The sequence below is a fragment of the Kocuria varians genome, assembly GCF_006539885.1.
Taxonomy (GTDB): Bacteria; Actinomycetota; Actinomycetes; order Actinomycetales; family Micrococcaceae; genus Kocuria; species Kocuria varians.
This window is the reverse complement of record NZ_BJNW01000011.1, coordinates 1-57,671: the sequence shown is the minus strand read 5'-3', so window position 1 is coordinate 57,671 and position 57,671 is coordinate 1. Positions and strand designations below refer to the sequence as shown.

Sequence of the window (57,671 nt, the reverse complement as noted above, 5' to 3'; positions counted from 1 at the left end):
GAGATCTCCACCTTGGTGTCCGCCTCGCGGTTGTCCTCCTCCGGCTTGGAGAGGACCTCCACCTGGGGCTGGGAGAGCGGGGTCAGCTCGTTCTCCGCCAGCGCCTGCTGGTAGAAGGAGTTGAGCCCCTCGTTCAGCGCGTTCTCCACCACGAAGTCGAAGCCCACGCGCTGCTCGATGAGCTTGGCGGGGATCTTGCCCTTGCGGAAACCGGGGATCTGGATCTGGTTGCCCAGCTCCTTGTAGGTCTCCTGCAGGAAGGGCTTCAGATCCGCGTAGGTGATGTCAATGGTGATCTTCGCCTCGGTGGGATTGAGTTTCTCGACGGCGCTCTTCACTTCCGCTGTACTCCTGGGGTCGTTGGGTGCTTGCTGCAACGGACCGGGGTCGGTCCGGTGGGTCCACGGGCGTCACGGCACGCGGCCGTGGCGCCCAGACGTCGGGGTGACAGGACTCGAACCTGCGATCTCCTGCTCCCAAAGCAGGCGCGCTAGCCACTGCGCTACACCCCGTGGTCACGTGCTCGGCACGTGCTCCGTGACCGCGCGCAACGCTCTGGGACGCGCACGGGACGGGTGCCGACGCGCCCGCGGGCGGGCCGACAACACGACAGTCTATCGTGTCGCGGGCTCCGGGCCGGGAAAGCACGCCATGAGCGCCCGCGGGTGGCAGCCGCCAGGGGTGCTCGTGTACTGTCGTCATCGTTCCCGGGGGCGTAGCTCAATGGTAGAGCCCCAGTCTTCCAAACTGGCTACGCGGGTTCGATTCCCGTCGCCCCCTCACAGTGGCAGATTCGCCGTTCCGATCACACCCCGCAGACCTCGCACTGCGGGGTTTTTCGTATCTTGCGCCCTCCTCGCCCGGTCCCGGTGTGCCACCCGGGAACGACGACGCCGCGCGGCCGGGTGCCGCGCGGCGTCGTCGCCCGAGCAGACCGGACGGGCCGTCAGCCGGCCGCTCAGGCCTGGCAGACGGGGCACCAGTAGAGGCCGCGCCCGTTCAGGTCCTTCTTCAGGACGGTGGCCCCGCAGCGCAGGCAGTCTTGACCGTGGCGGTGGTAGACGTAGTTCGCGTGCTCGGGCCACGCCTCCGACTCCGGGATGCCCGGCCGGTCCTCGGGGTCCGTGGTGATGATGCGTCCCACGCGCACGCCCACGTCCATGAGCGCCACGTTCTCGTCCCACAGCCCCCGCAGGTCCTCGGGCGTGAGGGACGTTCCCGGGGTCATCGGGTTCACTCCGCGCCGGAACAGCGACTCGGCGCGGAAGATGTTGCCGATCCCCGAGACCACGTCCTGCTCCATGAGCAGCACGCCGATCGCCCGCCGGCTGCGGCCCGCCTTCGCCAGGAAGGGAGCGGGGTCCGCGTCCGGGTCCAGCGGATCGGGGCCGAGCTTCGCCTCGGCGGCCCGGGCCTCCTCCGGCGTCTCCACCGCGCACAGCGCGGGGCCGCGCAGGTCCGCCCACCCGTGCTCCCCCGCGAGCCGGGCCCGCACGGCACCCACGGGCGCCTCGGGGACCACGCGCCCGGCGTCGTCGTGCGCCACGGCCGGGGCCTGCGAGGAACCGGACTCGCGCTCCCCCACCCGCCGCGGGGCGCCGATCGACGACGCCGCCGCGGACGTCTCGTCCCCCACGAAGCTCCACGCCCCGTAGATGCCCAGGTGCGAGCGCATCACGAGCACGTCCTGCGGGTCCTGCGGTGCCGCGAAGTCCAGGTACAGGTGCTTGCCGTGGGCGCGGGCACGCGTGAGCACCCGGCCGTCGAGCAGCTGCGCCCCGGCGGAGAAGCGCCCCTGGGGGCTGGACACGCTCAGCCGCTGACCCGTGAAGAGGTCACCGAGCTGGCGGGCAAGTCGGTGGATCGAGTGGCCTTCCGGCACGGGGTGCCCCGCTCAGCCGCGCGTGAAGGGGCGCGGGGTGATCGCGGAGAGCTTGCCCGCGATGTCACCCGTGCGCTCGAACTCCGCGAGCTGCTCGATCCGGCGCACGTGGCGCTCGTCGCCGGAGAACGGCTCGCGCAGGAACGTGAGCACGAGAGCGAGCGCCTCCTCCTTCTCGTGCTGGCGGCCGCCGAGGGAGACCACCTGGGCGTCGTTGTGCTCGCGGGCCAGCTTGGCGGTGTCCTGGTTCCAGGCCAGCGCGGCGCGGATGCCCTGCACCTTGTTCGCGGCCATCTGCTCGCCGTTGCCGGAGCCGCCCAGCACGATGCCCAGCGAGTCCAGGCCGTTCTCGCGGTCCTCGCGCACCCCCATGGCGGCGCTGATGCAGAACGCGGGGTAGTCGTCCACGGCGTCGTACTCCTCCGGGCCGTGGTCGATCAGCTCGAAGCCCTCCTCGGTGAGGCGCTCCATGAGGTAGTGGGACAGCTCGAGTCCCGCATGGTCGGTGGCGATGTGCACGCGCATGGTCTTCTGCAACTCCTAGGTGGGTTCCCGGGTGTCCCCCGCGCACCGGACGTGTGGCACGCCGCAAGGACAGGACGTGGTCCCCACCATATCGCCGACCGCCCCGCAGGCCCCGTGCCGGCCGGGACCACCGGGGAGTTGCCGCGACTGCCATAATGGCCAGATGCCCCGCGCGGTCATGGAAGTAGTCGTCGAGGAGAGGAACGCCGTCGTGCCCGGAACCAACCTGACCCGAGCGGAGGCCGCCCAGCGCGCGCAGACCGTGTCGGTGCAGTCCTACCGCGTGGCCCTGGATCTCACCACGGGCCCGGAGACCTTCACCGTGCGCACCACCGCGGCGTTCACCGCCGAACCCGGTTCCGAGACGTTCATCGACGCGATCACGGCGTCCGTGGAGTCCGTGACCCTCAACGGCTCCTCCCTGGACCCGGCGGAGGTCAGCGACGGCGAGCGCATCCAGCTCCCGGGCCTCGCGGCGAGCAACGAGCTCGTGGTCGAGTCCACGATGTACTACATGAACACCGGCGAGGGCCTGCACCGCTTCGTGGACCCGGCGGACGGTGAGGTGTACCTATACTCGCAGTTCGAGGTCGCGGACACCCGGCGCATGTTCCCGGTCTTCGAGCAGCCGGACCTCAAGGCCACGTTCGAGTTCTCGGTCACGGCCCCCGCCGCGTGGCAGGTGGTCTCCAACCAGCCCACCCCCGAGCCCGTGGCCGTCTCTGACGGCGTGGCCCGCTGGGACTTCTCCCCCACGCCCGTGATGTCCTGCTACGTCACCGCGCTGATCGCCGGCCCCTACCTGAAGACCACGGACAGCCTGGTCTCCGCGGACGGGCGCACGATCGACCTGGGCCTGTTCGCCCGCCGCTCCCTGTTCGACTACATGGACGCGGACGAGATGTTCGAGATCACCAAGCAGGGCTTCGAGTTCTACGAGTCGCAGTTCGGCGTCCCCTACCCGTTCGAGAAGTACGACCAGCTCTTCGTGCCGCAGTTCAACGCCGGTGCCATGGAGAACGCGGGCGCCGTGACGTTCGTGGAGTCCTACATCTTCCGCTCCAAGCCCGCGCAGGCGCGCGTGGAGCGCCGGGCCATCACCGTGCTGCACGAGCTCGCGCACATGTGGTTCGGGGACCTCGTGACCATGCGCTGGTGGAACGACCTGTGGCTCAACGAGTCCTTCGCCGAGTACATGTCCACGCTCGCGTGCGCCCAGAACACCAAGTACACCAACGCGTGGACCACGTTCGCCGCCGGCGAGAAGTCCTGGGGCTACGCGCAGGACCAGCTGCCCACCACGCACCCCATCAAGGCCGAGATCCCGGACCTCGAGGCCGTGCTCGTGAACTTCGACGGCATCACGTACGCCAAGGGCGCCTCCGTGCTCAAGCAGCTCGTGGCATGGGTTGGTCAGAAGGAGTTCATGGCCGGACTCAACCGCTACTTCGGCAAGCACGCGTGGTCCAACACCGAGCTCTCCGACCTCATGGTGGAGCTGGAGGCGGCGAGCGGACGCGACCTGAAGCAGTGGTCCGAGCGCTGGCTCGAGACCGCGGGCGTGAACACCCTGATCCCCCGCATCACCGCGGACGCGGACGGCGTGATCACCTCCTTCGCCATCGAGCAGATCGGCCAGGAGGGCCACCCCACCCTGCGCCCGCACCGCGTGGCCGTGGGCTTCTACGACCACCGTGAGGACACGGGACGCCTGACCCGCACGCTGCGCGTGGAGCTGGACGTGGACGGCGAGCTCACCCAGGTGCCCGACCTCGTGGGCCGTGAGCGCCCGGACCTGGTGCTGCTCAACGACGACGACCTCGCCTACGCCAAGATCCGCCTGGACGAGTGCTCGCTCGCGACCGCCATGAACCACCTGGGCGACTTCGACGAGTCCCTGCCGCGCTCCCTGGTGTGGGCCGCGGCGTGGGACTCGGTGCACGACGGCGTGAGCCCGGCGAGCGACTACGTGCGCCTGGCGCTCGCCAACGTGGGCCACGAGACGGACTCCACCGCCGTCCAGGTGCAGCTGCGCCAGCTCGACACCGCCCTGGACCACTACCTGGCCCCGGAGCACGCGCAGGCCGTGCGCGAGTCCGCCGCCGACGAGCTGTGGCGTCTCACCGAGGCGTCCGATGCCGGCTCCGACCACCAGTGGCAGTTCTTCCGCGCCTTCCTGCGCCGCGCGTGCACCGATGCGCAGCTCGACCGCGTGGCGGGCTTCGCCAAGGGCGAGGGCGTGCCGGAGGGCGTCGAACTGGACACCGACACACGCTGGTCCGTGCTGACCGCCCTCGTGGCCGCCGGCCGCAAGGGCGCCGAGGACATCGCCGCGGCCCTGCGCGAGGACAACACCGAGACGGGCGCGATCGCGGCGGCCACGGCGTCGGCAGCGATCCCCACGCCCGAGGCCAAGGCGGAGACGTGGCGACTCGTGGTCGAGGAGGGCGCCCTGCCCAACTCGCAGCAGCAGGCCGCGATCGCCGGGTTCTTCCGCGTGCACGACGACGCCCTGGTCACCCCGTACGCGCAGCGCTACTTCGCGGACGTCACGGGCGTGTGGAAGGACCGCACCCACGAGCTCGCGCAGCAGATCGCCGTGGGCCTGTTCCCCCGCCACACGAGCCAGGAGGTCGTGGACGAGGCGCAGCGTTTCCTCGACGCCCTGGACCCCGCGCTGAGCGGGCTGCGACGCATCGTCCTGGAACGCCAGGACGCGGTCCGCCGCGCCGTGCGCGCCCAGCAGGTCGACGCCGTCGCGCTGGGTGAGGCCGACGACGCCGGGGCCGCCCGGTGAGCGAGTCCGGCCCCACCGATCCGCAGGCCGCTCCCCCGGCAGGGCGTCGCACGTTCACGCTCGGTGCCGTGGGCTCCCGCTCCGCGGGCGGCTCCGTGACGCAGCCCCCGCAGCAGGTGGGGGACGCGCGCGAGGCGGCCGAGGCGGCGTCGTCGGACTCGTTCTACGCGCAGGTGGGCGGGCACGAGACGTTCGTGAAGCTCACCCACGAGTTCTACGCACGCGTGGCTGAGGACCCGGACTTCAAGGCGCTGTACCCCGAGGAGGACCTGGGCCCCGCCGAGGAGCGGCTGCGGATGTTCCTGGAGCAGTACTGGGGCGGGCCCACCACGTACTCCGAGCAGCGGGGCCACCCGAGGCTGCGGATGCGCCACGCTCCGTTCCCGGTGGACACGTGGGCGCGCGAGACATGGCTGGCGCACATGCGCGCAGCCATGGACGCCGTGGAGCTCTCCCCGCTGCACGACGGCATCATGTGGGACTACTTCGAGCGCGCCGCCCACGCGATGGTCAACCGGCCGGGCTGACCTCGGGGCGCTGATTTCCAGACGGCTGGTCCGGCAAGGCCTCGTGCTCTGTCGGACCGGCCCTCAGCGCGGAAGCTTCACCAGCACGTGGCCCACGCCCGTGCTCAGACGCACCCACTGGCCCGTGCGCTCGGTGGCCACGTGGACCTCCTGCGCGGAGGGCGGCACGAAACCGAGCACGTCCAGGGCGAAGGCGGCACCGTCCGGCACGGCGGGACCGTCCGCGGGACCCCATCCGGAGGCGGCACCCCACACGCGGGCCCGCACCTTCTGCACGACGGCCGCACCGGAGTCCGCGGGGACAGCGTCCGAGACGGCCTGGACGCCCATCCGGGCGACGTCGCGCACGAGCGCCGCCGGAACCGCTCCCAGGGCGCTCCACCCGCTGCGCGGCGCAAGGATTCCCGCCCAGGAGGCGAAGACCTCCTGGGGCGGGGCAGTCAACCAGACCGGGGCGGCGTCGTTGCCCCCCGAGCCCACCCGCGCCAGCCGGTCCGTGATGGCGGAGGCGGCCACGGTGGCGTCCAGGCTGGAGGGCTCCGCGAGACCGATGGTGCGCAGGCCGAGCACCACGGGCGCGGTGTCCAGCAGGCCCGCGGGGTGGATCACCGAGACCCACACCGCGAGCACCTGTCCCATGGCCTGCAGCCGGACCGCGGCCTGCGGGTCCACGGAACGGGCGCGGCTCACGTAGGTGGCCAGGTCCGCGGCGTCGCGGTGGTCGAGCAGGGAGAAGCCCGCGACAGGGTTCTCGGGAGCGGGTGTCATCGGGCGTGGTCGTACTTGACGTCGTCCTCCAGGGAGGCGAGCAGCGCCTTGTGGTCCTCGGAGAGCTTCACGCTCTTGCCGGTCTCCGGATCCATCATCACGATCACCGACTCCCCCTGCGCGTACACGTGGGAGCCGTCCTCCTCCTGGAGACTGTAGGAGATGGTGAAGGACGAGCCGCCGATCTTCGAGATCCACGTGCGCACGATCACCGGGTCCATGCGGAAGAACAGCTGCTCCTTGTAGTCCACGCTCTGGTGCGCCACCACGGAGCGCAGCTCCCCCACGGACTCGCGGAACGTGGTGTCCTCCGGGATCCCGTGGTCGGGGTCCTTCTTGATGGGTGACGCGGTGAGCCGCACGCGGGCGTCCTCGAAGTAGCGCAGCATGGTCACGTTGTTGATGTGGCCGTACTGGTCCTGGTCGAAGAAGCGCATCTGCACGGGGACGTTGAGGGAAGTCATGCTCCCATCACACCACATCCACGGCGCGGATTAGAGTGGGGCCCATGACTGTCGATCCCACCCAGGAACCCGTGGCCGCGCTCATCGAGATGCTCGACCTCGCGGACGGCGGCGGGGCCCGCACCACCGAGGACATATTCGTGGGGCACACCATCACCACGCCCCGCGCCCGGGTCTACGGCGGGCAGGTGCTCGCCCAGGCCGCCATGGCCGCGATGCGCACGGTGGACCCGGAACGCGCCATCCACTCGCTGCACGCGTACTTCCTGCGCGGCGGGGACATCAACCTGCCCATCACGTTCGGCGTGGAGCGCGTGCGGGACGGCCGGTCCTTCTCCGCCCGGCGGATCCACGCCTACCAGGAGGGCAAGACGATCCTCTCGGTGATCGCCTCCTTCCAGGACGCCGCGGAGGGTCTCGAGCACCAGGACGAGATGCCCGCGGGCGTCCCCGACCCGGAGTCGCTGCCGACCCTGCGGGAAACGCTCGGGGCGCTGGACATCCCCGAGGCCCGCGCGCAGGCGTTCGAGCGGCCCTTCGACATGCGCTACATCACGCAGCCGCTGTTCCTGCCGTGGCAGGGTTCCACGGACTCCTACAACGCGGTGTGGGTCAAGGCTCTGGCGCCCCTGCCGGACGATCCCGCGATCCACCGTGCGGCGCTGGCCTACGTGTCCGACTACACGATGATGGAGCCCATCCTGCGCCGCCACGGCCGGTCCTGGGGCGAACGCGGCATGAACGTCGCCTCCCTGGACCACGCGATGTGGTGGCACCGCTTCGCCCGCGCGGACGAGTGGATCCTCTACACGCAGACCTCGCCGAGCGCGTCCTCGGCACGCGGGCTGTCCATCGGCAAGATGTTCACCCGCGACGGCGCGATGATCGCCACCACGGTGCAGGAGGGCATGATGCGCCTGCCCGAGTTCCACTGACCGGGGTCAGTGCCACGGCCGTGAGCAGCAGGCCGCCGGTCACCGTCCACCGGCCCCGCACCGTGAGCACGTCCCCGTGGGGAGCGGGGAGCGGTCGCGGCAGGGCCACGGTGAACGTCCCGTCCGTTGCGACGACGGCGTCCACCTCCTCGAAGCCCAGCCACTCGTGGCGCAGCGGGTACCAGAGTTTGTAGACGGACTCCTTGAGGCTGAACACAATCCGGCCCCACGCGACGTCCGGGCGGCTGCGGTCCAGCGCGGCCACGCGGTCCCGCTCCGCCGGTGTGAGCGTCAGGTCCAGGACGTCCTCGGGCAGGGGCAGGTGCGGCTCCGCGTCGATCCCGAGCCCCAGGACGTCTGCGCTCCTGGCGACCGCGGCGGCACGCAGCCCCTCGCAGTGCGTGATGCTTCCCACCACACCGCGGGGCCACAGTGGCTCGCCGCGCTCTCCCCGTCCGATGCCCGCGGTGGGACGGCCCAGCAGTTCGAGGGCCTCGTGGGCGCACGAGCGTCCCGTGGCGAACTCGGCGACGCGCGAAGGCACCGCCGCGGCGACGGCGGCCGCCTCCTCCGCGCGCGGCGTCGCTGTGACGTCGTGGCCGCGTGCCACGACCACCGCGCCCGGTGGCAGGAGCGCATGGAACGCCTCGCGGGCGGCGTCGGCGGCCGCGTCTCCGGCGGAGTCGTGGGTACAGGGGTGCGCGGGCGAGCCGTCGCCGGGTCCGGTCCGACCGTGAGCGGCGTCGGCATCATGGCCACCGGCGCGGGCGCCGCCGGACTCGCTCACGGTTCTTCCTCCCGCGCGTGGGACGCGTGCCACAGCATGGCGTAGCGCCCGTCCGTGGCGAGCAGCTTCTCGTGCCCGCCGTCCTCGATCACCGCGCCGTCGGACATCACGAGGATGCGCTCGCACTGCGCGGCTTGGTCCAGGTGGTGGATCACCGTGACGGAGGTGCGCCCGCGGCACACTGCGCGCACCGCCCGGGCGAGGGTCTCGGCCTCGTTGCGCGCCGCGCGGGACACGGGTTCGTCCAGGACGACGACGCTCGGCGCGAGCAGGGCCACGCGGGCCAGGGACAGCTGCTGGGAACGCATGTCCCCGAGGCCGGGGCCGCCGTCCGCGAGGGGCGTGTCCAGACCGTCGGGCAGGGAGCGGGCCCAGTCCCTCAGGCCCACGGTGTCCAGGGCGGACCACACGGCGTCGTCGTCCGCGGCGGGCAACGCCAACGTGAGGTTCTCGCGCAGGGTGCCCGCGAAGACGTGGCTCTCCTGGGAGATGAGCGCGACCAGCCGGGCCCGGTCGGCGGGCCGCAGGGCGTGCGGGTCCTCGCCGCCGATCCGCACGGTCCCGCGCGTGGGCGTGCGGACACCGGCCACGACCGCGGCCAGGGAGGACTTCCCCGCCCCCGAGGCGCCCACGAGGGCCACCGAGGATTCCGGCTCGACGTCGATGCTGACCTCGCGCACGGCGTGCCGGGCCCCGTAGTGGACGTCCAGATCGCGCACGACGACGTCCGCGTTCGGGCGCTCGCGGCCGGTACCGGGCGTCGTCGTCGCGGAGCCCGGGGCGGCGTCCGGGGGCGGGGACCCCACAGCCCCGCGTTCCGCCCACGGGCCTGCCTCCGAGCCGTCGGGAGCGAGCCGGGCGAGGCCCACGATCCGGCCGAGGGACGTGTACGCGGACTGCAGCTGGTCGAGCATCATCAGCGCGGTGCCGATGGGCCCGTAGAGCCGCAGGAAGAACAGCACGGCGGTGGTCGCGGCACCCAGGGTCACGGTCCCGCTGCCGAGCAGTGCGAACGTGGTACCGAGCAGCGCGGCCAGGCCCAAGAACTCGGCGAGGTTCACCCCGCCGAACAGGCGCGTGGTCGCGATCTGGGTGAGCACCACGAGCCGGGAGACGAGCCACGACGGCACGACGAGCCGACGCCGCATGAAGCCCTGCGCACCGAAGCCGCGCAGCACCGGGGCGCCGCGGACGGCGTCGAGCACCATGCCCGCACGGACGGCACGCTGCGCGCGCTCCGCCCGGTAGAGCGGCGGGGCCTCGCGCAGGTAGCGGCGCACCGCCACGGTGTAGACGGGCACCGTGACGACGACGAGCACCGCGGCGAACGCCCAGTGGATGCCGGCCATCCCGACCGTGGTCACCACGATGCCCGTCACCGCGGCGATCGCGGACGGCAGGGCGGTGTTGACCGCGGAGGTGACGGCGGCGACGTCGTCGCTGGAGCGGGAGACCACCTCGCCGGATCCCAGGGACTCGGCGCGCTCCTGGTCCAGGGTCAGTGCCGCGGCCACGGCCTCCTCGCGCAGGTCCGCCACCACGCGGTCCGCCGCGCCCGCGGACCAGGCGGTGCCCAGACCGTTGAGCACGGAACCCAGCACGAGGGCGCCGAGGAGCACCGCGAGCACGCGCCACGGGTCGCCGTCGCCCACCAGGGGGTGCTGGGTGTCCGTGCCGGTCACGGCGTCCACCACGCGGCCCAGCACGAGCGGCAGCACGAGGCCGCAGCCCGCCGAGGCGAGCAGCACCGCGAGGGAGCCGAGCACCCGGACGAGCTGGGGGCGCAACCGCTGTCCGACGGCTGAGAGCACCTCGCGGCTGCCGGCGGTGGGCAGGGTCTGCGGAGCGTTGTCGACCGAACCGCGCGCGGCGGCGGCGCGGGAGTTCTGGAGGGTGCTCACCGTGCGGCCTCCGAGCTGCTGGCCCCCGCGGTTGCGGGGCGGACCGGATGGGGGCCGTCCGTCCGGTGCGCTGCGTTCTCCCCCGCTGAATTTTCGTGCGCCCGGTCTTCGTGCATCCGGTTCTCGGGTGTCCGGTCCTCGTGCGCCTGGTGCTCGTGTGCACCGTTCTCATGCGTGCACTCGGTCTCCGTGGCGGGCACGGTCACCACGCGGTCCGCCAGCGCGTGCCACACCTCAGAGGCCGTGAACACCACGGTGGCGCTGCCGCTGCGGTGGGCGGCCACGGCCTGCGCCACGGTCACCTCGGTCACGGTGTCCAGGGCGGAGGTGGGCTCGTCGAGCACGAGCAGCGGGGCGTCCGCGGCGAGCGCGCGGGCCAGGACCACGCGTTGGCGCTGGCCGCCGGAGAGGTGGCGGCCGGCCTCGCCGGTGCTGGTCGAGCGGTCCTCGGGCTCCTGCGTGCGGTCGTGGTCAGCGGTGGTGGGACCGCTCGCGGGCGTCACCGGGTCGAGGAACTCGCGACACTGGGCGACGTCCAGGCACCGCTCCACGGTCTCGGCCGGGGCGTGGTCGAAGCCCACGTTGCGGTGCACGGGGGCGTCGAACACGTGGTCGTCGCCGGAGGCCGCCAGGGCGTTCTCGTGGGCGGTGATCCGCCGCGGACCGGCCAGCAGATCGAGCAGCGCGGGCTTGGCGGCCGCGGGCGCGTCCACGACGAGGAGCTCGGAGGCGCCCGGGAGGAGGGCGGCGTCGTCGTCCTCGGGGTCGTGGTGCTCGCGCGGCGGGGCCTGCAGCACCGCGAGCACACGGCGAGCGGAGGCGAGGCCCGTGGCCCACACGACCCCCACGTTGCGTCCGAGCACGGTCATGGGATCCACGAGCAGCTGGGACACGGCCACGACCACCACGAGGTCCCCGACGGACAGCCGCCCCACCATGGTCTGCTGCATGGCGACCACGGCGGTGAGCACCACGAAGACGCCGCCAGCCAGCTGCGTCACGGCGCTGAGCATCCCCCGGCTCACATTGGCGGTCAGGGCGGCACGCAGGGCGGTGTGCGACGTCGAACGGTAGCGGCGCGCCGCCTCCCGTCCGGCACCGAGGCCGGCGACGACGCGCAGCCCCGTCAGGTGGTCCACCGCGGAGTCCGCGGCGGCACCGGCCGTCTCCTGGGCGCGGTGCTGGCGCGCCGCGAGCGGGGCGGCCAGGCGGTCCGCGACGAACGCGGTCACCGCGGCACCCACCAGGACACCCACGCCGAGCGGCCACCACACCGTCACGAGCACCGCGCCGCCCACCACCACGGCGGCGAGCTCTCCCACCGGCAGGAACGCGAGCAGCTTGGTGCGGGCCACGGCGGAGGCGTCGGTGCCGGCCACGGTCATCAGGTCACCGGTGGTGCGGGCACGACCGCCCGAGCCCTCGGGCCGGGTCAGGGTGTCCGTGACGCGCATGCGCAGCTCGTGCTCCACGTAGCTCATGGCCGCGTGGCCCATCCGCCCACCGATTCGGTAGGAGAAGGAGAGCACCGCGAACACGACCGCGAGCAGCAGCACCACGAGCACGGTGCCGCGGGCGTCACCGGCGGCGATCGGCCCGTCCAGCGCACGCCCCACGACCACGGGCACGAGCACCTCGCCGAGCTGGTGCGTCACTGCGAGCATCGCCGCGCCCACGGTCAGCCCGGGCCGCGAGCGCAGCACCTGGCCCACGAGACCGGCGGGGGTGGTGTCCTGCGTAATGGAGAGGTACGTCCTGCGGTCCTCGTCCACCGGCGGTTCGAGCAGTGTCCGCACCCGCGATCACACCGTCCCGGTGAGGGGGCGCAGCTCCACGGCCCACACGCCCCAGCCCACGGCGCTGACGTCGTGGACGATGGCGCCGGCGTCCGCGGCGAGCGCGGAGAGTCGACGGCGCGTGGGGATCTCGCCGCCGCTGAGGCAGAGCCGGCGCAGGTCCTCCTCGACGTCGTACTCGTCCGGGTTCTCGTGGTCCACGAGGGCGGAGACGACGACGACGCGGCGCGCGCGTTCCACGGCCCGGCGCAGCACGTCCGCGTGCTCCGTGCCGGGCAGCGAGGCGAACGGGTCGAGCAGCAGCAGGGTGTCGGTGCCGTCCGGGACGTCGCCCGGCACGGGGGTCACCAGGGTGGCGACGTGCTCGCGGCGCACCGCGGCGACGTCGGCCAGTCCGCGGCGGACCTCGGTTTCCGAACCGGCGAGCACGGCCCGCAGCCCGGGGACGCGGCGCATGGTCTCGTCCGCGTAGACGCCGCAGCCCGGGCCGGCAAAGACCACGGTGGCGGAGCCGTCCAGGCCCACAGCGGCCGGAATGGCGGGCGCGGTGAACCAGGCCTCCTCGGCCACGTGGTCATCCGCTTCCGCGGCGAGCGCGGTGTCTTGAGCGCAGCGCTCGTCCCAGTACCGCCCGGCAGTGTCCACGGGGACCGCGCTGCCGGTGGCCAGTGCGCGGTCGAGACCCGCGAGCGCGAGTTCGCGCACGGTGGCGGCCCGGGAGATCGAGCGCACCGTGCGGGACTCGGGGTCCGCGAGCAGCACGCCCATCTCGGTGAGGCCCAGGCGGCCCTCGGCGTCCTCGCTCAGCAGGTCGTACACGCGCAGCGCCCGCACGAGGCGCTGGACGGAGTCCTCGGGCAGATCCAGGGCGCGGGCGAGCTCGGGGACGCTCGCGGCGCCGTCGTCCACGTGGGAGAAGACACCCAGGGCGATCGCCGAGCGCACGACGAGCGCGGGAGTGAGCTCCGTGAGTTCGTGCAGCCGCGCCTCGGCGGAGGGCCCGGTGGCCCCGACGTCCACGACGTCCGGGGAGTCGGCCACGCTCACGACGTCGCGGCGGCGCCAGTAGCCGGAGATGTCCGTGTGCTCGCGCGTGACGCCGCGTTCCTCGCGCAGCCAGCGGCGCAGGGGCTTGATCCCCAGCGCCTCCCCGGCCACCCAGGCGAACGCCTCGCCGGGCCACCACTCGATGCCCTGCACGGCCGAGACGAGGTCCTCCCCGTTCTCGCGCACGGCCCACGTGAGGCTCACGTCCGCGTCCGAGCGCAGCTCGATCCGGTCCGCCGCGGTGGCGACCTCGACGACGGCGTGCACGCGCGTGCCGCGGGGCAGGTCCTCCAGGGCGCGGGCGATCGCGGGCAGGGCGGTGTCGTCCCCGGCGAGCAGCATCCAGTCCACGTCCGTGGGAGCGGCGGTCGAGGCCTTGGGGCCGGCCACGTAGACGCTCTCCCCCGGGGTCACGCGCCGCGCCCAGCCCGAGGCGAGCCCGGTGCCGTGGAGCACGAAGTCCATGGCGATCTCCCCGGTCTCCGGGTCCACCGAGCGCACGGTGTAGGTGCGGGCCAGGGCCACGGACTCCTCGCTCCAGGCGACGGTGCCTCCGGGCTGCGGCTCCGGGATGGGGCACAGCCCGGTCACCGGGTCCGGGACGATGATCTTGACGTCGTCGTCGAAGCCGGTGCTGCGGAACGGTGGGATCGCCACGCCGTTGCGCTCGTGGTCGTCCAGGCCCGGCCCGCCCAGCACCACCCGGCGCATGTGCGGGCTCAGGTCCTCGACCCGCTGCACCTGCAGCTCACGGATCGCGATCGGGTAGACGGTGGTCTCACGGGTGGTGCGTTGCATGGGGTGCTCTCTCCTCCTGGTGCTACCGGGTGCTCGCGCCGAGGGCGCCGGGCACGGCGGCGGACGGGGCGCTGCGACGGGCCACGAGCGAGTCGAGGATCTCGCCGCTGCGCACCGCGAGGTTGGACAGCAGCGACGACGACAGGCCGTGCGTGTGCTCCACCCCGCCGTTGAGGTACACGGGCGGTGCGCTCTCCCGCGCCGGGGTCCACGTGTAGTCGCGCCCGACCACGGGCGCCGTTCCGTCGTGACGGTACCACCGGGCGTCCGCCCCGAAGAGGTCCACGGGATCCGCCGGGCGGTAGCCGGAGGCGAAGACCACGAGGTCCGCCTCGAGCGTAGTGGCCTCCCCCGTGGTGAGGTCCCGCACGTCCACCTCCACGGTGGTGGGGGTCTCGCGGTAGGCCACGACCTCGGAGCAGTTGTCCATAAACAGCCGACGCCGCCCGGTCACCCGCTCCTCGTACTCCACGCCGTAGAGCTCCTCCACGAGCTCGGGGTCCACCGCGGAGTAGTTGGTGCCGCGGTGGTACTCGAAGAGCCTGCGGCGCACGTCCTCCGGTGCCTCGTGCCAGCGGCCCACCATGGCGGGGTCGAAGATGCGGTTGACGAACGAGCTGACGTCCGCCGGGGTGTAGCCCACCTTGGCGAAGACCGAGTGGACGGTGGTGTTGGCGTCCCGGTCGTGGAGGTAGCGCACCACCTCCGCCGCGCTCTGGCCCGCACCCACGACCACGGCGGTGCGCACCGGGAAGGGCACGTGCTCCATCGCGTGCAGCGTCTGGGACGTGTGGATCACGCGCGGGGACAGCGTCACGCCCTCGGGCAGGCGCGGCTGCAGCCCCGGGGCGAGCACCGCGGCGCGGGCGTGCAGCTGCTCGCCGTCCGCGAGCTCGACGACCACCGAGTGGTCCTCGGGGTCCACGTGCGCGGCCCGGACCTCCGCGCCGTAGCGCACGTGCTCGGAGACGTGGTCCGCGGCCCAGCCGAGGTAGTCGGAGAACTCCGTGCGGGACGGGAAGAACGTCTGCTTGTTCACGAAGTGGTCCAGGCGCCCGTGCTGCTGCAGGTAGGACAGGAAGGACAGCGGGTGGGTCACGTCCCGGAAGGAGACGAGGTCCTTGAGGAACGAGATCTGCATGGTCGCGTGGGGCAGCAGCATGCCCGGGTGCCACGCGAAGCCCTCGGAGCGCTCCAGGAACAGCACCGAGAGCTGCTCGTCCTGCGGCACGCGCCGGTTGTGGTCGTCGATCGCGATGGCCAGGGCCAGGTTCGCCGGCCCGAAGCCGACGCCGATGAGGTTGTACATGTGTCCGTCTCGATTCGTGGGGGTCGTGGTGTGCTCAGCGGGTGGTGCGGCTCAGGGGCGGCTCGGGCCCGGCTGCGCCATCCCCCGCTGGTCCTTCTTGCTGGTCTTGCCCACACCGGTGTGCGGGAACTCGGTGACGGTCTCGAACACGTCCGGCACGGCGAACGAGGACAGTCCCCGCTCGCGCAGGAAGCCGCGCAGCTCGGTGACGGAGGGGAAGTCCTCGCGGTGGCCGTCCCGGGGGATGAGGTAGGCGCAGATCTTCTCGCCGAGAACCTCGTCCGGGATGCCCACCACGGAGACGTCGTGCACCGCGGGGTGGGCGAGCAGCTCGTTCTCCACCGCTTCCGGGGCCACCTTCTCGCCGCCGCGGTTGATCTGGTCCTTATCCCGGCCCACCACCACGATGTGCCCGCTCGGCAGCTGCCGCACGATGTCACCGGTGCAGTAGAAGCCGTCGTCGGTGAAGGAGCGGGCGTTGACCTCCGGCGCGCGGTGGTACCGGCGGATGGTGTACGGCCCGCGGGTGTAGAGCACACCGGGCTCCCCCGGGGCGACCTCCCGGCCGTCCTCGTCGAGGATCCGCAGCTCGTCGTGCTCGGATATCGGCCTGCCCTGCGTGGTGACCACGAGGTCCTCGGGGTCGTCCAGGCGGGTGTAATTCACGAGGCCCTCGGCCATCCCGAAGACCTGCTGCAGCGTGCAGCCGAGCTCGGGGCCCACGCGCCGCGCGGCGGTGTCGCTGAGCTTGGCGCCGCCCACCCACAGGGTGCGCAGCGAGGAGAGGTCGTGCTCCTGCACGGCGGGACTGTTGAGCCACGCGAGCAGCAGCGGCGGGACGAGGGCCGCCTGCGTGACCCGGTGCCGGTCGATGGCCGACAGGCACGTGGTGGGGCTCGGGTCCCCCGCGATCACGATGGTCGCGCCCACGTGCAGCGCGCCCAGGATCCCCGGGGAGCTCATCGTGAAGTTGTGCGCGCACGGCAGCGCCACGAGCATCACGTCCTCCGGGCGCACGTCGCACACCTCCACGCTGCGGCGCACCGAGTAGAGGTAGTCGTCGTGCGTGCGGGGGATCAGCTTGGGCAGCGCGGTGGTGCCGCCGGAGAGCTGCAGGAACGCGAGCGACTCCGGGGACACGCGCGTGACGGGCACCTCGGCGTCCGGGACGTCGACGACGTCGCCGGCCACCGTGGCCTCGGCCCACGGGTCCGTGACGCGCTCGTCCACCGAGACCGGGGTGACCTCCGGGTGGTCCCGGCGCACGGCGTCGGCGACGGCGAGCAGGTCCCGGGGGCCGCGGCGCGGACCCACGTAGGCCACGGCGTCGGACATCGCACAGAAGTGGCCCACCTCGCGTGAGCCGTGCGCGGGCAGCGCGAAGACCGGTACGGCGCCGAGCTTGAACAGCGCGCCCACGGTCTCCAGGAATACGGCGGAGTTCGGCAGCTGCACGACCACGGGCGAGCCCTCGCGAACCCCCGCGGCCATGAGCACGGTGGCCGCGCGGTCGATGCCCTCGCCCAGCTCGCGGTAGCTCAGTGTCCTGCGCCGGTCCACGACCGCCGTGTGCTCGGGCCGCTCGGTGATGGCCCGCTCGAACAGGTCCCAGTGCGTCTGACCCGTCCACAGGCCCAGCTCGCGGTAGCGGTCCGCGGCCTCGGCGGGCATGCCGTTGGGCAGGACGGCGGGGCGCTGCCCCGCGGTGGTCTCAGACACGGGCCGCCTCCTGGGCCGTGTTCGCCACGCCCGCCGACGACGCCGCGCTCGCGTCCCACGCGGCGAGGACGTCGCCCGTGCTCAGCACCGCACCGCAGCGCTTGGCCACGTAGTCCACGGCGTCCTGGTGCTCCTCGCGCGAGAAGTCCGCGATCGCGTCCGAGACCAGGAAGGCCTGGATGTCGTGCATGAACGCTTCCGTGGCCGTGACCTGGCAGCCCATGTGCCCGTAGACCCCCAGGATCACGAGCTGGTCCCGCTGCAGGTGGCTCAGGATCTGGCGCAGGTCCGTGCGCTGGAACGCCGAGTAGCGCCACTTGGTGAGGACCATGTCCCCCTCCCGCGGTGCCAGCTCGGGGATGATCTCCGTGTCCTCGCCCTCGGTCATGCCGGTGCCCCAGAACTCGCGGAGCAGGCCGCGCCGGTGCGGGTGCTGGTCCCCGGGCTGGGCCGAGTAGATCACCGGGACGCCGTGCGTGCGGGCGTCCTCGACGATGCGTGTCATGTTCGTCACGGCGCTCGCGGCGGGGTCCGCACTGCGGTCGTAGGCGGCGAGGAAGTATCGTTGCATGTCGTGCACGAGGACCGCGCAGCGCGCGGGATCCAGCTGCCAGTCCACCCGGTTGGCCTCTCGGGGCTCCGGGACGGCATAGCTGTCGATGGAGGGAATGGGCATGGTGATGTACTCCAGGGTGCGGGTTGTGGACTCGCCTATTAGGTTAGCCTATCCTTAGCACCGTGTTGAACCAGTCTACAACTACCTCCCACGACGCCGCCCGCCCCCGCGCATCGGACCCCACCTTCGTCCTGGCCCAGCACGGCCGCTCCGCCGTGGGCCTCGGAGTCCGCCGGCAGTGGACCTCCGCCGCCGACGCCTCGCGCGCCCTGCGCTCCGGTGAGGCCTCCGTGGTCGTCGGCTGCCTGCCCTTCGACGGCCGGCAGCCCGCCGCGCTCTTCGAGCCCGCCTCCTGGTACCCGGAGGCCGACGACGCCGCGGACCCCCTGCTCGGCGTCACGGACGCGATCTTCGACCGGCTCCCGGTGCGCACCGTGCACCAGGACCCCGCCCCCGCAGAGCACGTGGCCCGCGTGGCCCGCGCGGTGGCCATGGCTCGGGCGGGAACCCTCGACAAGGTGGTCCTCGCCCGTGCCCTGCGGCTCGAGCTCGAGGACCCCACCACCGCCGTGGAGCTGCTGCGCCGCTTCGTGGCCGACGACCGCCAGGGAAACGGCTACCTCGTGTCCCTGCCGGCGGACTCCGGCCTGCCCGGCGGACACATGGTCGGCTCCAGCCCGGAGGCACTGATCGAGCGCGCCGGGCTCGACGTCTACACCCACCCCCTGGCCGGCACGGCCGCGCGGCAACCCGAGGACCGGGACCTGGACCGCGAAGCCGCGCTCACGCTGCAGACCTCCCACAAGGACCTCGACGAGCACCGCTACGTGGTGGACGCCATCGAGTCCGTGCTGCGGCCGCTGTGCGCGGAGCTGGACGTCCCGCCCCTGCCCACGCTCACGCACACCGAGCGGATCTGGCACCTGGGCACACCCATCCGTGGGGTGCTGGCCGATCCCGCGCAGACCGCGCTGGACCTCGCCGCCGCACTGCACCCCACGCCGGCCGTGTGCGGTTCACCGCAGCGCGCCGCGTTCGAGCACATCCTGGCCACCGAGTCCCCCCGCGGCTTCTACGCCGGCGCGGTGGGCTGGTGCGACGCCTCCGGCAACGGGCACTGGCGCGTGCTGCTGCGCGGCGCGCACCTCGCGGCAGACGGCCGCACGCTCACAGCCCGCGCGGGCGGCGGCATCGTGGCGGACTCGAACCCCGAGGCCGAGCTCGCCGAGACCCGGCTGAAGTTCACCCCGGTGCTCAACGCGCTGGGCGTGCAGGAGCGTGCGGAGGCGCTGCTCGCGGCCACCGCGGGACCTGGCACGCCCGCCTGAGCCGGTCCGCGCGCCGTCGTCCTCCCGTCCGTCCGGCGAGGGGCGACGGCGCTCGGGTCGTGCCCCCGCCCGTCACCTGTCCGCAGCGTTCCCTGGCACCACGAACAACGCACCCGTTCCCATCGCCTGATCTGCAGGTCGGCGGGAACGGGTGCGTTGCGTCTGCTCCGGGTGCTCAGGCGCCGGGGGCGCCCGTCCGCAGCGAGCGCGGGCGCATGTCGGTCCACTCCCGCTCGATGTACTCGAGGCACTCCTGGCGCGAGGATCCTTCCTCTCCGCCGAAGACCACGGTCCAGCCCTCCGGGACCGGCTTGAAAACGGGCCACAGCGAGTGCTGCTCCTCGTTGTTGACCAGCACGAGGAACGTGCCGTCCTCGTCCTCGAAGGGGTTGGTGCTCATCTCGTCCTCCTGGGTGTGGGAATGGATCTGGGAATCAGTGGTGTCCGGGTTTCAGTGGTGCGCCGGCGCGGGCGGCAGCAGCGGGACGATCGCGTCCCAGCCCTCCGGGCTCGCCAGCCCCGCGTGGGTGAAGGGCAGCCGGTGGGCCGTGAGCGGTCCGTCGTGGACCTCCCGCCACGCCGCCTCCGGGTTCCAGTCGTCCTGACCCGGTCGGGCGACGTCGTGTTCCCCACCCACGTCCGCGAGCACCCGGTCCGCGACGACGAGCGTCACCGGACCGTCGTACTCGCACGGCTGCGACGTGGTGAGCAGCTCGCTGCACCGGCGCAGGTTCTCGCGCAGGGCGTCCAGGACCTCGGGCGAGCGCTGGGCGAAGTCCTCGCTCAGGCCCGCCAGCTCGAGCACGCGCTCGTCCGGCATGGCCCCGCGCTCGCGGCGCGCTCCCCCGGCACCGCGCGGTGCGGCACGACCGGCGGGGTGCGCGTCCAGCACGGTGACGGAGGAGACCCGCTCGCCCCGCCCGCCCAGGACGGCCGCGACGTGGTGCACCGTGGTTCCGCCGAACGAGTAGCCCAGCAGGTCGTAGGGACCCTCCGGCTGCTCGCGCTGGACCAGGTCCGCGTAGAACTCCGCGAGCGCCTGGATCGTGTCGATGCCGCGGGCCTGCGCGTCCGCCTCCGTGGGCAGCTGCAGCCCGTTGACCGGTCGCTGCGCCCCCAGCCGGGTGGCGAGCGGCAGGAACGGCCACGCGAAACCGCCGCCCGGGTGCACGCACCACAGGGGCACACCCGCGCCGCGCCGAAGGTGCAGCACCTCGCGGGAGGGACTCTGCCGACTCCGGGCACCCCCGTCGCCCGAGGGCTCCGGAACACGGTCTCCGGCGGTGTCCTCGACCGACGAGGTCTGCTCGGCGGCGTCGTCCTGCCCGGCGTCGTCCTGCTCGCCGTCCCGCAACGCGCCGTCGACCGCCGCGGCGATCCGGGCGAGCGACGTCCCGGCCAGCAGCTCCGCGACCGGCACGGTGAACCCACCGTGCTGCTCCGCGTGGCTCGCGACCCGCATGGCCGCGAGCGAGTCGCCGCCGTGGTCCACGAAGGACCCGGCGACGTCCACCTCCCGGGGCGAGAGCTCCAGGACCTGCGCCACGGCGTCGCACAGCGCGTGCTCAACCGGGGTCCGGGGGGCACGGGCACCCTCGCCCCGGACGGGCTCGTCCGGCAGCGCGGCGCGGTCCAGCTTGCCGTTGGGGGTCACGGGCATCTTCTCGACCACCGTGACCCGGCGCGGCACCTGGTGGGCCGGGAGGATGTCCCGCAGCTGCTCGCGCAGCGCGGCGGGGTCCAGCTCGGCGCCGTCCTGGGCAGTGACCCACGCGACCAGGTGGCGGGCGGCGTCCCCGCCGCGCACGTCCACCGCGCACGTGGGCACTCCGGGCAGTGCTTCGACCGCGGCCTCGGTCTCCCCCGGCTCCACGCGCATGCCGCGGATCTTCAGCTGGCGGTCGCTGCGGCCGCAGTAGACGAGCGAGTCGTCGGGACCGCGGCGCACGAGGTCGCCGGTGCGGTACATCCGCTGCCCGGGGCGCTGCGGGTCCGCCACGAACGTCGCGGCGGTGCGGCCCGGCATGCCCACGTAGCCGTGCGCGAGACCGTCGCCGGAGAGGTAGAGCTCGCCCACGGCGCCCTCGGGGACCTCGCGCAGGGACGAGTCGAGCACCGCAGCCCGGGCGTTGCGCACGGGGCGGCCCAGGCACGGCGAGGCGCTGGCCTCCACCGGTGAGCCGAACGCGTTGATCGTGAACTCCGTGGGCCCGTACAGGTCGTAGCCGCTCACGCCCTCCGTCTCGCGCAGCAGCGTCCACAGCTCCTGGGGCACCGCCTCGCCGCCGAGCATGACCAGCCCGGGGTGGCGCTGCCCGGCCAGGAGCCCGTGCCCGAGCAGCTCACGGGCGTAGGTGGGCGTCACGTTGACCACGTCGATCCCGGTGCGCCGGTAGTGCGCCACGAGCTCGGCGGTCTGCAGCCGCAGCCGGTCGTCGATCACGTGCACCTCGTGCCCGTGCAGCATCCAGAACAGTTCCTCCCAGGACATGTCGAACGCGAAGTTCACGGTGTGCGCCACGCGCAGCGGTGAGCCGAGCCGCGCCACGGTGGGCGCGAAGATCTCCTCCGCGTGGTTGTGGTACATCGTGGTCAGTCCGCGGTGGCCCACGAGCACGCCCTTGGGCCTGCCGGTGGAACCGGACGTGTAGATCACGTAGGCGGGTTCGTCCGGGTCGGAGGGCCCGGTGAGCCGCTCGGGTGCCACGTCCGGGGCGGGGGCGGTGCCGTCCAGCACGGCGCGCACCGCGGCGTCGTCGAGGTCGACGACGGCGAGCCCGGCGTCCGAGCCCGGCGTCAGGCCGTCCTCGGCCCCGGCGCGGATCAGACCGCTCGCACCGGCGTCCGCGAGCAGGTCCGCCGCGCGCTCCGCGGGCTGGTTGCGGTCCAGCGGCAGGTAGGCCGCACCGGTGCGCATGACCGCGAAGATCGCGACCACGTGGTCCGCGGTGCGGGGCAGGCGGATGCCCACCACGCTGCCGCGGCCCAGCCCGCGGTCGGCGAGCAGGGCCGCCAGGCGCTGCACCCGCTGGTCCACCTGCTGCGCGGTCCACCGGACGTCCCCGCACACGAGGCTCAGGGTGTCCGGCGTGCGGCGGGCGAGGTCTCGCAGCAGACGGTCCACGCTGCCGGCCGGTTCGTCCGGTCCCGGGATCGCCACGGGTTCGGGGGCGAGCACGGCGCTGTGGCGCGGGGCGGCCACGGCCACCTCTGCCATTCGCCGGCCCGCCGCAGCATCGGCGTCCTCCGCAGAGAGATCCGCCAGCGCCGCCAGGACGCGGTCGAGCGCCCACTGCGCCCGCTCGGTCCTGATCGTCTCCGGGTGGTACTCGCACGTGACCGAGCCGGAGCCGGGGTTCCCGTCCCCGGGGTCCACGTCGAGCACGAGCGCGTAGTGCGTGGCGTCCAGCGCACTGGCCTCCAGCACGCCGGCGCGGGCGAACGGACCCTCGGGGTCCGAGCGGTCCTGCGCGGTGTTGCGGTGCACCACCAGGGTGTCGAAGAGCGTTGAGTGCCCCGAGGCGCGCTGGATCTGGCCGAGCCCGGCACGGTGGTGAGCGCGCATCGCGCCCTGCTCCCGGAAGACGCCGCGCACCACGTCCGCGACCGACTGGTGCGGGCGGGTGTTCAGGCGCACCGCCACGGTGTTGAGGGCCAGTCCGACCATGCGCTCGGGACCGGGGACGGATGGGTCCCGGCCCGTGACAGCGCTGCCGAAGACGACGTCGTCGCGCCCGGTCATCTGCTGCAGGGCGATCCCCCACGCGACCTGGAAGAGCGTCGCGCGGCTGACCCCGAGCTGCTTCGAGCGGACGGTGAGCGCGGCGTCGAGGTGCTCGGGCAGCGGCAGGGTCACGGTCTCCGGCACCGGTTCGCCCAGCGGCGCTGCGCCCGCGACGACCGTCGGCTCGTCGATCCCCGCGAGGTACTCCCGCCAGGCCGCCTCGTCCGCCGCCGTGTCGCGCGAGGCCACGTACCGCAGGTGCTCGCGGAAGTCCGCGGGCTCCGGCAGAGCGGCGTCGTCCTGGCCCGGCGTGGCCGCGAGCGTGAACAGCTCGCCGTACAGGATCGAGTGCGACCACGCGTCCGCGAGCAGGTGGTGCTGCGTGACGACCAGCTCGCTCGTGCCGTCCGGCAGGCGCACGGCGAGCGCGCCGATCAGCGGCGGGCGCTGCGGGTCGATGTGGCGGTGGAACGCGGCCGACGCCGCCGCGTCCACCTCCTCGCGGGTGCTCGCTATGGTCTCGTGCCAGGGCATGGGACCCTCCGGCAGCAGGAACTGCACGGGCGTGCTGACACCGCGGTGGGTGAAGCCCGCGCGCAGCATCGCGTGGCGCCGGTAGACGGCGTCACACGCACGGCGCACGGCGTGGAGGTCCGCGCCCGCGGAGAGCGTGAAGCGGTGCTGCACCACGTAGGCGTCCGCGCCGTCCGCCCCGTCCACGATCGACTGCAGGTACATGCCCTCCTGCAGCGGCGTGAGCGGCAGCACCTCCTGCCACTGCGGGGCCAGCTCGTCGAGCACCTCGCGCAGCTGAGGGGTGACGGGCACGGCGACGTCGTGCGGCTCGGTCTCCGCGGCCGCGGTACGCCGCGCGCGCTGCGCCAGGGCGCCGAGGGCGGGGTGCGTGAACAGGTCCGTGACCGTCAGCTCCCAGCCCTTCTCGCGCAGCCCGGCCACGAGGCGCAGGGACGAGATGCTGTCACCGCCGAGCGCGAAGAAGTCATCCCGCGGACCGGAGTCGGTGAGGCCCAACAGCTCGTCCACCGCGTCGCACACCGCCCGTTCGGCGGGGGTCTCCGGCGTGCCGCCGCGACCGGTGACGCTTTCCGGCTCGGGCAGCGCCGCACGGTCCACCTTGCGGTTCGGGGTCATGGGCAGCACCGGGATGGCGGTCACCACGGACGGCACCATGTACTCCGGCAGCAGGCCGCCCAGGGCGTCCCGCGCACCGGCGGCGAGGTCGGCACCGGACCGCACGGCGTCGTCGTCCATCGTGGAACCCGCTGCGGGCGCACCCGCCACCGCGGCGTCTCCTGTCTCCTGGTCCGCGGCGGGGACAACGTAGCCGAGAAGGCGGTGCTCGCCGCGCTCGTCCGCGCGCACGCACGCCGCGGCCGCGGCCACTCCCGGCAGGGAACACAGGGCGCTCTCGACCTCGCCGAGTTCGATCCGGTGCCCGCGCACCTTGACCTGGTCGTCCACGCGGCGCAGGAAGTGCAGGCGGCCGTCACGGCGCAGCACCAGGTCACCCGTGCGGTACAGGCGCGCCCCGGGGGTCTGCGGGTCCGCGACGAAGCGCGTGGCGGTCTGGCCCGGGCGGCCCAGGTAGCCGCGGGCCACCTGCGCCCCGCCCAGGTACAGCTCCCCGGCGACGCCGTCCGGGACGGGACGCAGGGCGTCGTCGAGCACGAAGGTCTCCACACCCCGCCACGGCACGCCGATGGCGACGGCGCCGGAACCGGTGAGGTCCTCGGGGCCGACCTCCTCGTGGGTCACCCACACGGTGGCCTCGGTGGGGCCGTACACGTTGCGCACGCTCGCGCAGCGCTCGAGCATCCGGGCCGCGAGGTCGCGATCCAGCGCCTCACCGCCCACGAGCCCACGCACGCGGCCCAGGTCCACGCCGTCGTGCTCGGCGGCCGCCACGAGACCGCGCCACAGGGACGGCGTGGCCTGCAGGACGTCAGCTTCCGCGCGGGCCACCACGCGCAGCAGCGCTTCCGGGTCCCGCACGGTCTCGCGGTCCGCGAGGTGCACCGACCCGCCCACGCACAGCGGCGCGAACAGCTCCAGGCCGGAGATGTCGAACGTCACGGTGGTGACCGCGACGAGCGCGTCCCGCTCCCGCACCCAGCCGAGCTCCGCGACCGCGCGCAGAAACGCGGCGAGGTTCGCCCGCGTGACCATCACGCCCTTGGGACGCCCGGTCGAACCGGAGGTGTGCAGGACGTAGGCAAGGCCGTCGTCCGCGCCCGGGATCTCCGGGAGGGACTCGGCGGCGACACGGAGAGTCGTGCCAAGAGCCGTGAGCGGTGAGCCGTCGTCCTGCGGCTCGTTGAGCAGCAGGACCTCGGGGGCGGCATGTGTCTCCGCCACGGCAGACTCGCCCTGGGCAGACTCGCCCGGGGCGGACGCGCTCACGGTGGTTCCGCCGTCGGTGACCTCACTGTCGGCAGTCTTGCTGTCCGCGGTCACGACTCCGACGAGCTCGGACGTGGTCAGCACGAGGTCCACCGCGGCGTCCTCGAGCACCTGCCGGGTCCGCAGGCTCGGGTGGTCCGGGTCCAGCGGGACGTACACGGCACCCACGCGCTGCACGGCCAGCAGGGCGGTGAGCAGGGACCGGTCCCGCGGCAGCACCACGGCCACCGGCGACTGCTCCCCCACGCCCCGGGCCACCAGGCGCGCGGCGAGCGCGGTCACGGCGGCGTCGAGCTCCGCGTAGGAGAGGTCGCCGTGGGCGTCGTGCAGGGCCACGCGGTGCGGCGTGCGGGAGACCTGCTCCGCGAACGCGGCGGGCACGCTGCGGGCGGGGGACGCGGCGTCGGCCGCTTCACCGCCGGACGTGACGTCTGCCGTGAGGTCGACGACGCGGCGCCGCGGGTCCTCGACGACCTGCTTCAGGACGCGCAGCACGCGCCGCCCCAGGGTGGCGACCGTGGCGGCGTCGAAGAGGTCCGCCGAACCCACGAAGCGCAGCACGGCGGCGTCGTCCTCGTCCACGAGCCACACGCCCATGTCGAAGCGCGACGTCGTGGTCCGCACGGTGACCTCCGAGGTCGCGAGACCCCCGAGGGACGGCGCCGGGACCGGTGCCTCGTGGGACACGAGCGTCTGGAAGAGGGGGTGTCGGGCGCGCTGGCGCTCGGGGTCCACGAGGTCCACGACGCGCTCGAACGGCAGCCCGCTGTGCTCCAGGGCCCCGAGCGAGGCGGCCCGCACGGCGGCCAGGTTCTCCGCCACGGTGCCGCCCACGGAGACCGGGCAGCGCACGACCATCGTGTTCACGAAGTAGCCGACGGCGCGCTGCTCGTCCGAGAGGTCCTGGCGCAGGGCCACGGTGCTGCCGAGCGGAATGTCCCGACCGGCGCCGTGGAGCCACCAGGTGAGGGCCACGGCCGAGCGCAGCAGCATGAGCGGCGTGACACCGTACTCACCGCACACGGCGTCCATGCGTTCGCGCAGTGCCTCGGGGACCTCGAGCACGTCCGTGTGCCCCTCGTGACCGGGGGTGTCCGGGCGGGGCCGGTCCACCGGCAGGTCGAGCTCGGCGGGCAGACCGCGCAGGGCGTCCGCCCAGTAGGCCTCGTCCGCAGCGGTGTCCGGGCCGTCCGCCGCGACGAGTTCGGCATGGGGCGGCTCACCCCACGCGGGCTCGTGCCCGGCCGTCCGCGCCTCGAACGCGACCGAGAGGTCCGCGAGCAGCGGCGGGACGGACTCGGCGTCGATGGCCACGTGGTGCACCACGAGCAGCAGCAGGGACACTCCCGACGGAGAGGTCCACAGGTCCGCGCGGGCCGGGGCGTCGCGGGTGATGTCCACGGTGTGCGCCGGGTCTCCGAGGTGCTCCGCGACCACGCGCTCCAGCAGCTCGCGGTCAGGGGTCCCGTCGCCGTCCGCCGCGCTGTCTCCGGCCGGGAGGTCGTGCACGCGCAGCGCGGGCAGCTCGTCGGCGCCCAGCACGCGGACCCCGGCGGTTCCGTCCCGCAGGGCGGGGAACACGGTGCGCAGGGCGCGGTGGCGCCGCACGACGTCGTGCCACGCCGCGCGCAGCGCCTCGACGTCCAGGTCACCGCGCAGTTCAAGGGCGACCGGCACGTCGTACACCGTGGACGGGCCCTCGAGCTGCTGCACGAACCACAGCCGCTGCTGGGCGGGGCTCAGAGCGGGCGCGACATCTCTCGCATTCGATGCATTTGCATCAGCATCTGTGGACAGGGGCGTGTCGGGGACCGGGGACCGGTCAACCCGGTCGGTCGTGCCATCGGCCAGCAGCCGGGCGATCGCGGCCGGCGTGCGCGCATCGAGCACCTGCACGAGCGACGCCGCGAGACCGCGACGCTTCAACCGCCCGAGCAGCCGCATGGCCGTGAGCGAGTGGCCGCCGAGTGCGAAGAAGTCGTCCTCGGGAGACATCGAGTCGCGTCCCAGCAGGGCGGCCATCTCTGCCGCCACGATGCCCGCCGTACCGCTGGACGCCGGTTCGGTGCCGGACACGGATCCGCGAGTGGCACCGCCACCCGTCGGCGCGCCGTTCTCGCTGACGGCACGCCCAGCGCTCGTGGGGGCCGCTCCGGCACCGTGCGAGGGCGCGGTAGCTCCCGCGCCTGCGGACTCGGCGCACGCCCCGCGTCCCGGCGACGCGGCGTCGGCGTCGACCACGACGGGAGTCACCGCGGTGGTCACCGAACCGGTCCCGGGCGCCGCCGCGGCGTCGTCCTCCGTCCCCGCCAGACGCGCACGGGTCACGGTCGGGTCGGCGGTGAGCACCTCGAGGGTGCACGCGAGCTCGCGCCACAGCCGCTGCGCGGTGCTGTCCGCCACGCGGGCCGGGTCGTGCTCCACGACCACGCGGAACTCGTCCCCGGGCGGCACCATCACGTTGAGGGGGTAGTGCGTGCCGCCCGCGCTGCTGATGCCGGTGACGCGGGGCAGCGCCTCCTCCTCCCCGTCCGACGCGGGAGCGTTCTCGTAGACCACGAGCGAGTCGAAGAGGGTGCCGAGCCCCACGGCCCGCTCGATCTCGGCGAGCGCCGCGGACTCGTGCTCCGACATGGCCGCCTGCTCGCCCTGCAGCCGGGAGAACGTGTCCAGCAGGGGCTCGTCCGCGGAGAGGGTCACCCGCGCGGGCAGGGTGTTCGCGAACAGGCCCACGGTGTTCTCGATGCCGGGCAGGTCTGTGGGGCGCCCGGAGACGGTGACGCCGAAGACGACGTCGTCGTGCCCGCCCACCGCGGCGAGCGCCACGGCCCACGCGCCCTGCAGCACCGTGTTGGGCGTGAGCCCGTGCTCCCGGGCCAGGGCGACGACGCGGCGCGCGGTCTCCGGGGCCAGGGGCAGGTCCTGCCTGACCTGATCGGTGCGCGCGGCGGAGGGGGCGGCCTCCCGCGAGCCGAGCACCGTGGGCTGCGCCAGCCCGTCCAGGCGAGTGCGCCACGCGGCCACGGCGTCGTCCGCTCCCGCGCTGATGCGGGCGACGTGCGCCCCGAACGACTGGGCGATCGGCAGCTCGTCCCCCTCGCCGCGGTAGAAGGCCATGAGGTCGCGCACCATCACGGGCGTGGACCGGCCGTCGGTGACCAGGTGGTGGGCGCCCAGGATCAGGACGCTGCGGTCCTCCCCGAGCCGCACGAGGGTCGCGGCGACGAGCGGAGAGCGGCTCACGTCCACGGGACGGTGAGACATCTCCGCGAGCAGTCCGGCCACCGCGCGGTCCACCGCTGCGGCGGGCATGGAGGTGAGGTCCACCGTGCGCCAGGGCGCGGACACGTCACGCGGGACCACCTGCACGGGCTCCCCCACGGTGGTCGCGTCGAAGGCCGCACGCAGCACGGGGTGGCGCCGCAGCACGGCGTCGAAGGCCGCGCGCAGCCGGTCGGGCTCCACCGGACCCTCGATGTCCAGGGCAGCCGCCAGGACGTAGGCGTCCCCGTCGCCGTCCGAGAGGGCGTGGAAGAGCAGCCCCTCCTGCAGCGGGGAGAGCGGCAGCACGTCCGCGACCGGGCCGTGGACGGCCTCGAGCGCGTCCAGGTCCGCCTGTCCGAGGGCGTGGGTCAGGTCCGAGGGGCTCGCACCACCCGGATTCTCGTTCAGCAGCAGGTGCAGGTGCACGGCGGAAGCGGCCTCGCGGAGGGTCTCGGCGAACACGTCGAGGTCCTCGGCGCCGAGCACCTCCCCCGCGGCGCGTACCTCCACGCTCAGGCCGCCGTCCGGGCCGGCGCCCTGGAAGACGTTGACGGTGAGTGCCTCGGTCAGCTGACGCTCCGGCGACTCCATGACGGCGAACGAGCGCGCACCGTTCGCGGACCAGCCGTCCTCCGAGTCCTCGGACGCGGCGATCACGTTGAGCACGACCTCCGGTTCGGACAGCTCGCCCAGTCGACGTCGCCCCTCCGGGTCCAGGTGACGCAGGATGCCGTAGCCGGCGGTGTCCGGGCTCGTGCGGCGCGACTCCTTCGCCGCACGCAACAGGGCGGCCACGGCAGGTCCACCGGCGAGCAGCTCGTCCAGGTACTCCGCCGTCAGCACACGGGAGCCGCCGGCTGCACCGGGACGGCCCAGCGTCTCCGAGGCCACGTGCACCGGGAACTCGGTGGTGAACCAGCCCACCGTCTCCGAGAGGTCGCAGCCCGGAGCGAGGGTGTCCCGGCCGTGGCCCTCGAGCGTCACGGGGCGGGCGGGCGCGGCGCGCAGGCCGCGGCGCCGGTCGAACTGGGCGAGGGCCAGGGTCACGACGGCGAGCACCACCTCGTCCGGTCGCATCCGGAACGCCTCGGGCGCCGTGGTGCGCACCGCCCGGGCGATCTCTCCCGTGATCTCCACGTCCACGGTGCGCGCCGTGGCCACGGTGTCCACGGCGGGGTCCAGCGCGCGGGCACCGAGGGGCGCGGCGGGACCCTCGCGCAGCACGCCCTCCCAGTGGGGCAGGTCCTCCCGCAGAGCGGCCTCGCCCACACGGGCGGCCATGGCGTCCATCGCGTGGCGCCACGAGCACGGCACGTCGTCGGTCTCCGGCAGGGTTCCGGCCACAGCGGCGTCGTACGCCCGTTCGAGGTCCGAGACCAGGATCTGCCACGAGACGGCGTCCACCGCGAGGTGGTGCACGGCGAGGACCAGACGGTCGTCCCGCTCCTCGCTCCCGGTGGGCAGCACAGCGGTGCGGATCACCGCACCGGCGCGCGGGTCCAGGGCCGCAACGAGGTCCTCGGCGCACTCCTGGGGCGCGGCGGCGTCTGAACCGCTCTCGTCAGCTCGCGGCGCGTCAGCAGCCACGAGCACGTCCGACGCCGCCACGGCAGCGCTGCGCCGCACGAGCAGCCGCGGTTCCTCCCCGGTGGTGTCGAGCACGAGCCGCAGCGCGTCGTGGTGGTCCAGAACCGTCTGCAGCGCGCGCTCCAGCGCCGCGGTGTCCAGCGCGGTGCCGGTGTCGAGCACGACCCACTGCGCGTGGCGGGCCAGTGCCTCGTCCGTGGGAGCGGCCGCGAGCTGCGTGCGGACGACCGGCGAGAGCTCCACTCGCCCCACGGGCAGGTCCAGTGCGGCGTCGAAGGCGTCCTCGGCGGACGAACCCGCCGCGGCGTCGTCGTCAGAATCCGCGGCACGGGCGGCCGCGGCGGCCAGATCCGCGTCCGACGCCGCGGCGCGGGTGGCCACGGTCGCCAGCGCGGTGCCGTTGAGCAGGTCCTGGGCGGCGATGTCCAGGCCGCGCCGTCGCCCCTCGCCCACCACGCTGAGCGCCGCGATGCTGTCGCCGCCCTGGGAGACGAAGTCGCGCTCCAGCGAGACCGACAGCGCGGCCCCGCGGCGTCGTCCGAGCACCTCGCCGACGACCTGCGCGAGCACCTGCTCCGCGGGCGTCCGCGCCTCGCGGGTGCTCTCCTCGGGCTGCGGGGCGGGCAGCGCCGCACGGTTGACCTTGCCGCCCACCGTCACGGGGAATGCGTCGAGCACGACCACGTGCGCGGGCACCAGGTGCGACGGCGCGCGGCGCGCCAGGTCCTCCCGCACCCCGGCGGGATCGAGCCGGGTCCCGCGCGAGGGCACCACGTGGGCCACGAGGCTCGCGTCCTGGTCCTCACCCATGACACCCACGACCGCGCCGGAGACGCCCGGCACGGTGGTCAGCAGCGCCTCAACCTCCGCGGGCTCCACGCGCTGGCCGCGGATCTCCACCTGGTCGTCCGCGCGGCCCAGCACCACGTAGCCCGTGCCGGGCTCCCAGCGTGCGAGGTCACCCGTACGGTAGAGCCGCCCGCCGGGCGTGAAGGGATCGGCGACGAAGCGCGTGGCCGTCTCGATCGGGCGTGCACGGTAGCCGCGTGCGAGCTGGGATCCGCCCAGGTAGAGCTCCCCCGTCTCGCCGTCCGGGACGGGCTGCAGGTCGGTGTCGAGCAAGTGCGCGGTGAGACCCGCGAGCGGCCGCCCGACCGTGACGGTGCGCCCAGCCACCCGCGCTGCGACGGCGTCCACGGTGGACTCGGTGGGACCGTAGAGGTTCCAGGCGAGCTTGCCGGACGCCACGACATCGTGCCACAGCGAGGCCGGCAGGGACTCACCGCCGAGGATCAGGGTCGTGGGTGCGGGCAGCTGCAGCAGACCAAACTCGACGAGCACCCCGGCGAGCGACGGCGTGGAGTCCAGGACGTCGATCCCGTCCGCCGTGAGTGCGTCCAGGAACGCGAGGGCGTCCCCCGTGACCGCGGCGTCGTAGACGTGCACCGTGTGCCCGCCGAAGATCCACGAGAGCTGGTCCAGGGCGGCGTCGAAGGTGAAAGACGCCGTGTGCGCCACGTGCAGGTGGTTCCTGCCGCTGCGGCGCTGGGACGGCGGGAAGAGCAGAGCGCGGTGGTGCGAGATCAGGTGGCCGAGCGCCGCGCGGGTGACCTCCACGCCCTTGGGGCGCCCGGTCGTGCCGGAGGTGTGCAGCAGGTAGGCGAGGTTCTCGGGTCCCGCCGTGGCGGTGACCTCCGTGGCGGGGGCGTCCCAGTCGATCTCGTGCCACAGCAGGCGCCGGGCGTCCGGGCGCAGGCTCGGATCGCCGTCGGCGTCCGTGACGACGACGTCCGCGCCGCCGTCCTCGGTGGTCGCACGACGCCGCTCGGCCGGGTGGGCGCGGTCCAGAGCCTGGAACGCGCCGCCCGCCAGCAGCGTGGCGAGGACGCCCACGACCATCTCGTGGCCGCGCGGCAGGTCGAGCACCACGACGTCCTCGGGCCCCACCCCGGCGCGGGCCAGCAGACCCGCCAGCACGCGGACGCGGCGCACGAGTTCCGTGCCGGTGAGCGAGGTGTGGGCGTCCACGAGGACCGGCTCGTCCGGGCTGCTCTGCGCGATCTGCTCGATCGCGGCGGAGAGGTCCAGCGGCGAGAAGGACTCGTCTCTCGGGGTTTCGGGCAGTGCGGCGCGGCGCTGCTCGAGGACGGATTCCTCCTCCGCGGTGAGCGCGGAGACGGCCCCCAGCCGTGGCAGCTGCGGGGCCGCAAGACGGCGCAGCAGGGTCACGAAGCCGCGCAGCCGCGCCGCGGCCCGGTCGCGGGTCACCCGGGAGGGGTCGGTCTCGAAGCCGAGCTGGACCTCGCCGCCCAGCGGGGTCACGGTCAGACCCATGTCCTCGGGCGGGCCGCCGGCCACGTTGCGCAGCAGCCCCCGGACGCCGTGGAAGTCCAGGGCGGGGTTGAAGACCTTCACGTTCGCGCCCACGCCGTGCAGCAGGCCGCCGGCGCCGGGTGTGCCCAGGGCTCCCGGGAGGTCCTCCCCGCGGTAGCGCTGGTGCTCGCGCATGCCCACCATGGCCTCGGCGACCTTCCCGGCGAGGTCCTCGGCGGTGTCCGCGGCGGAGACGTCCAGGCGCAGGGGCAGCACGTTGACCGCCATGGCCGGGGTCTTCAGGGCGGCCGTGGTGGTGCGCACCATCATGGGCAGCGCGATCACGACGTCGCGGCGTCCCGTGAGCCGGTGCACGTACCCCGCGTAGGCGCCCAGCAGCACGTCCACCCAGGTGTGTCCCGCACCGGAGGCCAGTCCCTTGAGGCGATCCGTGTCCTCGGTGGTCAGGGTCTCGGTGACGTGCACGGTGCGGCCACCGGAGTGCTTCGCCCCGCCCTCGCGGCCACCCACCGAGGGCAGCGGGGTCATGGCATCCACCCAGTACTGCTCGTCCGCGACCCGTTGTTCGCCAGCCCGGTACTCAAGGTCCTCCACGACGAGCTCGCGGATCGGGCGGTAGGCGGTCGCCGGCGCCGGCTTGCCGGTGAGACCGGCGCGATAGAGGGTGGCGATCCGCCGGCTCAGCCGCGCCGCGGAGTACCCGTCGATCACCAGGTGGTGGTAGAGCTGCACGAGCCACACGTGCTGGTCGGTCAGGCGCAGGATCACGTAGCGGAACAGCTCGCGGTCCACCATGGGGGCGCAGTGCTGCGCCATGTCCGTGCGCTGCTCGTCCACCACGGCGGACGCCAGCGCGAACGGGTCCGGGGACTCGCGCAGGTCCAGCACGCGCGGACGGTGGCCACCGGGGCCGACGACGCGCTGCTGGGCCTCACCCTCGTGCTCGCGGATGCGCAGCCTCAGTGTTTCGGTCTCGTCCACGGCAGCCGCCACGGCGTCCGCCAACCGGTCCACGTCCACGTCCCCCGGACCGATCTCCACGACCTCGCCCACCACGTAGTACGGGGAGGTCGGATCCAGGCGCTGTGCGTTCCAGATCCCTTCCTGTGCGCCGGTGAGCGGAAACCACTCCGCGGATTCGGGAAGGCTCGTCGAAGACACCATGCGAGACTGGAGCTCCTTTCGGGGACGGGTGGGCACAACGCGTATTAGGGTAGCCTATCCTTAGCTATTTCACTGTCGAACGGAGAGGACTGCACGGTGACGGAGATCATCGGAGAGTTGCGCGGAGAGGTCGCCACCGCACTGGGCACCACGCCCGACCAGGTGGACACCGGGGCCGATCTGACCGACCTGGGGCTGGACTCGGTCCGCCTCATGGGCGTGGTCGAGGGCATCATCGCGCGCGGCTACGACGTCGACTACGTGGACCTCGCCGAGGACCCCCGCCTCGATGCGTGGGGGGCCCTGCTGGAGGGCTGAGCGCAGCGGCCAACCTGAGGGACCCCGGCGAGGTTGCTCACCCCGGCGCCCGCAGAGACGCATCCATTCGGGCGGCGCACCCTCCACGGGGTGCGCCGCCCGAGCCGTGTCCGTCGGTGCCGCGTTGTCAGTGCTGGGCCGCGCCGCCGTCCACCGTGAGGACCTGCAGGGTCATGTGCCGCGCGGACTCCCCCAGCAGGAAGCCGACCACGCCGGTCACGTCCGCCGGACGCCCCACCCGTCCCAGCGGGATCCCCGTCTTGTACGCCTGCGGGTCCCCCACGACCATCTGGGCGGAACGGTCCTCCCCGTCCCACATGCCCATGACCATGTTCGTCATGGTGGTGCCCGGGGCCACCACGTTGGCCCGCACGCCGTACCGGGCGGATTCGAGCCCGAGGCTCGTGGTGTAGTGCGTCGCCGCGGCCTTCGACGCCGCGTAGGCGGCCATCTGGGCGCGCGGCACCACCGCGGAGTTCGAGGAGATGGTCACGATGCCCCGCCGGTTGGAGGGGTCGTGGTTGCACTGGGCGACCATCACGCGCAGGGTCTCCCGCGAGACCAGGAAGACCCCGGTGGCGTTGACGTCCATGACGCGGCGCCACTGCTCGTCGGAGGTCTCCAGGGCGGGACCGGTCTCGAGGGTGCCGGCACCGTTGACGAGGCCCAGGAGCGGGGGCATGGTCGCGGCGATCTCGTCCAGGGCGCGGGCCACGTCCGCGCCGTCGCTCACGGAGCAGCCGCGGTAGCTCAGCCGCCCGGAGGCGGTCCCCCGCGCGATCTCCGAGAGGGCCCCCGTGGTGTCCTCCGTGGGCGTGCGGTCCCGCCACGGATCGTTCGGCGGGAGGTCCAGTGCGGCGACGGCGTACCCCCGCGAGAGCAGGTCAGCGACCACGGCCGTCCCCATGCCGCCAGCCGCACCCGTGACCACCACGGTGTCGAAAGCGGGCACTTCGGGGCCGGCCGCCGCGGGCGCCTCTGCGGTCGTCGCCCCGGAGGCCCCCGTCCTACCGGAGGATCCGGTCGCTGGGCCAGTGGTCACGTCCTTGCCGGTCCTGTCGCGGTCAGCCGTATCGTTGCCGGTTGCACGGTGGGAAGTCGCATCGTTCGAAATCACACAGGTAAGCCTAACCTCACCCCCTGACACGCAGATCGCCCCGCGGTCCACGAAGGGACCACGGGGCGATGCGCCGGGAACGGGCGACGTCAGTCGCGCGTGAGGCGACGGTGCGCGAGGCGGTGGGGCCGCGCGGCGTCGGCGCCGAGACGCTCGACCTTGTTCTCCTCGTACGCGTCGAAGTTGCCCTCGAACCAGTACCAGTTGTCGGGCTGCTCCTCCGTGCCCTCCCACGCGAGGATGTGCGTGGCGACCCGGTCCAGGAACCACCGGTCGTGGGAGACGACCACGGCGCAGCCCGGGAACTCGAGAAGCGCGTTCTCGAGCGAGCCGAGGGTCTCGACGTCGAGGTCGTTGGTGGGCTCGTCCAGCAGCAGCAGGTTGCCGCCCTGCTTCAGGGTCAGCGCGAGGTTGAGACGGTTGCGCTCACCACCGGAGAGCACACCGGCCTTCTTCTGCTGGTCCGGGCCCTTGAAGCCGAACGCGGAGACGTATGCGCGGGACGGCATCTCGACCTTGCCCACGTTGATGTAGTCGAGCCCGTCCGAGACGACCTCCCACAGGGTCTTCTCCGGGTCCAGGTTCGCGCGGTTCTGGTCCACGTAGGAGATCTGGACGGAGTCGCCGATCTTCAGCTCGCCGCCGTCCAGCTCCTCGAGGCCCACGATGGTCTTGAACAGCGTGGACTTGCCCACGCCGTTGGGACCGATCACGCCCACGATGCCGTTGCGCGGCAGCGAGAACGAGAGGCCGTTGATCAGGGAGCGGTCCCCGAAGCCCTTCTGCAGGTTGGTGGCCTCGATGACCTGGTTGCCCAGGCGGGGTCCCGGCGGGATCTGGATCTCCTCGAAGTCCAGCTTCCTGGTCTTCTCGGCCTCCGCCGCCATCTCCTCGTAGCGCGCCAGACGGGACTTGGACTTGGTCTGGCGTCCCTTGGCGTTGGAGCGGACCCAGTCCAGCTCCTCTTTCAGGCGCTTGGCCTGCTTGGCGTCCTTCTTGCCCTGGACCTCCATGCGCTTGGCCTTGGTGTCCAGGTAGGTGGAGTAGTTGCCCTCGTAGGGGTACAGGCGACCGCGGTCCACCTCGCAGATCCACTCCGCGACGTGGTCCAGGAAGTACCGGTCGTGGGTCACGGCGAGCACGGCGCCGGGGTAGGAGGCGAGGTGTTGCTCGAGCCACAGCACGGACTCGGCGTCCAGGTGGTTGGTGGGCTCGTCGAGCAGCAGCAGGTCCGGCTTCTCCAGCAGGAGCTTGCACAGGGCCACGCGACGGCGCTCACCACCGGAGAGCACCTTCACGTCCGCGTCCGGCGGCGGGCAGCGCAGCGCGTCCATGGCCTGCTCGAGCTGCGAGTCGAGATCCCACGCGTTGGCGGCGTCGATCTCCTCCTGCAGCTTGCCCATCTCCTCCATGAGGGCGTCGAAGTCCGCGTCCGGCTCGGCCATCTCCGCAGAGATCTCGTTGAAGCGGTCCAGCTTCGCCTTGATCTCGCCCACGCCCTCCTCCACGTTGCCGAGGACGGTCTTGTCCTCGTTCAACGGGGGCTCCTGCAGCAGGATGCCCACGGAGTAGCCGGGGCTCAGCCGCGCCTCGCCGTTGGAGGGCTGGTCCAGCCCCGCCATGATCTTCAGGATGGTCGACTTGCCCGCGCCGTTCGGGCCCACGACGCCGATCTTGGCGCCCGGGAAGAACGACATGGTGACGTCGTCCAGGATGACTTTGTCGCCCACCTTCTTGCGGGCCTTGTTCATGGTGTAGATAAATTCCGCCATGCCTCCAGGCTACCGTGCCGGTTCCATGCCGGGCACCACGGGAGACGACGCCGCCCGCGGCCCCCGGCACGGTCCGGGACCAGGGTTTTCGCCCGGTCCGCCGGAGGCTGTCCACGGCCCGACGACGCCGCCGAGCCGGGTTCAGTGCGCCCCCGCCTCCGCCGTCTCCTTCTCCGCGTTCTCGGACTCCGCCCCGGACCGTTCCTCGTCCGCGAGACCGGCGAAAGTGTCGTCGTCCCGGTCCAGGTTGAGCACGGCGCCGGACGTGACGTCCACGTACGAGTTCCCGCCGAGACCCAGCGACTCGGCGGAGCGGTACCGCTCGCCGTCGCTCCCGGGCCCGCCGAGGTCTCCGCCCTGCCCGCTGCTGCCCCGGCCGTCCCGGCCCGCGCGCCCTCCGGTCTCCGTGGTCGCGTCCTGCGAGCCGTCCTGGGACCCCGGCCGCTGGGAGCGGCCCCCGGCGCGGGAGAAGTTCGCGGTGCCGAACGCGAGGTCGTGGCCCACGGAGGCGGCATCCACCCTGACCTCGGTGCGCGGGCCGTTCTCCGACTGCCACTCGTTGATGCCGAGCTTGCCCGTGACGAGCACGGGCTGCCCGCAGCGCACGCTCGCCATCACGTGCATGGCCAGGGCCCGGAAGCAGCGGACGGTGTACCAGTTGGTGGCGCCGTCGTGCCAGGAATTGGTGGCGGCGTCGAACCGGCGGGCCGTGGTCGCCAGCCGGAACCACGCGACGGTCGTGCCGTCCTCGAAGAGTCGCGACTCGGGGTCCTTGCCCACGAATCCACGCAGTGTGACCTGTTCGCTCACGGGGTGCTCCTTGGTGTCGGTCCGCCCCGGTGCTCGGTCTCCGGTGCTCGGGTCTCCACTGTCTGGGTCTCCGATGTTCGGCTTTCCGGCGCTGGGTCTGCGGACGATGGGTGATCCCCGGTGCGGGGTTCTCCCCCACTCTCCGCGGTGTCTCCCGAGCCGTGACCGTCCGGATCGGTGATGGTGGACAGGAAGGGCGCAGGCGGCGTCGTCGCCCGGTCTGTGGAGGGCGCTGCGCATGCGCGCGCTCGTGGCTCGCGCCCCGGCCGTCGAACACTTGCGCGGAAGACCCGCGGCCCGTTGCTAAACTTGGGCGTCGCCGAGCGCGGCCCGCCCCAGTAGCTCAGTGGATAGAGCAGGAGCCTTCTAATCTCTTGGTCGGGGGTTCGACTCCCTCCTGGGGCACCACCAGAATGCGGGCACCGCCCACCGCGCGATGCCGCGATCACCTCGACCGGCACCCGGTCGTCTCCTCGGCTCCGGTCGGCGGCGTCGCCTATCATCGGAGCCCATGAGCCCCCAGAACGCACCCGTCGGCGTCGCCGCGACCCTGCCCCCGCTCTCGCACCCGGACGGCTCACCCATCCGGGCGCTGGTGGTGGACGACGAACGGATGCTCTCCGACCTGATCGCCATGGGCGTGACCATGCTCGGCTGGCAGCCCAGTACCGCGGCGGACGGTCCGAGCGCCCTGGAGCTGGCACGGGCCACGCGCCCGGACGTGCTGGTGCTCGACATCATGATCCCGGGCTTTGACGGCCTGGAGCTGCTGCGCCGCATCCGCGAACTGGACGCGGACGTCCCGTGCCTCTTTCTCACCGCGAAGGACCGGGTGGACGACCGCATCGCGGGGCTCGCCTCCGGCGCGGACGACTACGTCACCAAGCCGTTCTCCCTGGACGAGGTGCTTCTGCGGCTGCACCGCCTGGTGCAGCGCTCCGGGACCACGGTCACGGACAGCGGGGAGCTCGTGGTCGGTGACCTGGTGCTGAACGAGGACACGCGCGAGGTCACGCGCGGCGGGGAGCAGATCGAGCTCACCGCCACCCAGTTCGAGCTGCTGCGCTACCTCATGGAGAACGCCAAGCGTGTGGTCTCCAAGTCGCAGATCCTGGACAGCGTGTGGAAGTACGACTTCGGCGGTCAGGCGAACATCGTGGAGCTCTACATCTCCTACCTGCGCAAGAAGATCGACGTCGGCCGTGCGCCCATGATCCACACCGTGCGCGGCGCCGGCTACGTCATCAAGCCCGCCGGATGAGCCCGGCGACCACCGCGGCGCGGCCCCGGCGGCGTCGTCGGCTGCGCAACCGGCTGCTCGCCCTGCTGCTGGCCCTGCTGATCCCGGCGGCCGTCCTGATGGGGCTCGCGAGCTACCTGGCGGTGCAGACGTCTCTGACGGACCAGCTGGACCGGCAGCTCGCGGACGCCTCGCAGCGGGCGACGGCGTTCTCCGGCGGCTCCCCGCAGCACCAGGACTCGCGTGCGACTCCTCCCCCGGACCCTCTCGACGCACCGGGCCAGGCCGCGGGCACGCTCAACGCACGCGTGGACTCCGGCACGTTGGTGCACAGCGGTGTCCTTGACGCCAAGGGCCAGGTCACGGAGCTCTCCGCCGCGGACCGCGCCACCCTGCAGTCGCTCTCCCCGGACGGCACCGCGCGCACCGAGAAGCTCGACGCCGGCACGTACCGCGTGCAGGTGGTCTCGGACCAGAGCGGGGACGTGATCATCACGGGTCTGCCGCTCTCGCAGGTGACGACCCCGCTGGCCTCGGTGCTCGCCGTGGTGGCGACCGTCTCCCTGATCGCCGTGGTCCTCGTGTGGCTCGCCGGCAGCTGGGGCATCCGCCGCGCGCTGCGGCCCCTAGAACGCGTCTCGGACGTGGCCACGGACGTGTCCCGCCTGGACCTCGGCTCGGACCGGCTGCCGGAGGCTTCCCGCGTGGAGGCCCGGGACGCGGACCCCGCCACGGAGGTGGGTGCCGTGGGCCACGCCCTCAACGGCATGCTCGACAACGTGGCCGCCGCTCTCACCGACCGGCAGGAGTCGGAGGACCGGATGGCGCGCTTCGTCGCGGACGCCTCCCACGAGCTGCGCACGCCGCTGGCCTCGATCCAGGGCTACGCTGACCTGCTGCGCATGAGCGAGCCGCTCAGCGAGACGGGGACCCAGTCCCTCGACCGGATCCGCGCGCAGGCCACCCGCATGGGCGAGCTCGTCTCCGACCTGCTGCTGCTCACCCGTCTCTCCCAGGACGCCACCCCCGTGCGCCGCCCGGTGGACCTCGCGGAGCTCGTGGCGGAGTGCCTGGAGGACGTGGCCGTGGCGGCCCCCGACCACTCCTGGGACCTGGACCTCGTGTCGGAGCCCGTGACGGTGTCCGCGGACGACGGCCAGCTGCGCCAGGTGGTCGTCAACCTCCTGGCCAACGCGAGGAACCACACGGACCCCGGCACGCACGTGGTCGCCGGCGTCCACCCCTCGCTCAACGGGCGGGAGGCCATCCTCACCGTCACGGACGACGGCCAGGGCATCGATCCCGAACTGCTTCCCGAGATCTTCGGCCGTTTCACCCGCGGCGACACCTCCCGCCGCTCGGACGGCCACACCACCGGTCTGGGCCTGTCCATCGTGAAGGCCATCGTGGAGGCCCACCACGGCACCGTGGAGGTGCACTCGCAACCCGGGCACACAGAGTTCGGGGTGCGGCTGCCGCTCGACGGCACGGGCGGCGTCGTCGCCTGACCGCGCGCTGACCGGCCCCACACCGGCTCACGCAGCGGCGCGCTCCACGGCCATCCCGAACACGCGCATCCCGCCGCGGATCGACAGCGCCGGCAGCTGCGCCTCGACGGTCCCGGCGTCCGCCCTCAGCAGCGGCAGCGGTCCCCTGGGCGCCGGCGAGGTGAAGGCGCTCAGGGGACCACGGTCCCCCGGCGGCCTGAGCCGCCGGCCTCCGCGGGCTGCGCCCGGTCCGTGAGAGCCTCAGCGGCCGTAGAACAGCCGCTCGAACACGGAACGCGACTGCCGGGTGATGCGCAGGTAGTCCTCCTCCAGCTGGGTGGCCGATCCGGGCTCGTAGCCGATCCACCGCGCGACCGCCTCGAGGTCCGCCCGGCGCGAGGGCACTGAGTCGGAGGCGCGGCCCGAGCGCAGCACGTTGCCGTTGCGGATGTCCGTGGCGAGCTTCCACGCGTGCTCGAGCACCGCCGCGTCCTCGGGTCCCACCAGCTCCGCCGCGACCGCCGCGTGCAGGGCGGGCAGCGTGGAGGTGGTGCGCAGCTCCGGCACCTCGTGGGCGTGCTGCAGCTGCAGCAGCTGCACGAGCCACTCGACGTCCGAGAGGCCGCCCCGGCCCAGCTTGACCTGGCGCGTGGGGTCCGCGCCGCGCGGCATCCGCTCGCTCTCCACGCGGGCCTTCATGCGGCGGATGTCCACGAGCTGCCGATCGGTGAACTCGGCCGGGTAGCGGTAGCGGTCCACCACGCGGAAGAACGCCTGGGCCACCTCCTCCGAGCCGGCCATGTACCGGGCCCGTGTGAGGGCCTGACGCTCCCAGGTCTCGGACCACCGCTCGTAGTACTCGGCGTAGGAGGCCACCGAGCGCACCTTGGCACCCGAGCGGCCCTCGGGGCGCAGGTCGTTGTCGATCTCGAGCACACGCTCCGCCACGATCGGCGGGGTGCACGGCTGCTTCAGCAGCTTGACCATGCGGGCGAGCACGCGCTCGGCCGCGGCCTGGGCCTCCTTGGGATCCGCGCCGTCGGCGGGTTCGTACGCGTACATCACGTCCGCGTCGGAGCCGAATCCGATCTCACGGCCACCCTGCCGACCCATCGCGACCACCAGGATCTGCGCCGGGAGGGGCTCCTCGCGCTCGGCCTCGTCCTCGGTCTGCGCGAGGTGCAGCGCCGCCATCACGGTCGCCTGGTCCACGTCCGAGAGCCCCACGACCGTGGCCTCCACGTCCGCGACGCCGCTCGTGTCCGCGAGCGCGATCCGCAGCTGCTCGCGGCGTCGGATCTGGCGCACGGCGCGCATGGCCTCCCCCGCGTCACGGTGCCGGGAGAGCTGCGACCACATCTCGGTCACGAGCTCGTCGAGGGAGCGGGTGGCGAGCTTGGAGTCGTCCCCGAGCCACGCCGTGGCGTCCGGGGAGGTCTCCAGCATGTCCGAGACGTAGCGGGAGCTGGAGAGGATGTGGCACAGCCGCTCGGCCGCCGCGTTCGAGTCGCGCAGCAGCCGCAGGAACCACGGGGTGTTCCCCAGGGACTCGCACACCCGGCGCAGGTTGAGCAGACCGGCATCCGGGTCAACGCCCTTCGCGAGCCAGTCGAGCAGCACGGGCAGCAGCGTGCGCAGGATCTCGGCGCGCCGGGAGACGCCGCGGGACAGCGCCTCGATGTGGCGCATCGCGGCCTTGGTGTCCTGGTAGCCGAGGGCCGCCAGACGGTCGCGGGCGGAGTCGGTGGTCAGCGTGGTGTCCGCCGGGGCGTTCGCAAGCGCGGCAAGCATGGGGCGGTAGAAGATGCGCTCGTGCATGGACCGCACGGTGCGCTTGACCCGCGTCCACTCCTCGACCAGCCGCTTCGCCGTGGGGTGTGTGCCCCGCTCGGTTCCGGAGAGGGAACGGGCGACGACGGCGAGCTCCCGCTCGTCGCGCGGCATCAGGTGGGTGCGGCGCATCCGGAAGAGCTGGATGCGGTGCTCCAGCAGCCGCAGCCACCGGTAGTCCTGGCCGAACTCCTCGGCGTCCTTGCGGCCGATGTAGCCACCCGAGCTCAGCGCGGTGAGCGACTCCGTGGTGGCGCGCGTGCGCACGGTCTCGTCACCGCGCCCGTGCACGAGCTGCAGCAGCTGCACGGTGAACTCGACGTCCCGCAGACCGCCCGGCCCGAGCTTGATCTGCCGGTCCCGGTCCGCCTCGGGAATGTTCTCGGTGACCCGGCGGCGCATGGCCTGCACGGACTCCACGAAGCCCTCGCGCTCGGCGGAGGACCAAATGAACGGTGCCACGGCGTCCTCGTAGCGGCGCCCCAGGTCCTGGTCCCCGGCCACGCAGCGCGCCTTGAGCAGCGCCTGGAACTCCCAGGACTTCGCCCACCTCTTGTAGTAGCGCACGTGCGAGTCGAGGGTGCGCACCAGCGGGCCGTCCTTGCCCTCCGGGCGCAGGTTGGCGTCCACCTCCCACAGCGCGGGCTCCGGACCGGTGGCCATCATGGCCTGCGCGAGCAGGTGGGCGAGCTCCGTGGCGATCTCCGTGGCGGTGCTCTCGTCCGGAACCTCCCCGGACTCCGCGGCCCGGGTCTCCATGACGTAGACGACGTCCACGTCCGAGATGTAGTTCAGCTCGCGGGCGCCGCACTTGCCCATGCCGATCACGGACAGCCGCACCTGCTCCACCAGCGCGGGGTCCCAGCGCTCGTGGGCCTGGGCGCGGGCGACGGCGAGCCCCGCCTCGAGCGCGGCACCGGCGAGGTCCGCGAGCTGACGGCCCACGGCCGGCATGTAGGCCACGGGGTCCGAGGCGCCGACATCCCGCACGGCCACCCGTGTCAGTCCGCGGCGGTAGGCCACCCGCAGGGCCTTCTGGGCCTCCTGGCCGGTGAGGGTTGCCACGGGGGTGTCGGCGTCCGGATCGGCGCCCACGGCCTCCAGCAGTTCCGCACGCAGGGCATCGGCCTTGTCCGCGCCGGGGTGCTGCTGCGGACGCGAGTCCAGCAGGTCGAGATTCTCGGGGGCGCGCAGCAGGAACTCACCGAGGGCCTCCGAGGCTCCCAGCAGCCGGAACATGGTCTCGGCGTCCGCCGGATCCCCGTTGACGCGCCGCGCGATCTCCGGGTGGTGCTCCATGAGCCGCACCACGAGCTGCAGGGCCACGTCCGGCGACGCCGCGCGGGAGAGCCCCGCGAGCATGGCCGGCAGCTCCACCGCCTCCATCTCCGGGAACCCGAGCCAGCGGCGGGCGTTGGTGACGTCCGCGAAGCCGACCGCGATCAGTTCCTTGGCCGAGATCTTCTCCGCGCGTTCCTTCGCGCTCCCGGACGTCCCGCTCACGGCCGCCACCTACAGGATGCCCAGGTTGGTGCGCAGCTCGTACGGCGTGACCTCCTGGCGGTACTGGTCCCAGTCCCGGCGCTTGTTGCGCAGGAAGTAGTCGAAGACCTGCTCCCCCAGCAGCTCCGCCATGAACTCGGACTCCTCCGTCTCCCTGATGGCGTCGTGCAGGGAACCGGGCAGGGGCTGGTGTCCCACGGCACGCCGTTCGGCGCTGCTCATGGAGAAGACGTCGTTTATCTCCACCGGCGGCAGCTCGTACTCGTTCTCGATGCCCTTCAACCCCGCTCCGATCAGCGCGGCGTAGGACAGGTACGGGTTCGTGGCGGAGTCGATGCCGCGGTACTCGATCCGGGAGGACTGCACCTTGTCCGGCTTGTACAGCGGCACGCGCACGAGCGCCGAGCGGTTGTTGTGGCCCCAGGACATGTACGAGGGCGCCTCATCCCCCGCCCACAGCCGCTTGTACGAGTTCACGAACTGATTGGTCACCGAGGTGAACTCGGGCGCGTGGCGCAGCAGGCCCGCGATGAAGTGGCGCCCGGTCTGCGAGAGCCGGAACTCCGAGCCGGCCTCGTAGAACGCGTTGGTGTCCCCCTCGAACAGCGAGAAGTGGGTGTGCATGCCGGAGCCGGGGTGGCGCGAGAACGGCTTGGGCATGAAGGTCGCGTAGATCCCCTGGGACAGCGCGACCTCCCGCACCACCGTGCGGAACGTCATGATGTTGTCCGCCGTCTGCAGGGCGTCCGCGTAGCGCAGGTCGATCTCGTTCTGGCCCGGTCCGGCCTCGTGGTGCGAGAACTCCACGGAGATGCCCACGGCCTCGAGCATGCTCACCGCGCGGCGGCGGAAGTCCTGCACCACACCGCCGGGAACGTGGTCGAAGTAGCCCTCGTAGTCCACCGGCACGGGCTCACCCGTGGCGGGGTCCACGTCCGGGGAACGCAGCAGGTAGAACTCGATCTCCGGGGCCGTGTAGCACGTGAACCCCATGTCGGAGGCCTTGGCGAGGACCCTGCGCAGCACGCCGCGCGGATCCGCCGCCGAGGGCTCGCCGTCCGGGGTCTTGAGGTCGCAGAACATCCGCGAGGTGGGCTCCTCCTCACCGCGCCACGGCAGCAGCTGGAAGGTCGAGGGGTCCGGCTGCAGCAGCATGTCGGACTCGAAGACACGGGAGAGTCCCTCGATCGAGGAGCCGTCGAAGCCCAGGCCCTCCTCGAAGGCCGCCTCCACCTCGGCGGGCGCGAGCGCGATGGACTTCAGCGTGCCCACCACGTCCGTGAACCAGAGCCGGACGAACCGGACGTCCCGGTCCTCGATGGTTCGCAGGACGAATTCTTGCTGACGGTCCATGGATCAACCTCGGATTCCTCGGGGGTGGTGCACAGCGTGGCGGAGCCGGGCACGCGGGTGTTCCCATCCGGCGAGGCTCTGCCCCCACTCTATCCACCGACTCCGACATCACCGGGGGCGGCGGAGTGGGCGGTGGCGGGGCGGCCGGTACGCTGGGCGGATGAGCACCTCCCGCCCCGAACCGTCGTCGTCACCCGCCCTCCCGGACGTCAAGCGTGTGCGCACGCTGCACCTGCAGCGCGCCAAGGACGCCGGGGAGAAGTTCACGATGCTCACCAGCTACGACGTCCTCACGGCCGGGATCTTCGACGCCGCCGGGGTGGACGTCCTGCTCGTGGGCGACTCGCTGGGCAACACGGTTCTCGGCCACGGAACCACGCTGCCCGTCACGCTGGACGAGATGATCGTCTTCGCCTCGGCGGTCGTGCGCGGGGCGCAGCGCGCCCTCGTGCTCGTGGACCTGCCGTTCGGAAGCTACGAGGAGTCACCCGCCCAGGCCGTGCGCAGCGCGGTGCGGGTCATGAAGGAGTCCGGCGCGCACGCCGTGAAGATCGAGGGGGGTGTGGACCTCGCCGAGCACGTGGCCGCCGTGGTGCGCGCGGGCGTGCCCGTGATGGGCCACGTGGGCTTCACCCCGCAGGCGGAGCACGCCCTGGGCGGGTTCCGGATCCAGGGCCGGGGCGACGACGCCGCCGCGCGGGTCCTCGCCGACGCCCGCGCCATGCAGCACGCCGGGTGCTTCGGCGTGCTGCTGGAGATGGTCTCGGAGGACGCCGCCCGCACGGTCGAGGAGTCGCTCACCGTTCCCACGGTGGGGATCGGCGCCGGGGCCGTGACCACCGGGCAGGTGCTCGTGTGGCAGGACATGCTCGGACTGCGCACGGGCACCATGCCGCGCTTCGTCAAGCAGTACGCGCAGCTGGCGGGCACCGCCCGCGAGGCGGTGTCCGAGTACGTGGCCGACGTCCGCTCCGGGGCTTTCCCCGCAGAGGAGCACACCTACCGCGGCTGAGGTCTCTCGGGCGCGACGGCCGCCGGGCGGGGCCCGCACGCGGAACGAGTCGGAGCGCCACGCCGTCCGCTCCGGCGCCCGAGCGGCCTCGCCGTCGTGCCCACGCCGTCCGCCCACGCGCTGTCGCGGCGAGAGCGCCGTGGGACCCGTCCCGCAGCGCCGGTCCCGTGGCGCCGGCGACCTCGGCTGGATGCCGCCACGCGGCGTCGTCGTCCGCTCCTCGCCCCCGGCCACGCCACGGGCACGGGCACGGGCGGCGCAGGCAGCCCCGGGAGGTCAGTCGCCCTTGAAGGCGGCGTCCTCGTCGTCCCAGCGCTTCGTGTTCTCGGCGGCGTGCTCGAGGGCGTGTGCCGCCTCCTCGCGCGTGGCGTACGGGCCCATGAGCTGGCGGTAGTCGTCCTTGGCGCCCTCCTCGACCTGCTTGGTGTAGAGGTTGTACCAGTACTCGGCCATGCGATTCCTCACTCTCCGGCGCTGCGCGCCGCCTGTCCGCCCGCGGGGGCGGGTTGCGAACGTCCCGGGCGGAACGAGCCCGGGACCCAAGGCTTAGGCTAGTTGGTGAAGCCCGTGCCCGCGGCGCCACCACGCTGTCGAGGCACACCACCGAGTGATCGCCCCAGGAGGCAGTGACCCATCGTGACCAGCCACAATCTCGCACCCGCACCCGGATCCACCGCGCCCGTGGGAGCGCTGCGCCCCGGGAAGCTCACCCCGCTGCGCCCCGTGCCGCGGAGCATCGAGCGTCCCGAGTACGTGGGCCGCCTGGACGCGGACGAGGGCAACGCCTCCAACGTCTACACGCCCGAGGAGATCGAGCGGGTGCGCGAGGCCGGGCAGATCGCGGCGCGCGCCCTGCAGGAGGCGGGGGCCGCGGCGGTGCCCGGCACCACCACGGACGAGCTGGACCGGATCGCGCACGAGTACATGTGCGACCACGGCGCCTACCCCTCGTGCCTGGAGTACCGGGGGTTCCCCAAGTCCATCTGCACGTCCCTCAACGAGGTCATCTGCCACGGCATCCCGGACTCCACGGTCCTCGAGGACGGCGACATCATCAACCTGGACGTCACCGCCTACAAGAACGGCATGCACGGGGACACCAACGCCATGTTCCTCGTGGGAGACGTGGACGAGGACTCCCGGCTGCTCGTCGAGCGCACCCTCGAGGCCACCAACCGCGCCATCAAGGCGGTCCGCCCGGGGCGTGAGATCAACGTGATCGGCCGCGTGATCGAGAAGTACGCCAAGCGCTTCGGCTACGGGGTGGTGCGGGACTTCACGGGTCACGGCGTGGGCCGCGAGTTCCACACCGGCCTGATCGTGCCGCACTACGACGCCGCGCCCTCCTACGCCACCGAGATGGTCCCGGGCATGATCTTCACGATCGAGCCCATGCTGACCCTCGGCACGATCGCGTGGGACCAGTGGGAGGACGACTGGACCATCACGACCCACGACAAGTTGCGAACAGCACAGTACGAACACACCATGGTCGTCACGGAAGACGGTGTCGAGATCCTCACCCTCCCGTAAACTGGACGCAGGGGGACGACGGCGTTCCGCTCGGCCCCGAACAAGCTCTCAGCAGTGAACCGAAGGGACCGTCCATGAGCTCAGGTACTCCGCAGGGTGTCGTTTCGCAGTACGGCATCGGCATCGACATTGGTGGCACCGGAACCAAGGGCGGGATCGTGGATCTCACCACGGGCCAGCTCGTGGGCGAGCGCTTTAGGATCCCCACGCCGCAGCCCGCGACCCCCGAGGCCGTGGCGGACGTGGTGCGGCAGATCGTGGACGAGCTGCAGTCCCGCCCGGAGGCCCCGGAGCCCGACAGCCACGTGGGCATCGTGTTCCCGGCCATCATCAAGAACGGTGTGGCGCTGTCCGCGGCGAACGTGGACAAGTCGTGGATCAACACGGACGTGGACGCCCTGATGACCAGGACGCTCGGGCGCGAGGTCGAGGCCCTCAACGACGCCGACGGCGCCGGGCTGGCCGAGGCGCACTACGGCGCCGGCAGGGGCAAGGAAGGCCTGGTCATGGTCATCACGCTGGGCACCGGGATCGGCTCCGCCATGATCCTCAACGGCCAGCTGGTGCCCAACGCCGAGCTCGGCCACCTCGAGATCGACGGCTACGACGCCGAGACCCGCGCGTCCGCCGCGGCCCGGGAGCGCGAGCAGCTGCCGTGGAAGAAGTGGGCCAAGAAGCGGCTGCAGCGCTACTTCGAGCACGTGGAGTTCCTCTTCACGCCCGACCTGTTCGTGATCGGCGGCGGCGTGTCCAAGAACTCCGAGCGTTTCCTCCCCCACCTGGAGCTGCGTACGCCCGTGGAGATCGCGGCCCTGCGCAACAACGCCGGCATCGTGGGTGCGGCCCTGTGGGCGCAGCAGTGCCGGGACGCGCAGGCCGCGAAGCCGGTCATCGACCCGGTCACGTAGTCCCCCGGCCCTGACTGGCCCGGCCTGACACGGTCCCACGAGCGGGGCGCTCCTCCGGGAGCGCCCCGCTCCTCGGTTTCATGGGACAACTCCCGCGCCCGGGGACTTTCCGGTTCCAGCACAGTTCTTCGGTGCCCGCACAATGAACGAGACCCCGATGGTGTCCGCGGCTTCCCCTCCGCAGACCCTCGGGGTCTCGCTCGTGCAGTCTATGCGCGGAGGCCGCCGGGATCAAGCGCCAAGCAGCAGCCCCAGATCGGTGAGGAATTCGTCCACCGGCGCGTCGACCTTCACGGTGGCCAGGGCGTCCGCCCCGGTGGTCCCGTGGTTCACGATCACCACGGGCTTGCCCACCCGCGCGGCCTGGCGCACGAAGCGGCGGCCGGAGTTGACCGTGAGCGAGGACCCGGCCACGAGCAGCACGTCCGCGCGCTCCACGATCCTGCGGGACAGCGCAACCTTCTCCGCCGGGGCGTTCTCCCCGAAGAACACGACGTCCGGCTTGAGCACGCCCTGGCAGACCGGGCAGTCCCACACGCGGAACCCCTCGGTCTCCTCCACGGTGGCGTCCGCGTCCGGGGCGTACTCGATGTCGGTGCCGGCGGCCATGCCGTCGTAGGAGCCCGGGTTCAACTCGTCCAGGTAGCGGGAGACCTGCTCCCGGGGGAACCGTGAGCCGCACGCGGTGCACAGCACCCACGCGTAGGTGCCGTGCAGGTCCACGACCTCCACGGTGCCCGCTTTCTCGTGCAGCCGGTCGATGTTCTGGGTGATCACGCCCTGCACGACTCCCGCAGACTCCATGCGCGCGATCGCGGTGTGGGCGGCGTTCGGCTCGGCGGCGTCCACGAAGCGCCAGCCGTACTGGTTCCGCGCCCAGTAGTGGCGGCGGTTGCCCACGCTGCCCATGAACTCCTGGTAGGTCATGGGGTTGCGGGGCCTGGCGTCCGGGCCGCGGTAGTCGGGGATGCCCGAGCGCGTGCTCATGCCGGCTCCGGTGAGCACGGCGACCCGTCTCCCCTCGAGCAGCTCCACGGCGGCGGGCAGCCCGGCGCGCGCGTCCAGCGCGTCGGGGTCGGGGAACGCGTCCGGGCGCTCGGGGGACCCGTACCCGGCGCGAATCACCCGCAGCGGCATCAGGACCGGGGAAGCGACTCGAGGCTGCTGCGCAGCTGCTCCCACGCCCGGGGACCCGTGACGTCCGCGGCGCTGACCTCCCGGACGACACCCTCGGCGTCGATCACCACGGTGTGCCGGCGGGCGCAGCCCTCCTGCGGGTCCAGCACGCCGTAGGCCGTGGCAACCTCACCGTGGGGCCAGTAGTCGGAGAGCAGCTCGAACTCGTAGGACTCCTGCCGGGCGAACGCGTCCAGCGCGTAGTGGCTGTCCGTGGACAGGCACAGCAGGCTCACGCCCAGGTCCTCGAACATGTCCGCGTGGTCCTGCAGGTGGCACAGCTCCTCCGTGCACACCGGCGAGAACGCGAACGGGAAGAAGACCAGCACGACCGGACGCCCCCGGAACTCCGAGAGGCTCCTGCTCTCGCCGTGACGATTGGGCAGGGTGAAGTCGGGCGCAGTGGAACCGATGACGCTCATGGGAGCCTTTCCTGCCGCGGGATGACGAGGCTGCGGCGCTCGGATCAGAAGTTGCGTTTGGGGCTCAGACGGGACACCGACCAGTCGGACGAGACACGCGCGGCGCTCGTGACGTGCAGGCCCGCGGTCGACGCGGCCTCCTGGACGTCCGCCGGAGAAACGTGGTCCTCACGGCCGGCCTTGGGCGTCAGGAGCCAGACCACACCGCCGTCGTCGAGGGTCGTCTGGACGTCCACGAGCTCGTCCACGAGATCGCCGTCGCCGTCACGCCACCACAGCACGACGGCATCCACGACCTCCTGCGCGTCCTCGTCGAACAGCTCAGAGCCGATGGCTTCCTCGATCTGCTCCCGCAGCTGCGCATCGACGTCCTCGTCGTAGCCGAACTCCTGGACGTAGTCGCCGTCCTTGAGGTCCAGTTGCTCCGCAATGCTGTCCTCGGGGGCTTTCGCCTCGCTCACCGTGTCTCTCCTTCTGCGCTGTCGTGCCCGGGTCCCGTGGCACCGCGTGGCGGCGGACCGGAACCGTTCTCACCGTGACGGGGGTGCCAGCGGTGCGTAATAAAGACAACACCGGATCGCTCCCACGTTCAAGCCACGGCACGCTCGCCCGGGGCAAACGCCGCCCGTGTGACGGCGCGACACACCCGTGATGTGACGCGGAAAACCGTGTTGTCCCGGCACGTCGGCTCGCCCCTTGTGACACGATGGAGGGATGACGGAGTGGTCCTCTCTAGGGACCCCCGTCGACTGACACACCGCTCCGACACCGGGGATCCCGCAGCGCGGAGCTGACGACAGAGAGGTTCACGTGTCTTCTGACAGCAATCACCACATTTTGAGTGGGTTGACGAACAATCTCCAGGACGCGGACGCGCAGGAGACCCAGGAGTGGATCGAGTCCTTCGACGCCCTGATCCAGGCCCAGGGCACCGAGCGCGCCCAGTACGTGATGCGGGCCCTGCTGCAGCACGCCGGCACGCACTCCGTGGGCGTGCCGATGGTCACCACGTCGGACTACGTGAACACGATCCCCGTGGACCAGGAGCCCGAGTTCCCGGGTGACGAGGAGATCGAGCGGCGCTACCGTGCGTTCCTGCGCTGGAACGCCGCCGTCATGGTGCACCGCGCCCAGCGCCCCGGCGTGGGCGTGGGCGGTCACATCTCCTCCTACGCGGGTGTCGCGACCCTGTACGAAGTGGGCCTGAACCACTTCTTCCGCGGTCCGGAGCACCCGGGTGGCGGCGACCAGGTCTTCTTCCAGGGCCACTCCTCCCCCGGCAACTACGCGCGCGCGTTCCTCGAGGGTCGTCTGACCGAGGAGCAGCTGGACGGCTTCCGCCAGGAGAAGACGATGGCCCCGGACGGGCTGCCCTCCTACCCGCACCCGCGCTGCCTGCCGGACTTCTGGCAGTTCCCCACCGTGTCCATGGGCATCGGTCCCATGAACGCCATCTACCAGGCGCAGTTCAACCGCTACCTGCACAACCGCGGCATCAAGGACACCTCGGACCAGCACGTCTGGGCGTTCCTGGGCGACGGCGAGATGGACGAGCCGGAGTCGCGCGGCGCGCTGCAGCTCGCGGCCAACGACAAGCTGGACAACCTCACGTTCGTGGTCAACTGCAACCTGCAGCGCCTCGACGGCCCGGTGCGCGGCAACGGCAAGATCATCCAGGAGCTCGAGGCGTTCTTCCGCGGCGCCGGCTGGAACGTCATCAAGGTCGTGTGGGGCCGCGAGTGGGACGCCCTGCTCGAGGCGGACCACACGGGTGAGCTCGTGCGCATCATGAACGAGACCCTCGACGGCGACTATCAGACGTTCAAGGCCGAGTCCGGCGGCTTCGTGCGCGACCACTTCTTCGCGCGTTCCGCGGCCACCAAGGAACTCGTGGCCAACTACACGGACGAGGAGATCTGGAACCTCAAGCGCGGTGCACACGACTACCGCAAGGTCTACGCCGCCTACAAGGCCGCCCTGGAGCACAAGGGTCAGCCCACGGTGATCCTAGCGCAGGGCATCAAGGGCTACGGCCTGGGCCCGCACTTCGAGGCGCGCAATGCCACGCACCAGATGAAGAAGCTCACGCTGGAAGACCTCAAGGCCTTCCGCGACCACCTGCGCATCCCCATCACGGACGAGCAGCTCGAGGCGGACCTCTACAACGCCCCGTACTACCACCCGGGGCAGGACTCGCCGGAGATCAAGTACCTGCAGGAGCGCCGCAAGGAGCTCGGCGGGTACCTCCCGGACCGCCCGCACCAGCAGCCCGAGATCGTGATGCCCTCGGACAAGGCCTTCGCGTCCGGCAAGAAGGGCTCCGGCAAGCAGCTGGCCGCCACGACCATGGCCTTCGTGCGCATCCTCAAGGACCTGATGCGCGAGAAGGACTTCGGTCACCGCATCGTGCCGATCGTCCCGGACGAGGCGCGCACGTTCGGCATGGACGCGTTCTTCCCCACGTCCAAGATCTACAACCCGAACGGCCAGAACTACCTGTCCGTGGACCGTGAGCTGATGCTGGCCTACAAGGAGTCCGCGCAGGGCGTCATCCTGCACCCGGGTATCAACGAGGCCGGCGCCACCTCCGCGTTCACCGCGGCGGGCACGTCCTACGCCACGCACGGCGAGACGATGATCCCGGTCTACATCTTCTACTCGATGTTCGGCTTCCAGCGCACGGGCGACGAGTTCTGGGCGGCCGCGGACCAGATGGCGCGCGGGTTCGTGATCGGTGCGACCGCCGGCCGCACGACCCTGACCGGTGAGGGCCTGCAGCACGCGGACGGCCACTCCCCGATCATCGCCTCGACCAACCCCGCCGTGATCCACTACGACCCCGCCTACGGCTACGAGATCGCGCACATCGTCAAGCGCGGCATCGAGCACATGTACGGCACCGGGGACGAGGACCACAACGTCATGTACTACCTCACGGTGTACAACGAGCCGATCCACCAGCCCGCGGAGCCCGAGAACGTGGATGTCGACGGCATCATCAACGGCATCTACCTGCTCAAGCCCGCGGAGACCGAGGGCCCCCGTGCCCAGCTGCTGGCCTCGGGCGTGGGTGTGCCGTGGGCGCTGGAGGCGCAGAAGATCCTCGCCGAGGAGTGGGGCGTCTCCGCGGACGTGTGGTCCGTGACGTCCTGGACGAACCTGCGCCGTGAGGCCATGGAGTGCGAGCGGGCGGCCTTCATGAACCCGGAGGCCGGTGCGGCCACGCCGTACATCGCACAGGCGCTCGCCGGTGCGACCGGTCCGGTCGTGGCCTCCACGGACTACGCCTCGGAGCTGCCCGACTCGGTGCGCCAGTACGTGCCGAACGACTGGGCCACCCTGGGCGCGGACGGCTTCGGCTTTGCGGACACCCGCGCCGGCGCCCGTCGGTTCTTCACGATCGACGCCCACTCCATGGTGGTGCGCACGCTCGAGATGCTCGCCAAGCGCGGCGAGATCGACTGGTCCGCCCCGGCGGAGGCCATCACCCGCTACGACCTCGCCAACCCCGCCGCGGGGAAGTCGGGCAACGCGGGCGGTGACGCCTGATCCGCCGCTAGTTACCGGTACGACGACGCCCCCTTCGCCCTCGCGGCGGAGGGGGCGTCGCCCGTGTGGCGGGATTCGTCGGCCGCCTTCCCGCGGGCGACGCGCTCGGACGGGTGAGGGGGCATCGACTACCCTCGATGCATGCCCACCGACGCCGCCGGCTCCGCCTCCCGCAAGTCTCGCCCGAGCCGTCGCGGGGCCTGGTCGCTGCGCAGCCGCCAGCAGGGCACGCCCCACCCGCGGACGCTCGAGAACCTCAAGGCGAACCTGGGCCAGGTCTCCACCGTGGCCGTGCAGCGTCTGGACACCTCCCTCCCCTGGTTCTCGCAGCTGCGCGCGGACGAGCGCTCCGAGCTCGGTCTCCTGGCCCAGCGCGGCATCGCCTCCTTCGTGCGCTGGTACGAGAACCCCCAGGAGCCGCTGTGGGTGCTCACCGAGATCTTCCGGCAGGCCCCCACGGACCTGACCCGCTCCATCACGCTGCAGAACGCCCTGCAGGTGCTGAGGATCGTCGTGGACGTGGTCGAGGAGAAGGTCCCGGAGCTCGCCCAGCACAACGACGAGGTCGCCCTGCGGGAGGCCGTGCTGCGGTTCTCGCGCGAGGTCGCGTTCGCCGCCGCGGACGTCTACGCCCGGGCGGCGGAGAACCGCGGCTCCTGGGACGCCCGGCTGGAGTCCCTCGTGGTGGACGGCATCATGCGCGGGGACCACTCGGACTCCATGCGATCCCGCGTCTCCGCTCTGGGGTGGACCGACCAGGGGGACGTCGTCGTCATGGTGGGCCGTGCCCCCGCGACCACCGGGCCGGCCGGTGTGGAGCGCATCCGCCGCGCGGCCGGCCGCCACGCCGCAGAGTGCCTCGTGGCCATCCAGACAGACCGGCTCGTGCTCGTGCTCGGCGGTCTGAAGGACCAGGCGCGCTCCCTCGGGAAACTGGCCGCGGTCTTCGGGGACGGGCCCGTGGTCCACGGACCCGCCGTCGGCTCCGTGTTCGAGGCCAAGCAGTCCGCGGACCGTGCGCAGGCGGGGCTGCGGGCGGCGTCGGCCTGGCCCCAGGCCCCGCGGCCCACGCACTCCGAGGACCTGTGGCCGGAACGCGCGCTCAACGGCGACCCGCTCTCGCTGCGCTCGATGGTCGAGGCCGTGTGGGAACCGCTCTCGGCGTCCTCCACCGGGCTCGTGGACACCCTGTCCACCTACCTCAGCGTGGGGCACTCGCTGGAGGCCACCGCGCGCGAGCTGTTCGTGCACGCCAACACAGTGCGCTACCGATTGCGCCGCGTCAGCGACATCACCGGGTGGGACCCCCTGCTGCCCCGGGACGCGTTCGTGCTGCACTGCGCGATCCTCGCCGGGCGCCTCACGCCGGACGCATGACATGGACTTGTAGAACATCCACAAATCCCGTCCCCCGGATTGGTGACGCCGGACAGCCGTCATCCGGCTCCCGGCTTGGTGGAATGAACGGGTGATTGCAGTTCTCTGCCCCGGACAGGGGTCCCAGAAGCCAGGTTTCCTCACCCCGTGGTTGTCGCTGCCCGGAGTCGCCGAGCATCTCGGCGAGCTCTCGGAGGCCGCCGGACTCGACCTCGTGCACTACGGCACCGAGGCGGACGAGGAGACCATCAAGGACACCGCGGTCGCCCAGCCGCTGATCGTCGCCGCCGGGCTCGTGGCCGGCCGGTTGCTCGCGCCGGACCTCGAGGGCCGCACGGACGTGGTCCTCGCGGGCCACTCCGTGGGCGAGATCACCGCCGCCGCTCTGGCCGGGGTGCTCAGTGAGGCGGAGGCCATGCGCTTCGTCCGCGTCCGCGCCACGGAGATGGCGCACGCCGCCGCGGCCACGCCCACGGGCATGGCCGCGGTGCTGGGCGGCAAGCCCGACGACGTCGCGGCCGCCCTGGAGGCCGCGGGCGTCACCGCCGCGAACGCCAACGGCGGCGGCCAGGTGGTGGCCGCGGGCACGCTCGAGCAGCTCGACGCCCTCGCCGAGAACCCGCCCGCCCGCACCAAGGTCGTGCGTCTGAAGGTCGCCGGGGCCTTCCACACCCAGCACATGGCCCCCGCGCTCGCGCCGCTGCGCGAGCTCGCGCCGCAGCTCAGCCCGCGGGATCCGCGCTTCCCGCTGCTCAGCAACTACGACGGCGCCCGCGTCACGGGCGGCGCGGCCGCCCTGGACTCCCTCGTGGAACAGGTCTGCCGTCCCGTGCGGTGGGACGCCTGCATGGAGAACCTCGCGGACCTCGAGGTCTCCCGGATCGTGGAGCTGCCGCCGGCCGGAACCCTCGTGGGTCTCGCCAAGCGCGGTCTCAAGGGCGTGCCCGCCCTGGCCGTGAACACGCCGGAGGACCTCGAGAGTCTGCGGAGTACGCTGGACTGAAACGTGTGCTCACCCGTTCGCAGCACCCGCTGGGAACCGCACCAGGTAAGGAGTCGGCCTCCCGTGGCGACCATCAAACAGAACACACCCAACGCGCACACCCGGATCCTGGGCATCGGCGCGTACCGCCCGTCGGAGATCGTCACCAACGACGACGTCTGCCAGTGGATCGAGTCCTCGGACGAGTGGATCGTCAAGCGCACGGGCATCCACACCCGCCACCGCGCCCCGGCGGGCGTCTCGGTCGCGCAGATGGCCGAGCACGCCGCCCGCGAGGCCATGGAGGCGGCCGGGATCACCGGTGAGCAGCTGGACACCGTCATCGTCTCCAGCGTCTCCTTCCCGTACCTCACGCCCTCGCTCGCCGCGCGTCTCGCCGATGCACTCGGGGCCACCCCGGCCGCCGCGTACGACATCTCCGCGGCGTGCGCCGGCTACTGCTACGGCATCGCCCAGGCGGACGCCCTGGTCCGGTCGGGCGACTCCCAGTACGTGCTCGTCATCGGCGCGGAGAAGCTCTCGGACGTCATCGACAACTCGGAGCGCTCCATCTCCTTCCTGCTCGGCGACGGCGCCGGCGCCGTCGTCATCGGCCCGTCGGACGTACCCGGGATCAGCCCCTCCGTGTGGGGCTCGGACGGCTCCAAGTGGGACGCGATCCGCATGACCCACCCCCTCACGGACATCCGCACCGTGGAGCGCGGCGGCCAGCGCACGTTCTCCAGGGATCTCGTGGACCCGGAGACCGGCGAGATGCCCGAGGACGCCACCCTGTGGCCCACCCTGCGCCAGGACGGCCAGACGGTGTTCCGCTGGGCCACCTGGGAGGGTGCCCGCGTGGCGAAGGAGGCCCTGGAGGCCTCCGGCCTGGAGCCCGAGGACCTCGCCGCGTTCGTCCCCCACCAGGCGAACATGCGCATCATCGACCAGATGGCCAAGGTGCTCAAGCTGCCGGAGTCCGTCATCGTCGCGCGCGACATCGCCGAGGCTGGCAACACCTCCGCCGCGTCCATCCCGCTGGCCACGCACCGGCTGCTCGCAGAGCACCCGGAGCTCTCCGGCAAGCCGTCGCTGCAGATCGGTTTCGGTGCGGGTCTGGTCTACGGCGCCCAAGTGGTGCTCCTGCCCTGATCCCGCCCCGTGCGTGTCGTAGGGTTAGACCGCACACCTCTTGTCCACGGGACGTCCCGAGCGATCGGGGGTCCCGCACGGCGGCTCTCCCGAGCCCCGTGGTCACCCAAGTACGGGTCGCGCACCGCGACCGCTATGAAAGGAAGCCGATATGGCGAGCAAAGACGAGATCCTGGCCGGCCTGGCAGAAATCGTGAACGAGGAGACCGGGCTCGAGACCGAGGCCGTGCAGCTCGAGAAGTCCTTCACCGAGGACCTCGACATCGACTCCATCTCGATGATGACCATCGTGGTCAACGCCGAGGAGAAGTTCGACGTGACCATCCCGGACGAAGAGGTCAAGAACCTCAAGACCGTCGAGGACGCTGTCAACTTCATCGACAACGCCCAGGGCTGAGTCCCCGGCGCGTGGTGGCGTGTCCCTCGTTCGCACGAGG

The 57,671-nt window shown here is 72.4% G+C and carries 38 protein-coding genes and 3 tRNA genes (1 of these 41 running past the window's edge); 17 read left to right on the top strand and 24 right to left on the bottom strand.

Annotated features, from left to right (window positions below; translation table 11 throughout):
- Positions 1-338, bottom strand: the 5' end (the start) of a protein-coding gene (tig, locus tag KVA01_RS07265; RefSeq protein ID WP_068468998.1) for a trigger factor. It extends 994 nt beyond the left edge of the window; only the first 338 of its 1,332 coding nucleotides appear in the window; it begins with the start codon at positions 336-338; the stop codon falls past the left edge of the window.
- Between the two features lie 101 nt (positions 339-439).
- A tRNA-Pro gene (locus KVA01_RS07260) sits at positions 440-512 on the bottom strand.
- Between the two features lie 197 nt (positions 513-709).
- Between KVA01_RS07260 and KVA01_RS07255 the strand changes: the two genes are divergently transcribed.
- Positions 710-780: transfer RNA gene (locus tag KVA01_RS07255), tRNA-Gly, on the top strand.
- Between the two features lie 178 nt (positions 781-958).
- Here the strand turns inward: KVA01_RS07255 and KVA01_RS07250 are convergent.
- Together KVA01_RS07250 and KVA01_RS07245 are read right to left on the bottom strand one after the other, a co-directional pair.
- On the bottom strand, positions 959-1,882 hold the full coding sequence (locus KVA01_RS07250) for an Fpg/Nei family DNA glycosylase (protein WP_068468996.1): 924 nt from the start codon (positions 1,880-1,882) through the stop codon (positions 959-961).
- A gap of 12 nt (positions 1,883-1,894) precedes the next feature.
- A complete protein-coding gene (locus tag KVA01_RS07245; protein ID WP_068469054.1) occupies positions 1,895-2,407 on the bottom strand; it encodes a ribose-5-phosphate isomerase in 513 nt (170 codons plus the stop codon).
- 211 nt (positions 2,408-2,618) lie between these two features.
- Here KVA01_RS07245 and pepN point away from each other — a divergent pair, with 211 nt between their 5' ends.
- A complete protein-coding gene (gene pepN / locus KVA01_RS07240) occupies positions 2,619-5,204 on the top strand; it encodes an aminopeptidase N (RefSeq protein ID WP_141269539.1) in 2,586 nt (861 codons plus the stop codon).
- Positions 5,205-5,320: 116 nt separating this feature from the next.
- A complete protein-coding gene (locus KVA01_RS07235; RefSeq protein WP_068469053.1) occupies positions 5,321-5,731 on the top strand; it encodes a globin in 411 nt (136 codons plus the stop codon).
- Between the two features lie 63 nt (positions 5,732-5,794).
- Here the strand turns inward: KVA01_RS07235 and KVA01_RS07230 are convergent, their stop codons facing one another.
- Positions 5,795-6,499, bottom strand: coding sequence for a DUF8185 domain-containing protein (locus KVA01_RS07230; RefSeq protein ID WP_068468992.1), 705 nt, complete (start codon positions 6,497-6,499; stop codon positions 5,795-5,797).
- Complete coding sequence (locus tag KVA01_RS07225) at positions 6,496-6,963, bottom strand: acyl-CoA thioesterase (protein WP_068468990.1); 468 nt, start codon at positions 6,961-6,963, stop codon at positions 6,496-6,498. Before KVA01_RS07225 ends, KVA01_RS07230 begins: the two co-directional genes overlap by 4 nt.
- Positions 6,964-7,007: 44 nt before the next feature.
- Here KVA01_RS07225 and KVA01_RS07220 point away from each other — a divergent pair, with 44 nt between their 5' ends.
- The gene (locus KVA01_RS07220; protein ID WP_068468988.1) at positions 7,008-7,898 is read left to right on the top strand and encodes an acyl-CoA thioesterase; all 891 of its coding nucleotides are present in this window, start codon (positions 7,008-7,010) and stop codon (positions 7,896-7,898) included.
- Here the strand turns inward: KVA01_RS07220 and KVA01_RS07215 are convergent.
- From KVA01_RS07215 to KVA01_RS07185, 7 genes are read right to left on the bottom strand one after another with little or no spacing between them, the layout of a single operon-like run.
- Positions 7,828-8,685, bottom strand: coding sequence for a 4'-phosphopantetheinyl transferase family protein (locus KVA01_RS07215; protein ID WP_197461453.1), 858 nt, complete (start codon positions 8,683-8,685; stop codon positions 7,828-7,830). The genes KVA01_RS07220 and KVA01_RS07215 overlap by 71 nt on opposite strands.
- Positions 8,682-10,586, bottom strand: a complete 1,905-nt coding sequence (locus KVA01_RS07210; RefSeq protein ID WP_068468987.1) for an ABC transporter ATP-binding protein — start codon at positions 10,584-10,586, stop codon at positions 8,682-8,684. Before KVA01_RS07210 ends, KVA01_RS07215 begins: the two co-directional genes overlap by 4 nt.
- Positions 10,583-12,382 (bottom strand): ABC transporter transmembrane domain-containing protein, encoded by a 1,800-nt coding sequence (locus KVA01_RS12945; RefSeq protein WP_068468985.1) that lies wholly within the window; start codon positions 12,380-12,382, stop codon positions 10,583-10,585. The genes KVA01_RS07210 and KVA01_RS12945 overlap by 4 nt, the downstream gene beginning before the upstream one ends.
- A gap of 6 nt (positions 12,383-12,388) precedes the next feature.
- Entirely contained in the window at positions 12,389-14,227 is a 1,839-nt protein-coding gene (locus KVA01_RS07200) for a siderophore-interacting protein (RefSeq protein WP_141269514.1), read from the bottom strand.
- Positions 14,228-14,249: 22 nt separating this feature from the next.
- Positions 14,250-15,536, bottom strand: coding sequence for a lysine N(6)-hydroxylase/L-ornithine N(5)-oxygenase family protein (locus KVA01_RS07195; protein ID WP_141269512.1), 1,287 nt, complete (start codon positions 15,534-15,536; stop codon positions 14,250-14,252).
- Between the two features lie 51 nt (positions 15,537-15,587).
- Entirely contained in the window at positions 15,588-17,255 is a 1,668-nt protein-coding gene (locus tag KVA01_RS07190; RefSeq protein ID WP_233438799.1) for a (2,3-dihydroxybenzoyl)adenylate synthase, read from the bottom strand.
- Entirely contained in the window at positions 17,248-17,931 is a 684-nt protein-coding gene (locus KVA01_RS07185; protein ID WP_068468980.1) for an isochorismatase family protein, read from the bottom strand. The genes KVA01_RS07190 and KVA01_RS07185 overlap by 8 nt, the downstream gene beginning before the upstream one ends.
- A gap of 62 nt (positions 17,932-17,993) precedes the next feature.
- On the opposite strand from KVA01_RS07185, the gene KVA01_RS07180 reads away from it, so the two are divergent.
- Positions 17,994-19,199, top strand: coding sequence for an isochorismate synthase (locus KVA01_RS07180; protein ID WP_218023601.1), 1,206 nt, complete (start codon positions 17,994-17,996; stop codon positions 19,197-19,199).
- Between the two features lie 175 nt (positions 19,200-19,374).
- On the opposite strand, the gene KVA01_RS07175 is transcribed toward KVA01_RS07180, so the two are convergent.
- Positions 19,375-19,599: an MbtH family protein gene (locus KVA01_RS07175; RefSeq protein WP_068468976.1), complete on the bottom strand. Its 225-nt coding sequence runs from the start codon at positions 19,597-19,599 to the stop codon at positions 19,375-19,377.
- 51 nt (positions 19,600-19,650) lie between these two features.
- On the bottom strand, positions 19,651-33,693 hold the full coding sequence (locus KVA01_RS07170) for a non-ribosomal peptide synthetase (RefSeq protein WP_141269508.1): 14,043 nt from the start codon (positions 33,691-33,693) through the stop codon (positions 19,651-19,653).
- Positions 33,694-33,789: 96 nt separating this feature from the next.
- Here KVA01_RS07170 and KVA01_RS07165 point away from each other — a divergent pair, with 96 nt between their 5' ends.
- Entirely contained in the window at positions 33,790-34,011 is a 222-nt protein-coding gene (locus tag KVA01_RS07165) for a phosphopantetheine-binding protein (protein ID WP_068468971.1), read from the top strand.
- Between the two features lie 127 nt (positions 34,012-34,138).
- Here the strand turns inward: KVA01_RS07165 and KVA01_RS07160 are convergent, their stop codons facing one another.
- The 3 genes from KVA01_RS07160 to KVA01_RS07150 all read right to left on the bottom strand — a co-directional run bounded on the left by KVA01_RS07160 (position 34,139) and on the right by KVA01_RS07150 (position 37,710).
- Positions 34,139-34,963, bottom strand: coding sequence for an SDR family NAD(P)-dependent oxidoreductase (locus KVA01_RS07160; RefSeq protein WP_068468969.1), 825 nt, complete (start codon positions 34,961-34,963; stop codon positions 34,139-34,141).
- Between the two features lie 254 nt (positions 34,964-35,217).
- Positions 35,218-36,900, bottom strand: coding sequence for an energy-dependent translational throttle protein EttA (gene ettA / locus KVA01_RS07155; RefSeq protein ID WP_068468967.1), 1,683 nt, complete (start codon positions 36,898-36,900; stop codon positions 35,218-35,220).
- Between the two features lie 141 nt (positions 36,901-37,041).
- A complete protein-coding gene (locus tag KVA01_RS07150; RefSeq protein ID WP_068468965.1) occupies positions 37,042-37,710 on the bottom strand; it encodes a single-stranded DNA-binding protein in 669 nt (222 codons plus the stop codon).
- Between the two features lie 332 nt (positions 37,711-38,042).
- Here KVA01_RS07150 and KVA01_RS07145 point away from each other — a divergent pair.
- The 3 genes from KVA01_RS07145 to KVA01_RS07135 all read left to right on the top strand — a co-directional run bounded on the left by KVA01_RS07145 (position 38,043) and on the right by KVA01_RS07135 (position 40,458).
- Positions 38,043-38,118: transfer RNA gene (locus tag KVA01_RS07145), tRNA-Arg, on the top strand.
- A 103-nt stretch (positions 38,119-38,221) separates the two neighbouring features.
- Positions 38,222-38,971, top strand: coding sequence for a response regulator transcription factor (locus tag KVA01_RS07140; protein ID WP_141269506.1), 750 nt, complete (start codon positions 38,222-38,224; stop codon positions 38,969-38,971).
- Positions 38,968-40,458, top strand: coding sequence for a sensor histidine kinase (locus KVA01_RS07135; protein WP_141269504.1), 1,491 nt, complete (start codon positions 38,968-38,970; stop codon positions 40,456-40,458). Before KVA01_RS07140 ends, KVA01_RS07135 begins: the two co-directional genes overlap by 4 nt.
- Positions 40,459-40,698: 240 nt before the next feature.
- Here KVA01_RS07135 and KVA01_RS07130 read toward each other — a convergent pair whose 3' ends face one another.
- Positions 40,699-43,770 carry a bifunctional [glutamine synthetase] adenylyltransferase/[glutamine synthetase]-adenylyl-L-tyrosine phosphorylase gene (locus KVA01_RS07130; protein ID WP_141269501.1) on the bottom strand — a complete coding sequence of 1,024 codons (3,072 nt, stop codon included), beginning with the start codon at positions 43,768-43,770 and terminating at the stop codon, positions 40,699-40,701.
- Positions 43,771-43,779: 9 nt separating this feature from the next.
- Complete coding sequence (glnA, locus tag KVA01_RS07125; protein WP_141269499.1) at positions 43,780-45,123, bottom strand: type I glutamate--ammonia ligase; 1,344 nt, start codon at positions 45,121-45,123, stop codon at positions 43,780-43,782.
- A gap of 160 nt (positions 45,124-45,283) precedes the next feature.
- Between glnA and panB the strand changes: the two genes are divergently transcribed.
- A complete protein-coding gene (panB, locus tag KVA01_RS07120; protein WP_141269497.1) occupies positions 45,284-46,135 on the top strand; it encodes a 3-methyl-2-oxobutanoate hydroxymethyltransferase in 852 nt (283 codons plus the stop codon).
- A gap of 276 nt (positions 46,136-46,411) precedes the next feature.
- Here the strand turns inward: panB and KVA01_RS07115 are convergent, their stop codons facing one another.
- Positions 46,412-46,600 (bottom strand): SPOR domain-containing protein, encoded by a 189-nt coding sequence (locus KVA01_RS07115; protein WP_331709417.1) that lies wholly within the window; start codon positions 46,598-46,600, stop codon positions 46,412-46,414.
- A gap of 171 nt (positions 46,601-46,771) precedes the next feature.
- Here KVA01_RS07115 and map point away from each other — a divergent pair, with 171 nt between their 5' ends.
- Both map and ppgK read left to right on the top strand, forming a co-directional pair.
- A complete protein-coding gene (map, locus tag KVA01_RS07110) occupies positions 46,772-47,668 on the top strand; it encodes a type I methionyl aminopeptidase (RefSeq protein ID WP_068469593.1) in 897 nt (298 codons plus the stop codon).
- Positions 47,669-47,742: 74 nt separating this feature from the next.
- On the top strand, positions 47,743-48,576 hold the full coding sequence (gene ppgK, locus KVA01_RS07105; protein WP_141269493.1) for a polyphosphate--glucose phosphotransferase: 834 nt from the start codon (positions 47,743-47,745) through the stop codon (positions 48,574-48,576).
- A gap of 231 nt (positions 48,577-48,807) precedes the next feature.
- Here ppgK and KVA01_RS07100 read toward each other — a convergent pair whose 3' ends face one another.
- From KVA01_RS07100 to KVA01_RS07090, 3 genes are read right to left on the bottom strand one after another with little or no spacing between them, the layout of a single operon-like run.
- Positions 48,808-49,713, bottom strand: a complete 906-nt coding sequence (locus KVA01_RS07100) for a Sir2 family NAD-dependent protein deacetylase (protein ID WP_141269491.1) — start codon at positions 49,711-49,713, stop codon at positions 48,808-48,810.
- Positions 49,713-50,174 carry a peroxiredoxin gene (locus tag KVA01_RS07095; RefSeq protein ID WP_068469589.1) on the bottom strand — a complete coding sequence of 154 codons (462 nt, stop codon included), beginning with the start codon at positions 50,172-50,174 and terminating at the stop codon, positions 49,713-49,715. The genes KVA01_RS07100 and KVA01_RS07095 overlap by 1 nt, the downstream gene beginning before the upstream one ends.
- 44 nt (positions 50,175-50,218) lie before the next feature.
- Positions 50,219-50,635, bottom strand: a complete 417-nt coding sequence (locus tag KVA01_RS07090; RefSeq protein WP_141269489.1) for a DUF3052 domain-containing protein — start codon at positions 50,633-50,635, stop codon at positions 50,219-50,221.
- Between the two features lie 349 nt (positions 50,636-50,984).
- Between KVA01_RS07090 and aceE the strand changes: the two genes are divergently transcribed.
- The 5 genes from aceE to KVA01_RS07065 all read left to right on the top strand — a co-directional run bounded on the left by aceE (position 50,985) and on the right by KVA01_RS07065 (position 57,631).
- Positions 50,985-53,723 carry a pyruvate dehydrogenase (acetyl-transferring), homodimeric type gene (aceE, locus tag KVA01_RS07085; RefSeq protein ID WP_068469586.1) on the top strand — a complete coding sequence of 913 codons (2,739 nt, stop codon included), beginning with the start codon at positions 50,985-50,987 and terminating at the stop codon, positions 53,721-53,723.
- A 141-nt stretch (positions 53,724-53,864) separates the two neighbouring features.
- Positions 53,865-55,100 carry a PucR family transcriptional regulator gene (locus KVA01_RS07080; protein ID WP_141269487.1) on the top strand — a complete coding sequence of 412 codons (1,236 nt, stop codon included), beginning with the start codon at positions 53,865-53,867 and terminating at the stop codon, positions 55,098-55,100.
- Positions 55,101-55,191: 91 nt separating this feature from the next.
- Entirely contained in the window at positions 55,192-56,103 is a 912-nt protein-coding gene (locus tag KVA01_RS07075) for an ACP S-malonyltransferase (protein ID WP_141269485.1), read from the top strand.
- A 63-nt stretch (positions 56,104-56,166) separates the two neighbouring features.
- Positions 56,167-57,234 (top strand): beta-ketoacyl-ACP synthase III, encoded by a 1,068-nt coding sequence (locus tag KVA01_RS07070; RefSeq protein WP_068469580.1) that lies wholly within the window; start codon positions 56,167-56,169, stop codon positions 57,232-57,234.
- A 151-nt stretch (positions 57,235-57,385) separates the two neighbouring features.
- Entirely contained in the window at positions 57,386-57,631 is a 246-nt protein-coding gene (locus tag KVA01_RS07065) for an acyl carrier protein (RefSeq protein ID WP_055082136.1), read from the top strand.
- The last annotated feature ends 40 nt before the right edge of the window (positions 57,632-57,671 follow it).

Excerpts from the sequence above, each read along its gene's own strand:
- panB (WP_141269497.1), top strand. The coding sequence starts at position 45,284 with ATGAGCACCTCCCGCCCCGAACCGTCGTCGTCACCCGCCCTCCCGGAC.
- KVA01_RS07225 (WP_068468990.1), bottom strand. The coding sequence starts at position 6,963 with ATGACTTCCCTCAACGTCCCCGTGCAGATGCGCTTCTTCGACCAGGAC.
- ppgK (WP_141269493.1), top strand. The coding sequence starts at position 47,743 with ATGAGCTCAGGTACTCCGCAGGGTGTCGTTTCGCAGTACGGCATCGGC.
- KVA01_RS07140 (WP_141269506.1), top strand. The coding sequence starts at position 38,222 with ATGAGCCCCCAGAACGCACCCGTCGGCGTCGCCGCGACCCTGCCCCCG.
- KVA01_RS07230 (WP_068468992.1), bottom strand. The coding sequence starts at position 6,499 with ATGACACCCGCTCCCGAGAACCCTGTCGCGGGCTTCTCCCTGCTCGAC.
- KVA01_RS07080 (WP_141269487.1), top strand. The coding sequence starts at position 53,865 with ATGCCCACCGACGCCGCCGGCTCCGCCTCCCGCAAGTCTCGCCCGAGC.
- KVA01_RS07195 (WP_141269512.1), bottom strand. The coding sequence starts at position 15,536 with ATGTACAACCTCATCGGCGTCGGCTTCGGGCCGGCGAACCTGGCCCTG.
- KVA01_RS07245 (WP_068469054.1), bottom strand. The coding sequence starts at position 2,407 with ATGCGCGTGCACATCGCCACCGACCATGCGGGACTCGAGCTGTCCCAC.
- KVA01_RS07170 (WP_141269508.1), bottom strand. The coding sequence starts at position 33,693 with ATGGTGTCTTCGACGAGCCTTCCCGAATCCGCGGAGTGGTTTCCGCTC.
- glnA (WP_141269499.1), bottom strand. The coding sequence starts at position 45,123 with ATGGACCGTCAGCAAGAATTCGTCCTGCGAACCATCGAGGACCGGGAC.
- KVA01_RS07100 (WP_141269491.1), bottom strand. The coding sequence starts at position 49,713 with ATGCCGCTGCGGGTGATTCGCGCCGGGTACGGGTCCCCCGAGCGCCCG.
- KVA01_RS07175 (WP_068468976.1), bottom strand. The coding sequence starts at position 19,599 with ATGAGCACCAACCCCTTCGAGGACGAGGACGGCACGTTCCTCGTGCTG.
- KVA01_RS07065 (WP_055082136.1), top strand. The coding sequence starts at position 57,386 with ATGGCGAGCAAAGACGAGATCCTGGCCGGCCTGGCAGAAATCGTGAAC.
- KVA01_RS07200 (WP_141269514.1), bottom strand. The coding sequence starts at position 14,227 with ATGCAACGCACCACCCGTGAGACCACCGTCTACCCGATCGCGATCCGT.
- KVA01_RS07135 (WP_141269504.1), top strand. The coding sequence starts at position 38,968 with ATGAGCCCGGCGACCACCGCGGCGCGGCCCCGGCGGCGTCGTCGGCTG.
- ettA (WP_068468967.1), bottom strand. The coding sequence starts at position 36,900 with ATGGCGGAATTTATCTACACCATGAACAAGGCCCGCAAGAAGGTGGGC.
- KVA01_RS07185 (WP_068468980.1), bottom strand. The coding sequence starts at position 17,931 with ATGCCCATTCCCTCCATCGACAGCTATGCCGTCCCGGAGCCCCGAGAG.
- KVA01_RS07095 (WP_068469589.1), bottom strand. The coding sequence starts at position 50,174 with ATGAGCGTCATCGGTTCCACTGCGCCCGACTTCACCCTGCCCAATCGT.
- KVA01_RS07220 (WP_068468988.1), top strand. The coding sequence starts at position 7,008 with ATGACTGTCGATCCCACCCAGGAACCCGTGGCCGCGCTCATCGAGATG.